Genomic DNA, 56546 nt, shown 5'->3' on the forward strand with positions numbered 1-56546 from the left:
AAGGGCCACGGGAGGGCCGTAGGACTGTTCGCGCTGTTCGCACTGCTTGCAGCGCGCCCATCCGATCCACCCCCCGAGCGGATGCCCGCCCGGGCAGGTGGTCCGCCACTCCTCCCCCGACGGGACGGAGAACCGATAGGCGGCCTTCGGCAGAAACGCACCCGCCGCCGCGCCCCACAGCGCGGCGGCGATCACGAGAAAGGTGGTCATCCCACGGCCGCGACGCCGTTGCGCCACGTAGGCAGGAGCTCGTCGAGCAGTGCCTCGGTGCGCGGCGGCAGGCCACGGGCCCCGCTGCGGGTGATGAGGTCGGCGGCGAGGGCCTGGAGCCGGTCGGTGTCACCGGTGGCGTGGGTGGCGCGGAGCAGTTCGTGCCAGAGGCGCTCGTCGCCGGGCGCGGAGTTGAGGGCGGCGCCGAGCGCCTCGATGGCCTTCTCCGCGCGGTCCTTGACCAGGTGGAACTCGGACAGCGCGAGGCCGATGTCCGCGACGAGGAGCGGAAGTTGGGCGTCGATGATCTCGTGGGTGAGCCAGCGGTAGCGCCCCTCGGGCCGGTCGGCGAGGAGCGGGCCGCGGACGAGGACGAGCGCGTCGGTGAGCAGCCGGCCGCGCACGACACGACTGTCGACGCCGCGGCCCTGCGTGGCCTCGTGGTAGAGGGAGCGCAGGACGTCGAGGTCGGAGACGACGGTCTTGGCGAGCGTGAGCCGCCCGGTGCTGTCGGTCTTGAGGCGCGGCGAGCCGTCGGGGTCGGTGCCGAGCCAGGCCCGGAGCCGGTCGAGGAGGGCTTCTCGTACGTCGTCCGTGACGCCGCGCGGCCAGAGCGCGGAGGACAGCACGCGCGGGTGGACGCCCTCGCGGTGCAGGAGCAGCAGGGCGAGCGCCTCGTGGAGCAGGGCGCTGCGGTCGCCGTCGGGGGTGTCGAGGCCGATGATCTCGTACGGTCCGACGAGCCGCGCGTACACCGCGGGCCGTCCCTGCTCGCTGACGTCGACGAGGAACGGGGGTGCGGTGGCCGGCCCCTGCGGTTCGCGCTCCGGGTCGGACTCGACGAAGAGTTCGACGACCGCGCGCTGGAGGGGGACGGGCAGGAGCTGGGCGTCGAGTTCGAGGCCGAGCAGCGGGGCGAGCAGCTTGCCCTCGCCGGTGATCTCCATCTCCCAGGCGGCGCCGGGCAGATCGCCGCTCTCGGTGCCGACGAGGTAGCCGATGCCGAGCCGGCCGGCGTCCGCGGCGAGTTCGGCGAGCTTCATCGCGTCGTCGGCGGAGGGCTCGGCGGCGAGGAGGACGAGGTGCGGGGCCCAACGGGTGTGCTGGGCGGGGCCGGTGCGCCCGGTGAGGACCGAGTCGTGCCCGGCGGCCCCCAGCGCGCCGCGCCGCTGCCGGGTCTCGGCCTCCATGGTCTCGACGAGGTCGGCGATCCCTTCGAGGTGCCGCAGCCGGTTGGGCGCGAGGGGCGTGAGGTCCTCGCCGAAGCCGACGAGGGTGATGGTCATGCGGTCCGACCAGCCGTTGGTGGCCAGTTCGGCGGCGACGGAGGCGAAGACGGCGGCACGGTCGGCCTCGCTTCCGCTCAGCGACACGATGCCGGGCACCGACTCCAGGTTGAGCAGCAGCCGGGAGTCGTCCAGGGTGCCGAGGCTGACGAGGCCGGGGTAGGGGGCGGCGGCGTCGACGTCCTCGTACCGCTCGGCGTCGGTGCGCGCGAGCATCCAGAACGTCTGGTCCTGGCCGAGCTGCCAGGGAGCCGGCGGGTTTCCGGACGGCTGGGCGAGCTGGAGGTGAAGGTCACCGTTGCCGCTGAGCCAGGTCGCGTAGACGGTGGGCAGGGGGCGCGACTCGGCGGCGAGGGAGGCGGCGAGCCCGCGCAGGGAGCGGTCCAGCAGTCGTACGCCTTCGGGGTCGGCGCCCACGAGCAGGGCGTCCTGCGCGTCGGCGGCGTCCCCGGTCGGCGTGGGCGGCTCCATGCCGCGCCGCCCGCCGACGGCACCGAAGGCCGACTGCCACAGGGCCTGCCGGCGGCGACGCCCGAGGGCGCCGAGGAGTCCGGCGGCGAGGAGGGGGGCGCCGACGAGCGCCTGCGGGAGACCGAAGGCGTCGGAGGCGGCGTTCGTGGATGTGGCGTGCTGCTGGTGCTGCTCCTGGTGGCCGGTCTGCCGGTCGGTCTGCTGGTCGGGGGCGGGGCGCTGCTCCGGGAGGGAGGCGTGGCCGGTGCCACCGCCTTGCTGTGCGCCGCCGCCCTGCTGGGCTCCGCCGCCCTGGGCGTGGTCGCCGCTCTGGCCGTAGTCGTGGATCTGCTGCTGGGCGGCGGAGCCTCCGGACGCCTCGGGCATCTCGACGAGGTCCCCGCCCCGGGCGTCGCCCGGCATCTCCATGATCCAGCCGGGCCGGATGAGGCTGGCCTCGGACAGCTTGGAACCGTCCGGCTGCACCCGGTCCTTGTTGAGATCGAAGATCTCCTTGTACCGGCGCCCGTCACCGAGGTGCCGTTCGGCGATCTCCCAGAGGGAATCGTGATGACGGCCCTCGGGCGGCTGGATCCGGTAGTACTTCGTGTCGTCGGCCTTGGACGCGCTGCCCCCGGCATCGGCGTGCGCGGCGGCGCCGGCGGCCTGCTCGGCGAGGGCCGCGGCAGTGCTCGCGGCCTGCTCCTGCTGCTGGGCGAAGAGGCCGCCGCCGGGGGTCTGCTGTGCGGCGGCGACCGTGCCCCGCTGGTTCCCCTCCATGTCGTGCCCGAGCTGGGACAGCCCCGGGGTGAGGCTGGCGGCGGTGGCGCCGACGAGCAGGAGGGCGGCGACGAGCTGCCGGGCGAGGAGCTGGCTGGGGCCGGAGCCGGGAACGCGGCCGGGGACGCCGATGCCGGAGACGGCGGCCTTTATCTCGACGAGCACACAGGCGGTGAACTGGGCCCACGCGAGCCACACGATGACCGTGAGGATGTTCAGGAAGGTGCCGGTGGTGATGGGCTTCTGGAGCCACTCGAGCTCAGGCACCCCGTGGGGCAACGGCCACCCGACGGACACGGCCAAGGCGCCCGGCACTCCCACGACCAGCACCAGCAGCGCGACGAACGCGAAGAACGCCTTGACGAAGTCCCCGAACGAACGCCGCCGGATCCGCACGGGCTGCGGAGTCCGGTTCCTCGGGGTACTCGGGCTGCCCGTCGAGCTTCCCGTCGAGCTTGACGAGCTGGAAGTGCGGCGTCGCGGCATGGCGGGTGTCCTGGGTGGTGTGTGAAGGGAGTGGGTGTGGGTGTGCTGAGGGGTGTACTGAGCCTACAGAGATCTTATGTACGGCGTCGAAGGTCGGGCAGGGCCCTGTGGACAACCTCTCGGATCACTTCCTCACGACCTGCCGGACATGCCCGAGTTGGCGCCTCTTTGACCTTCAACCTGTGCCGCCGTTCGCAATCGCCACGCCACACCCTCACGCTCTCTGCACAATGCTCCGCAGGCAGTTAAAGGCCCCTCACCCACCCCTGATAGCTTCGTTCCCCGTTGCACACGCCGACCTCCGGGGGAGATCCATCGTGGCCCGCCGCGCCCTGCCCGTCACCGCCGCCGCGTTCGCCATGACGGCGACCCTTCTGCTCACCGCGTGCGGTGGGGGTGACGGGGGGTCTCCGGATGACATCAAGGGGGCGGGCACGGCGTCGGGGAGTCCGTCGGCTTCCGCCTCCGCGTCGGCATCGCCCGTTGCCGACAGACCGGATGTGAGCCTTCCCGCGGACCTGGACCTGGTCTTCGACTTCGAGAAGCCGTCGGACGCGGACAACGCGGCCGCACTCGCCGACGCGGAGAACTACGTCCGCGCGCTGAACCACGGCGTCACGCGGCAGGACCCCTCCGACCCCGCCTATCAGTACTACTCCGCCGGGGACGCGGCCCGGTACGCGAACACGCAGATCAAGGAGTACGTGAAGGGCGGCTGGACGCTCACCGGCAAGGACCGTTACTACCGGGCGGAGACCAGCGCGGCCGGCGACTCGAAGTCGGTGAAGCTCGTGCGCGTCTCCTTCTGCGAGGACGCCTCGAAGGTCTACGGCAAGGAAGTGAAGAGCGGGAAGGTCCTCCACACCGAGGAAAGCCCGGACGATTTCCTCAAGTTCAACCTCGTCATGGCGTCCGCGAAGGGCTCGCCGGTGTGGCGTGCCCAGCAGATCACCGTCAAGGAGAAGGCGACGGAATGCCAGGAGTGATCTCCCCCCGGCGCGCGACGTGGGTTCTGGCCCTCACCGCGGGAGCCCTCGTCTGGACCGCGGGCACCGCGTACGCGGGCAAGCCCGTGCCCGGCGGCCACAACACCACGGAGGGCGGCGCCGACGGGAAGACCCTGCTGGCCTCGGCCGGCCAGTCCCGGATCAAGGTCACCCAGGTCAGTGGTCCCACCGGCGGCAAGCGCGGTGCCGTCTCGTCCCTGGACGTCAACTGGAAGCCGCCGGCCTGCTGGTACGAGCCGGTCTTCACCCCCGCGGCACTGAAGGACTTCTCGGAGACCAACGGGGTCGGGGACGTCGGCATCCACGAGTACTGGGCCGGCAAGGGACTCTGGACGGACCACTACCGGGACGACAAACCCACGACCAACGTCTTCGAGAACGGTGCGAGCGTCGAGGGCTACAAGAACTACAACCTCGGCCAGGACGGCTACTTCTGGCGCAGCGTCGCACCGGACATCTCCGACCCGGACTCCTGGGACTGCACCCGCATCATGTTCTGGCAGTCGGCGGGCGAGATTCCGAAGATCGCCCACGCGCCCACCCCGAAGACGCTCGCCGAGTACGCCTACAACAAGGTCGAGGTCCCGGACACCGAGATCGAGCTGAAGCCCACCACCAAGTCCACGGTGAACCTGCCCACTTGGGTCTGGCTGGACAAAGCCACCTTCCAGGACGTCAAGGTCCGCGCCGAGCTCCCGAACACGGGGCTGTGGGCGGAGACCACGGCCAAGCCCGTCGCCCTCCACCTCGATCCGGGCACGGCGGACGCGCAGACCTACCCCGCCTCCGGGGACTGCGAGATCAACGCCGACGGCAGCATCGGCACACCGTACGAGAAGGGCGCCGACGGGACCCCGCCCTGCGGCATCCGCTACCTCAAGGCCACGGACGGCACGCCCTACCGCCTGTCCGCCTCGGTGACCTGGCAGATCACCTGGCAGGGCGCGAACGGCACCGGCGGCGACCTGCCCGACGGGACCTTCGAGACGACGCAGGACATGAACGTCCAGGAGATCCAGTCGATCAACCGCTGACGTGCCGTCCCTTCGGGACCGTTCCACACAGTCGACACGTTTGTTCGTAGGGCAACGTCACGCACTGGCACCAGGGAAGATACCGGTTCAATGCCATTCGTCGGGGTTGAGTGCCGCCCCCACGAATCCGTCTCCCGTGGTGACTGTCAGGTCCGGCTGGCTCACCAGGCGGGCGATCTTCTCCGCATCAAATTCGCGGAACTCGAGAACGAAATGTTCGGCGATGGCGGGTCGGTCCAAGGGGAATCCATCCAGGTCGACCGCTGAGTTCGCGCGGTCGGCTCCTTGGCAGAGGACCGATACGAACAGTGGGAAGTGTTCCACCTCCAGCAGCCGGTCCGCCTCATCGATGACGGCGGCGATCCCTACTCCGCCGGTCACCGCGCCGCACAGGTCGTCCAGGCAGTCCACCATCGCGTCCCAGTTCCAGCCGAAGTAACCGTGAAACTGCAACACTTCGGCGAAGGCGGCATAGATCCCGCGCTCAGTCACCAGATCGCGGGAGTCGAAGCGATGGACATGCCCGCCCTTCGCCTCCAAACGTGCCAGCTGCCGACGGACCTCGGCATCGCCCTGGGGAACGAAGACAACCCAGGGTTCTGAAGTCCCTGTGATATCGAAATCGGTCATTTCTGAATCACCCTGTGAATTCACCAACGTAGTAGAAAGTTCCATAGTGGTCTGGCGTGTAATACGCGGGACCGGGACCGTCCTTTGGCGTCAGCAGGCGTTCAGTGCCTCTGATTTCCTTGCCACAGCCGGGCGCGCTGCAGTGCGGGAGGTCGACCTTGGCGTTGACGTCCCATTCCTTGTACTTGCCCCCGGGCAGTTGAGACTTGTTGTTACCCCAGTTCGCGTTGCCATGGTAACCGTCGACCTTCCCGATGCCTCCGGGGCGGGCGTTGACCTTGTTCAGCATGTCCGTGGCGCTCTGAGGGGCAGGACCGGGGAGAAGGCCGGGGCCGTCGGGACTGCCGGTGTCGCCGCCATGCTGATGACACAAGGGCGCGAGACCCATCGGGTCCGACCATGTGTGGGGGTTGTGGACATACGTGACGGGGTTCGGCGCCGGGAGCAGGCCGAGGGGGTCGGGGCTGGTGTAGCGGGCCGTCTCGGGATCGTAGTGACGGTGATGGTTGTAGTGGAGGCCGGTCTCCGGATCGTGGTACTGGCCGGGGAATCGCAGCGGCGTGTACGCGCTCGCACCCCTGTTCCAGGCAGTGTTCCCCCACAGGGTGGACCGTGTGTGCCAGGCGATCTCGCCATCCGGGGAAACCAGTTCGGTCGGGGTGCCGACGAGGTCGGTGACGATGGCGAAGAAGCGCTCGTCGATCGTCTCCTGCGGAGCTTCCGCTGCCCAGATCCGCTCGGCCTGGCTCAGGGGAGAGAGACCGTCGTGGTCCCAGGTGAGCGTGGTGTGGCCGCCCGTGTCGCCGTGCTCGGTGGTCTGTTCGCAGAGGGTGTTGCCGTCCCATGTGAAGACGGTGCGCTCCAGGACGGTCTCCCCGTCGGCGCCGAGCCGGAGCTTCGCGGTCCGCCGTCCCAAGGGGTCGTAGGTGTAGCGCCAGCGGCTGCCGTCCGGTGTGGTGACGGCAGTGAGCCGGTCGTCTGCGTCCCACTCGTAACGCCAGACGTCGGGCTTGCGGGAGAGCCGGGTCTTGCGTCGTACGACCACACGTCCCTGGGCATCGTGCTCGTGGTGAACTCCGCCCGCTCGCGTCAGTCGCGTTCCCGAGTACTCGCGCGGTCCGGCAGCCTCGTGGCCAGGATGCTTCGCCGGCCAGTCGGCCTCGGTCTGGTTGCCCGCGGAGTCGTACGCATAGCGCTCGTTCCACCCGTCGGCGCGTACCGCTGTCACACGGCCCTGAGCGTCGAGATCGAAGCGCCGGCTGCCCGTGCGGGAATCCTGAATCGCTGTGAGGTGACCGTCGGGTCGATAGGTGTAGGAACGCTCGGCGACCCGGTGCTCTCCCGGGGCCGTGCTCACCTGCCTGACCAGGCGGTCGAGGCTGTCGTAGCCGTGGCTGAGGGTAAGTGCGTTGTCTATTCGACGGGTGATTTCCCGGTCTGCCGCGTCGTGTACGAAGTCGATGACGTGACCCGCTGCGGCCAGCCGGGCGGTGCGTCCCGCGTCGTCGTACTCCCAGGTGCTGCGGGCGCCCGAAGGGGTGGTGCGCAGTGTCCGGTTGCCGGCGGCGTCGTAGGCGAAGCTCATGGTCCGGCCGTCGACGACCTCCTTAACACGACGGCCGAGCGCGTCGAGTTCCACCCGAAGGCTGCTGTCGGGACCGGCGGCCTCGGTCAGCGATCCGTTCGCCGTGTAGGCGTAGACGGTGGTCGTGCCATCGGCGTCCTTCGCGGTGATCCGCCCCAGCGCGTCCCGCTGGTAACGGATGCTCTGGCCAAGGGCATTGGTCCGGGCGACCAGGCGGCCCGCGGCGTCGTAGGCGTAGCGGGTGGTGCGCCCGTCGAAGTCGGATTCTGTCAGGAGTTGCCCAGCCGCGTCATAGCTGTAGTTCCAGGTCAGACCCTGCGGGTTGGTCACCGAGGTGAGGCGGAGTTCCGCGTCGTGGGTGAATGTGTGCAGCTCACCTCCTGGGCCGGTGCGGGTACTGAGCCGGTCGAAGTGGGTGTACTCGAAGGTGGTCGCATGGCCGACGGCGTCCACATGACGGACGCAGTTGCCCTCGCCGTCGTACTCCCACGTCTCGCACGACCCATCGGGTTGGACACGCCTGGTGGGCAGGCCCTCGACGGTCCGTTCGAAGCAGGTCTCGTTGCCGAGCGCGTCAGTCACGGCGATGGCCAGGCCGAAGGCGCTGTACCTGTAGCTCGTGGTGTTGCCGAGGCCATCCGTAACCGTGAGCGGGAGGCCAGCGGCGTTGTTCGTATAGGTGGAGGCACGGCCAGATGCGTCCCGGGCCTCGATGAGGCTGCCGTCCGCTCCGCGAATGAAGTGGGAGGTCGCACCGACAGGGTCCGTGATGGCGGTGACGTTTCCATGTTCGTCGTTGGTGTACTGCCAGTGAGCGCCGTCCGGCAGCGTGACAGCCGTGAGGAGATGCCGGTCGTCGTAGACCGCACGCACGACCGATCCGTCGGGCCGAACGACCTCGACCGGCTGCCCCGCGTCGTTATTCACGAAGCCCGTGCGGTGACCGAGTTGATCCGATGTCGCGATGACGTGCTGACGAGCGTCGTAGGTGGTGGTGACTGTGCCGCCCAGCGCGTCGATCTCGGCGACAACCAGGCAACGATCGTCGACAACGAAGCGGGAGACGGCACCGTCGGCGGTGGTGAGGGTGGTGACACGGCAGTCGGGCCAGGATGGATCGGTCCCGTCGTAGGCGAGGGTGATCGCGATGTGCCCAGCCTCGCCGCCCTCGGCGAGGCAGCGGTCCTGGTCGTCGTATGCGTAGAGGTAGCGCCTGTTGTTCGTGTCCTCCCACGAGATGATGCGCAGTCGCTCGTCGTAGGCGAACTGGAGGGGCAGACCTGAGGAGTTGGTGACCGAGGTGAGGTTGCCGTCGGTGTAGCCATAGCGCTTGACCACGACGTCCGAGCCGTCCTCGGCCGCTCCGGCCAGGCTCAGGGACGTGACACGGCCGTCGTCGGTGGTGATCTTGAGGTGATAGCCGCCGGAGTGGCGGATCGCGACTGGCGTGCCGTTCTCGTCGTAGTCGAAGGTGATCGTGTGCTGGTTGCGGTCGCTGATGCGTGCCAATAGGGCGCTGCCGTCGGCGGTGGGGCGGGAGAAGTGATGTGCGTGGCCGGTGAGCGGGCTGTCGACGCGGTATCCGCCGTTGTCCAGTCGGGTCAAGGGCCGGCAAGGGCCGGTCTCGGGCAGGACCGACACGTGCGAGTTCGAGGGGTGGGGGTAGGTGAGGAGCAGACCGTCCTCGGTGACGAGGACGATGCCGGCGTCATCAACTTCGAGGCGCTGGTCGATGGTGGAGGCCCACGTGGGGCCGAACCACCATCCGCAGCGGTAGTCGGAGGCGACCCGGCGGGTGAACGCCAGGGGCAGCAGGCCAGGCAGATCCACGTCGGTCTGCGGCAGGTACATTGCGCCCGAGGCCATGTCGACCGGGTCACTGCCCTTGGACTTCACAAGGTTCTTGGCTCGGTCGTACGCGCCTTTGGCCCCGTCGGTGACCATGGTCCGGGCGTTCTTCCCCAGGCCGCGCACCGCCAGCCCCATGCCTTTGAGGCCGCCCTTGAGCCCCTTCATCGCGGCCATGCCGCCCTTGAGGCCCTTGGCAAGGCCGCCGAGCGTGGTCAGGCCCTTCATGCCGGGTATGCAGTCCAGCGCGGCCAGGCCCACATCCCATAGGGACGCCTGGCCTTTCGAGTATTTGTAGAGCGTGTCCGCGAGCACGACGAGCGCGGCGATGAGGACGATCGCGCCGAGGATCGGACCGCCGATGATCATCGCGACGATACCGACGACCGCGACGACGACTTTGCAGACGGTGACGATGTTGTCCCAGTTGTCGGTGAACCAATCCCCGACCTCTTCCCACCAGGACCGGTTCTGGATACCGGCGTCGGAGGCCTCATCGATCTTCGTCTTGGCCTCGCGGGCGGCGTCCTCACGCATCTTGCGGGCGTCGGCGGCCATCTTCTTCGCCGCGTCCAGGGCATCCTGTGCACTGTCGACGTCCGACTGGGCGCTGGTCTGCGCGGACTTGGCGTGCTGGGCGTCCCGGGTGGCGGCCCTGACCTTGGACTCGTCGGGCTTGTCCGCGTCGGACTTGCTGCCGGTGGGATCGTCCTTGTACTTGTCGGCTTCCTTGCTCGCCCGGGTCACCCACGAATCGGCTGAAGCAAGGCGTGAGTTGGCCGAGGACAGATTCGCCTGCGCCTCACGCGCCTTGGCGAGAGCCTTGTCGGCGAGAGCCTGGGCACGCTCCAGCTTGGGCCAGAAGTCCGCGAGCGCGTCCCCGCACTTGGCGTAGGACTTCTCCAGCTTCTTCAGGTTCTTCGGGACCCCGCCGAACTCGTCCTTGAAGACTTCCGCCGACTTGCCGGCCCACTGCAGCAGGGTGTCCTCGTCCGACATGCCCTTGACGAGGCGGAGCGCGTCGGAGACGTCGTCGGCGAAGTCATGCAGCGTCCTGGCCAGACTCCGGACCCGGTCCGGATCCCCCGGCGTCGGATCCTTGTCCAGGTCGAGGACATGCCAATCCGCCGGTCGATGCCCCGCCATAGTGCGACCCCCGTCACCTGCGCATCACGAACAACAGCTATGTGCACACGCGAACTTACAGGGCACTCCCGTTCGACGTGAAGCTCAGCCGGACCGAGAGCCTCGCACGGCCCGCCACGCCTCGCCGACCGCCTCCACCGGGCGCAGCCACCAACGCAGCAACGTCTCCCGCACCGTCACGTACACCCACCGTCGCTTCAACCACGGCGGCAGGTCCCGGAAGGGCACGAACGACAGCGTGTCGTCGATCGCGTGATCGGCGGCTCCGCCGATGCCCTCCGCGCGGAGGGCGGCGTACAGCTCCGGAGTCAGTCGGCCGTCGAGCCGGGCCAGGTGGGCGGTCGCCGTGAAGGGGAAGTCCCGCCCCGGGCCGGGCAGCAGCTCCAGTGCCCGGATGATCCGCGGTGACACCACCTCCGGCGGGCAGTTGAGGGCGAGGCCGATCACCGCCGCGCCGAGGTACCGGTCGGCACGATCGAGCGCGGCGTCCACCTCGGCGGGGTCGTCCATGCCGAGCAGGCCCTTGCCGGTCTCCCAGTTCCAGTCGGGTGTTATCGCAACCACCACTTGTCGGAGTTGTTCGGCAACTTCACACCTCTTCGGGACGGGTGGAGAGAAAGGCTTCCAATTCACGCTTCACGTAGCGTGAAAGGTCGGTCAGCCCGGTTACGGTATCCCGCAACTCACGTGCCGAAGCCGGGATATCCACCCACGCTTCCGGCCTTCTGGTGACGACCGCATAGAGCAGATCCTCGTCGTACCAACCGCCGGCCGCCTGACGGGGGGCGGTGTCCCGGAGGAACTCCACAGCCAGTGGAAGCAGCCAGGGCAGGCCAATGTCCTGGCCGATCAAGCGAGCAAGCTCATGCGGTTCGAGCAGGCCGACCGGACGGCGGCGCAGCTCATGAATGTTCATGACCATGGCGGTCGTGTCCGGGGGCGGGTCCGGCCAGCTATGCCCGTCGAGCTGTTCCAGGGAGCGGCTGCGGTCGATCGTCTGAGGCACGAGCGGGATCTTTTCATGCACTTGCTCACTGCCCCACTCACCAGTGATGGTCATGGTCCGACGGTCACGCACGCCTTCATCCTGGCCGCAGCCTGCGCAAGCTACCGGGTCGCTCGGGGTCGGCACCCAGCAGTGCAGCCGCCTTCTGCACGGCGGATACGACGAGACGGGTGCCCGGCTCAGCCCCAGGGGCTGGTGGGCGCCGCGATGGTGCGGGCGGGCACAAAGTCCGTCAGCGACTCTGCCCGCCGCGGCGCCCAGGTCCAGCACCGCCCACAGCGGGCCGAACACGTCGTACGCCAACCCCTTCTCGGGAACCCGCGCCACCGCCGCTGTCAGCCGCTGAACCGGAACGTCGACGTGATCGCGTCGAAGATGTCGAAGAAGGAGTCAGCCAGGTCCAGCACCTGGCTGCTCCCCGCCACCAGCGCGACCTTGCCCTCCTGCCCCGGCACGGGAATGTACGTCTGCATCAGTACGGCCCGGATGGTCCGGTTGAGCGCGTCGTCGGGTACGACGATGTCCTCGACGCCGTACGTCCGTGCCGCCGGCCCGACCCCCGGGATGTCGACGGTCGTCACCTTCCGCCAGGAGTCGCCCTCCTTCTTGGCTTCCTTGACGCCAAGCTGGCCGGCGATGACGGAGGGGTCGTTCGACAGGGGCTCGCCCCGCTCGTTGCGACCGCCCACCATCGACACCGTCACCGAGCCCGTGATCGGTGTTTCGCCGCCGAAGCTCTCCGCCATGCAGCCGCAGTACAGCGCGCCGGACTTCCACGCGTCCGCCGCGGCCTTGCGGAGGAAGTCCATGTAGGTGTCGCGGTACTGGGCGAGCTCCGGGTGCTGCTGGACGCGTTCGTTCACCATGCGGCGGATCGAGTCGTCCCGGGACTCCGGTCGTACGTCGAACTCCCACCACGACTCGGGGACCTTGATACGGAAACCCCCGCGCTCGACCGTGAGCGCCTCCATGTAGCGGGCCATGTTGCCGACCGACCTTCCCCGTTTGCTCGTTCGCTGACGCCGGAATCTTTCCGTTGTACCGTGCACGTCAGACTACGAGATCGGGGGAGTCCGGAATGGGCCAGGGCGGCAAGAGCGACCTCTCCATCCCGCTGAGCCAGCTGGAGGACTACGGCCGCCAGCTGCGGTCGATCAAGACCCGGCTCAACCACACCAAGAAGCTTTTCGAGCAGTACAGGGACGACATCGGCGACGGCAGCGTCAACGACTCCCTCGACGACTTCGAGTCCAACTGGGAGGACGGCCGCGAGGACATCACGCAGCAGCTCGACGCGCTCGCGAAGATGTCGGACGCCGTTGTCCGCGAGTTCAAGAAGCTCGACGACGAGCTCGCGAAGCAGGCCGACGAGGGGATGAAGACCGAGGAGAAGGACTCCAAGAGCAGCTAGGACCGTCACGGCCTGACAATCCGCAGGGCGGAGTCAGGCCGTGGGCGGCTAGCCGCCCGGCGTGGGGTCCGCACAGTCGTCCCCGGGGGCTACGGGGGCGGGACCCGGGTCGGTCGTAGTGGGCGGGTCTGCGGGGCTGGGAGCGGTCGGCGCCGGGTCCTCGGTCGGCGGGGTGGCCGGGCTCGGGTCCTGGACGGGCGGTGCGACCGGCGTTGGGTCCTCGACTGGCGGGGCGACCGGCGTGGGGTCTGGGTCGGCCGGTGCGGGGCGCGGGTCGGCCGGTGTCGGGCTCGGGTCCTCAACGGGCTGAGGATCCACCGGAGTCGAGGGGCCCGGGTCCGGCGTGGGGTCGGGTGTCGGTGCGCTCGGGGTCCCGGGTTCGGGGGTGCCCTCGACGGGAGGCGTCGGTGCCTCGGGGGAGTCGTGGCCGGGCTCCTCGGCGGGCGGGGCCGGTGGGGTGGGGGGCTGCTCGGTGGGCGGTATGGGTGTCTTCGGCGGGTCCTCGGCGGGAGGTTCCGGTGTCTTCGGAGGGTCCGCGACGGGGGGCTCCGGTGTCTTCGGAGGTTCCTCGACGGGAGGTTCCGGTGCCTTGGGGGAGTCATCGACAGGCGGTGCCGGGGCCTCCGGGTCCTCGCCCGCCCCTCCGGTCGTCGGCGGTGCCGGATCCGTGTCCCCCGGCGTCGCGTCCCCAGGCTCCTCCGGCGGCGCGGTCCGGGTGGGCGACGGTGTGGCGGCCACCGGCCCCTCCTCCGCCTCCGTCACACCGGTTGCGCCCCCGCTCGCGCCCTCGACCCGAACCCGCACACTGGGCTGAACGTCGGCCGCCCCCTCTGCCTTACCGCCGCCCTCCACCCCGTCACCTGTCGCCGGCGCCTCCGCCACCGGAACCTCGGCCACCGGCCCCTCGGCAACCGGCTGCCGCTGAGCCGGAATCGAACCGAACTCGACGGGCCCGAGGGCGAGGAACACCGCGGCAGCCCCCACCACCACGGCCCCCGCGGCGGCAGCGGCCTTGGACACCCCGACCGAGCCGTGCCGCACTCCGTCCAGCAGCCCGCCACCGGACCCGCCGAAGGCGGTCGCCGTACCCGCGAACCCCAGCAGGAACTTGCCGGTCCCGCCCACCGCGAACACCAGCAGCGCGGGCCCGACCAGGGCCGGCAGCCGGTTGTTGGCGCTCATCAGCGCCGCCAGCCGCGCCCGGCAGTCGTCGCACGCGTCCACATGCCCGAGCAGCCGCTCGGACTGCCGGGCGGTGGCTGAACCCCGTACATAGGCGGGCATTCGAGCCCAGTGCACCTGGCACGCGGGGTCGTCGGGCGCACCGGTCTGCGTCCGCAGAAACGCCAGCCGCATCCCTTCCCGTGCCCGGTGCAGCAGTACGGCGGTGGCGCCCTCCTTGGTCCCGAGCTGCGGCCCGATCGCCGCGAGCGGCTGCCCCTCCGCCTCGGCCAACCACAGTGCCTTGACCCACCGTTCGGGCAACTGCCCCAGCACCCGCACCACCATGTCGACGGAGGACACGTGCTCGGCCGGATCGTCCCCGTGCCGCCCGGCCTCGGCCTGCTCGCCGGCCTGCGGATCCAGCGGGGTCTCCCGTACGGCACTCCCCGCGGCGCTCGCCAAGTGCCGCAGGGTCGTCATCAGATACGCCGGCACGTTGTCGATCCTGTGCCCCGCGGCCAGCCGCCGCCACACCCGGAAGTGCGCCTCGGCGACGAGGTCTTCGGCGGTGTGGGCGTTCCGGGTGAGCGAGCGGGCATACGCGACGAGACGCGGCTGCTGCTCCTCGTAGATCCGGGCGTAGTCGGCGGTGGAAACGGCGGTGGAAACGTCGGACATGGCGAAACGCTCCAGGGGCCTGCTCTGAGCGGGGAAGGATTTGCAAGGCTAGATGGCAAAACATTCAAACAAAGTTTCAGCCATCACAGAAAGTGACGCACGTCACTCCCGTAACGACGTAATCAGAGACCCCTCCAGTCGCTCGTACACACGTATCGGCCCAACCAGCCCCACATCGGAGCCCGTCCATGTACTTCGCCCTGGAACAGCCCACCGGCGCGCGTCTGCTCACCGAGGACGACGAGGAGCTGGCGGTCCCCGTGACCCTCCGTTACGCCTCGGACGACCCCCTGGCCGTCCACTTCGTCTTCCCGCCCTGGATCTCCCTCGACGGCGAGGAGGTCACCTGGACCTTCGCCCGCGGCCTGTTGGAAGAGGGCCTCGGCTGCCCGGCCGGAGTCGGCAACGTCCACGTCCGCCCGTGCGGCCCGTCCCGCACCGCCATCGAGTTCCGGTCCCTGGAGGGCGTCGCGCTGGTCGTCTTCGAGACGCCGGCGCTGCATCGGTTCCTGCTCCGCTCGTACGCCGTGATGGAACCGGGCGGCGAGCCCCTGGAACCGGCCCTTGACCGTGGGTTGGCGTCTTTGCTGGGCGGGGTGTGAGCTAGGTTCACGGGATGGTCGACTGGAAGACCGGCGAGGGGGTGTCGGGCATCGCCGACCCCGCCGAGGTGGACGCCGCGTTCGAGCGCGGTGAGTGGCCGCTCGGTACGGCCGTGATCGCGCTGGCCTTCAACTGCTCGCTGGAGGAGGCGTCGCCGCGGATCGTCAGGGCGACGCGGTTGCCCGACCGCGATCAGCGGTGGTTCGCGTTCACGGCGGTGGCTGTGGCGGCGCGGCTCAACGGGGCGCTGACGCCGGAGCTGTACGCCGTGCTGCGGGCCGCGGGTCTGCAAGGGACCGCCGAGGACGCCATCAGGGACACGCTGACGTTCGTGCCGTACCGGGATCTGCCGCCGTGGCTCAAACGGATGCGGGTACGGCTGCGAGTACAGGACAAGTTGGAGGCGTGGTGGCTGAGCGCCACTTACGCGACCGAGGGCTTGTGGCAGGCCGTAGGCGGACGTCGATCCGGTAAGTAGCTCTTCATGTGATCGGCGAGAAGCGAACGGGCTCCTTGCGGAAGCGTCGAGGGGGCGCCGCCGACGTATTCGAGGAGACGTTTCGAAGGGTGGGAGTCCACGAACTCCTGCTCGACGTCTTCCAGCTCACTCGCAGGCGCGTAACGATCGGCCACCCCGAGTGCCGCCAGGACTTCCGGAAGCCTGTACCCACATCACTTCCGAGATCCACGGGAAGTCGATATGGAATGACCGCAGCCGGAGATCGAAGCGAGGGTCGGCAGGTCGTCCTTCCTCAAGCGGAACCAGGGACCCGTTCGCTTCACGACCATCCACCGATCGGAGACGCCGCTTTGGAGGATGACGTACTCGGGTCCGGAGAAGATCTGGGCGTGTCCGGCGTGATCACGAGCCTGTCGGTTGGCGAGGCGGGTCGACGGCGTCAGCCGACCTCGTTCTCCGCCACCGCCTGCCCATGGACGACCACGTCGCCGCTGTAGAACATGCCGACGAACACCGGCGAGTACGTCAACTGCACCTCGACCTGGACCTGGTCGACGTCCGCCGCCACGCAGTGGGTGGCGGCGATGTCCGCGCCGGACATGTCCATCTCGCGGGCGAAGGCCTTGACGCGGGCGTCGCAGTTCTCGTAGTTGATCGGTGCTTCGCCGCCCTCGTTCTCGTAGAGGGCGTCGGTGTCGATGTCCTGGGCGGCGTAGCGGGCCGCCTGTTCGGCGATGTCCGCCGCGCGCTCCCGTTTGGAGATGGAGAGGCCGCCGTCGATCACGAAGGCGGAGAGGGAGATGAAGACGAGGGCGAAGATGATGACCGCGCCGGCGCCTGAGCCGCGGTCGTCGAGGTGGGCGCGGCGGGAGTCCAGCCATGTGCGGACAGCGGCAGGAACGCTCAAGTTCCTCATCCCGCCTTCCTCTTGAACGGGTCGAGCGGGGCCGTGAAGGAACCCGACATCGTGGTCTTGATGTCCAGGCCGACGATGGCCAGACCCTTCACCCGGCAGCTGACCTCGACCGTGAAGAGCTCGGCGTCCTCGAAGCCGGCGCTGGTCTTGTCCACCGTCACCGGGCCGACGCAGACGTCCGTCAGGTCGGCCTCGGCCGCCTTCCGCGCCTCCGCCATGGCGTTGCCGACGTCCCACTGGAGGGAGCCGGCACGGGCCGCGTCGCGGGCGGCGCCGTCGATGGCGCCGCGCCCCTCCACCATCTGCCCGAAAGCGACCAGGACGAGGATGAAGAGGATCATCACCGGGGCCAGGATCACGACCTCGATGGCGGACAGGCCCCGGTCGTCGGCCAGGCGGCGCTTGAGAGAGGACATCTAGTTGCCGTCCTCCGTCACGAACCGCTCCACCGGACCGACCGACTGTGCGTGCACGGTGAGATCCAGGCCGGGGAAGACCGACGGGACCCGTGCCGTGATCTCCACACCCACCGTGTTCTGCTCCGGCTGCACCATCTCCACGTCCGGTGACAGCACCAGGCTCGGGCCCAGTTGGCTGATGTAGTCGTCCACCACGTCCCGCGCCTTGCCCCGCCACGCACCCGGCTCGTCGTGCGCCGTGGCACGCGCCTTGCGGGCACCGGCCTGAGCGGCCGCCTGAGCCACGTGGTCGGCGAAGAAGTACAGCGCGAACTGCACGGTGGCGAAGATCATGAAGAACAGGACGGGGGTGAGCAGCACGAACTCGATCGCGGTCATGCCGGAGTCGCCGCGTGACGCGGCTTCCCGCCGACGGCGTACCCATGCCCGCATGCGCTGCACCAGACCCCCGTACCTTCTTCGATTCCGCTGCTTCAGCAGGTGCCGCTCTGGTTGGCGCCGTTGATGCAGTTCTCGACCTTCTCGGCGCCGCCTTCCAGGGCCCGGTTGATGATCGCGGCGACCACGCCGACGATCGCCACGACGACCGCGGAGATGATGACCCACTCGACGGCGGAGGCACCGCGGTCGAGTTCGCCGGAGCGGGCACGCTGCACGCGGCCCTGGAGGAAGGTGACGAGGAAGTCCACCGCCGGGATCCCCGTGCTGAAGTTCCGCTCGTTCATGGTCAGTTGTCCTTTCAGAGGCTTTCGAGGGTTGAGGCGGCGTCAGACTTGGAAGACCCGCATGGCGGCCGGGTAGATCAGGAACACCAGGAAGCCGGCGCACAGCAGCAGCTGGGCGACGAGCATCGACTGTGACTTCTCGCCCGCGCTGCCCTCGATCTCGGCCATCTCGCGGTGTCGCATGGTCTCGGCGCGGGAGGCGAGCGACTCACGGACCTTCGCGCCGTCGTCCGCGACCAGGGCGAGGGAGGCCGAGAGGTCCTTCAGCTCCTCCACGCCCAGTTCCTCACCGAGCTGGCCCAGCGCCTGCCACTGGCTGGTGCCGGTGATACGGGCGTCGGCGAGGGCGTTGCGGATGCGCTGGGTGGCCCAGCCGTCCGACACCTCGGCCGCCGCCATCAGCGCCTCCGGCAGACCGCGGCCGCCGGCGAGGCTCATCGACACCAGGTCCAGATAGGCGCCGATCACGCGCCGCAGGTCGCGCCGCTTGTCGGCGGCGTCCCGGCGCACCTCGAGGTCGGGGAGGAAGAAGAAGACGGCCGCGAACAGCAGCGCCAGCCAGACCGGGATGATCGGGCTGTCGGCGATGGCCAGCGTCCACACGATCGCGAACATGAGCGGGCCGAAGAACAGCCCCGCCGTGGCCAGCAGCACCTTCGTCGCCAGGAACTTCTCCCAGCTGCGGTCCAGGACCGCGAGGTCCGCCCGCAGCGAGCGCTGCTCCCAGCCCTGCTGGAGATAGAACTCGGCGACGCGCTGGCCGACTTCGGCCCGCACCGAGCCGAGACGGCCCGAATCGGAGGCGCCGCGCGCGGACTCGTACGCCGTGCCCCGGGCCCGCATCGCGTCGATCCGCGCGACCTGCGAGACCGCGCTGCGCTTCGACGGCATGAGGGCGCGGACCAGGACGTAGATGCCGAGGCCGATGACCGCGCCGACGACGACCGGCATGGTGACGTCACTCATCGGCGTACCCCCTCTTCCTGCGACGGCTGGACCGGCTGCTGCGCGGACGGCGTGCGCGGGCGGACGAACTGGACCGAAGCGTCGTCCTTGACCAGGAAGCGTTCGGGCGTCTCGATCGTCGACAGCTTGCGCAGCCACCAGAAGCCGAGGGCGAACAGCCCGCAGACGATGGCGAGGACGACCTGGCCGATCGCGGTGCCGTACGGCTCCACGAACTCCCGGTTGAACACGGACAGTCCGAGGACGAAGGCGACCGACACCGCGACGACGATCTGCACCGAGCGCCGGGTGGAGGCCCGTTGGGCCATCACGCGGTTGCGCATGTCGACCTCTTCGCGCGCCGACTTGGCGAGCGCGCCGAGCACCTGGCGCAGACCGGGGCCGCGGAGGCGGGCGTTGAGGATGAGGGCCGCGACGATGATGTCGGCGGAGGCGTCGTCGATCTCGTCGGCGAGGTGCTGGAGCGCGTCGGGCAGCGGCGTGCGGGCACGCAGTCGGTCGACGAGCGCGTCCAGGTGCGGGCGCAGCACGGGCGCCGAGGCGCGTGCGGACGCCGGGATGGCCTGCTCCAGGCCGACCGCGCCGGCGATGGTGTCGCGCAGCGACTCCGTCCAGCCGGCCAGCGCCTCCACGCGTTTCATCGCGGCGCGCTCCTCGCCGGCACCGCCGAACAGGCGGTCCCAGAAGAAGACGAGCACACCGGCCGCGATACCGGCCACCGCCCACTGGGTGAGCAGCAGGACGACGATGCCGACGATGGCGGCGAGCGAGCCGCGCTGCCCGGCGAACCGGATCAGCTCGCTCGCCCGCTCGGCGGCCTTCTGCTTCTCGTGGTCCGGCTTGGCCGGAAGCCCTCGTACGGCGATGGCGAACAGCGCGATGCCACCGCCGACGGCGACACCGGACGCGATCGAGAACAGGACCTCGGTGGAGAACAGCCCGCCCATGGAACCGAGCGAGTCGAGTGCGGCAAGAGTCTGCGTCCGGGCCGTCATGGCCTGAGCCGCCATGGTCTGAGTCGTCATGGTCACCCCCACGCTCCGGTGGGCCGGTAGCCCTGTGCGATCAGGTCTTCCACGCACGCGATGGGCGCGTGCGGCACGACCCGGCCGTCGTGCGCCTCGGCGAACACCTCGCTGGACAGCACCCGGCCGTCCACGCCGTTGACCTCGCGGATGGAGGTGACCGAGCGCTGGAGGCGGCCGCCCGACTGGAAGTTGTTGCGCCGCTGGATGAAGACGACGAAGTTCACGGCGCCCGCGATCAGCATCTGGCTGGCCTCGATGGGCAGCCGCTCGGAGGCCTGCAACGCGTACGTGGAAATACGGTTGAAGACCTCGCTGGAGCTGTTGGCGTGGATCGTGGACAGCGAGCCGTCGTTGCCCTGCGACATCGCGTTGAGCATGGTCACGATCTCGTCGCCGAGGACCTCACCGACGATGACGCGGGAGGGGTTCATACGCAGGGAACGGCGGACGAGTTCCGCCATCGAGATCATGCCCTGGCCCTCGGAGTTGGGCAGGCGTTCCTCGAAGGCGACGACGTTGGGGTGGAGGTCGGCGAAGGTGTCGAGCCCGAGCTCCAGGGCGCGTTCGACGGTGATCAGTCGTTCGTGCGGCGGGATCTCGTTGGCGAGGGCCCTCAGCAGGGTGGTCTTTCCGGCGTTGGTCGCGCCCGCGATCATGATGTTCTTGCGGGCCCGCACCGCGCAGGCGAGGAAGTGCGCGACCTCCGGGCTCAGCGTGCCGTTGCCGACGAGGTCGGAGATGAAGACCTTGCCCATACGGGCGCGACGGATGGAGAGCGCCGGGCGCCGGGTGACGTCCATGACGGCCGACAGACGCGAACCGTCCGGGAGCCGCAGGTCGAGCTGGGGGTTGGCGGAGTCGAAGGGGCGGGACGACAGACCCGAGTACGCGCCGAGCACCTGGATGAGCTCGATGAGTTCCTCGTCGGACTCGGCGACGGGGTCGCCGGTGACCTCACGGCCGTCGGAGTAGCCGACGAAGACCTGGTCGTAGCCGTTGATGTCGATGTTCTCGACGTCCGGGTTGTCGAGGAGCGGCTGGAGCCGTCCGACGCCGAAGAGCGCGGCGTGCACCGCGGCGGCGTACTGCTCCTCGGTCTCCGCGTCGAGAGGGGTGCGCCCGGCGTTGATCTCGGTGCGGGCGTGGTCCTCCAGGATCTGGGCTATGACCGCACGGGCGTAGTGCCGCTCGTCCTCGGGGGACATCGGGGTGACGCCGGACACCTGGTCCTGGCGCCGCTGCTCCGAGATCCGGTCGCCGGCCTCCTGACGGAACCGCTTGACCAGTTGATGGTCGACAGCGGTCATCGGCCGGCTCCGGCATGGCCGTTCATCTCGCCGTGCATCTGACCGTGCTGGGCCTGCGTGGGTACGGTCCAGGCGGCGCCGTACTGCTGGTAGAGGTCCGCGGTGACCTTGCGGGCCGAGCGGATGAGCAGCGACTTGTCGAGCCGCCCGCGCTTACGGCCGGCCAACTGGTCGGCGCCGGTGGGGTCGTCGGCGATGGTGCCGACGACGCGGGCGCCGGTCTGGGCGTGCACGAGCATGTCGTTGACCTGGCCCGCGATCTTCGCCGCGCTGTTGGTGTCGGCGATCAGCACGACCCCGATCATCGGCGTGCCCAGGCTCGCGGCACCGCGCGCGCCGCCGTGCAGCTTGTTGCCGAGGGCGGCGGCACGGTCGCGCACGCGGGCGATGGCCTCCGGCTCGGTACGGCTGATCAGCAGTACGAGGGCGGCGTGCGGGAACAGGTCCGCCGCGGGGGTCTCCCCGGCGATCCGGCCGCAGTCGGCGATGACGTCGGCGGCGGCGTGCGGGGACTCGGCGAGCGAGGCGAAGGAGTGCCCGAGGGTCGGCCACAGTCCGGCGAGACCGGCGGCCTGCTCGGCGTTCCCGAGTCCGACGAGCACTTCGAGCCCGCCGCTCAACGGCTGTACGTGGTCCCAGAGTTGGTCGGGGACGAGTCCGCGGCGGGCGGTGGCGGCGATGGACAGCATGCCGGTGTTCGGGTTGAGCGGCCCGCCGTGCGCGGCGGCACTGCGGTAGACGAGGTCGCCGCCCGCCGGGTCGGTCTCGGCGAGCAGCACCCGCCGCGGCCAGACCGCCGCGAGGGCGACGGCCGCGGTGGTGACGCCGGGGGAGCCCTTGTCGGCGGCGAGAGCGATGAGCGCCATGGGTCGGGAGCCGCCTTCTAGTTGCTGCTGGGGACGAGGACGAGGACGACTTCGTTGTTGGCGGCGGCCTGGGCGAGGGCACCGGCGTCGTCGTTGTCGACGGCCAGGGTGTACGACGAGTTCGTACTGCCGACGAGTTCGTCACCGCTCGCGGCCGGAACGGTGCTCACCACGGCGTTGTCGACGATCAGCGAGTTGCCGCCGGTCGCGGACGCGGAGCTGTTGCCGCCGGAGCCGGATCCGCCCTCGGTGACGCGGTAGGCGGCGACGGTGTCCCCGACCTTGATGTCAGCCGGGAACTGGCCTGCCTTGAGGGAGACGCCGACGAGGGTCTTGCCCTGGGTGGCGCCGACCTTGTCACCGAACATCTCCCCGACGGCGACGGCGCCCGCCGGGATGGTGCTGACGGCCTTCAGCTTCTTCAGGTCATCCAGCAGTGACCACTTGACGTAGTGGATGCTGCTGTCCTCGGCGACCATGACGGAGGTCACGTTGCTGTCGGTGACCGATCCGCCCGCCGGGATCTCCTTCGTCACCTTGACCACCTCGATCCGGTCACCGGCCTGGAGCACGAGCATCGTCGCCCCCAGCGCACCGACCAGGATCAGCAGCACCGCCAGCGCCGCCAGCGCCGGTTTGCGCTCGCGAGGCGGCGTGGGAAGCCGGTCGCCGACCGACGGCTGAGCAGGAGCGGCGGAACGACCCTGACCCGCCCCCGTACGCTCTTGGATCTTCACGCAACCGCTCCCCGTACACCCAAGAAAATTGTCTGCCAAATTCTCTGCAAATTAGGACACTTCACCCGCCGCTGCTCGATCTGCGCGGATAGCGATCGCTGGGGTGAGTGTCAAGCCATGGCACCGTATCAGCCGCACATAAGCCCCTCAAGGCGCGTTCGGAGTCACGCTTCTCACCCTGCTCCTCGTTATTCATCTGCAACTTCGGGCGCGCGTTGCCCAGTTGTGCGGGAGCCGGAGAAGGGCCGCGAGCTGTGCGGGAGTGAATCGATTACAGCCACCTCATCCCGCACGCGCGGAGGTTTTCGTCACGGTCCGCCCATGAGGCCTGCACGATTCGCTCACGAGGCCGGAAAACCGGCGTGCCATGATCTTTGCTCGATTCACGGACACGGGGCGGGATGACGGCGATGGCGAGCATGGAAGCGGTCCTTCTTCCGATCGGAGGGGCGGCGCTGGCGTCGGACCCCCGGGTGGCGGAGGCGGTGCGCGCGATCGGGGCGCGGACCGGCGTGGACTACACGGACGACCGGCAGGTGACGGCGTTGCTCGCGGAGCGGCGCCGGGCGGCGACGGCGGCACAGCACAGGCCGTTGGCGTGGGCGGGCGGTATCGCCCTGCTGGCGTGCGTGGTGTGGCCGTTCGTGGCGGTGTCGGCGCCCTCGCTCGGTCCGAAGGCCGCACTGGCGGCGGGCCCCCTCCTGATCCTGGCCGTGGCCGCGCTCACCCGCGTCCGCGCGAACTGGAAGCGTGAACTGCTGCACCCCGCCCTCGCCGGTTACCGCGAGGTCCTGGGCGTGGCCCGGGCCCACGGGATGCCGCCGGCGCATGTGCCGGCGTGGCTGGAGGGCAAGGCGGAGGGCGGGAGCGGGAAGGGGGCGACGCCGATTCCGTCGTACCCGGACGCCGGTGCCCCTTCCCCGCAGGGTGCCAGCGGAGGCGCGGTGCCTCCGAAACCGGCCGCGGTCACCGAGTACGAACGCCTCGCGTCCTCCGGTGGCTGGCACGACGAGACGGGCTGGCTGCTGCTCTTCGCGGGCGCGGGTGGTGCGGCCTGGGCCTGGTCACAGACCGAGCCGATCGGTTACGCCGCCCTCGTGCTGATCCCCGTGGCGATCGGCATCTGGCTCGCGGGCAGCCACCACGGCAGCGAGGAGACACGGCTGCGCGCGGAGGCGGTGCAGTACGTCCGGTCGGTCATCGCGGCGCAGGCGGCCGGGGCGCGGGTGCCCGAACTGTCACCGGCCCTCCGGAAGTTGCTGAACGACTAGCACGACAGCGCGCCTTCCCCCACCCCCACCGAAGACCAAGCACCCCCCACCAAGGAGCCCCCACCATGAAGCGAGCCGCACTCGCCCTGCCCCTGCTGACCGTCCTGTCCCTCACCACGCTGACGGCGTGCGGCGACGGTGAAGGCGACGGGGGCTCGGACGCGAAGACCACCGCCGGGCCGAAGACGACGGCCTCGCAGGCGAAGCCCGCGGTGGACCCGGTGAAGGAGCTGACGAAGCTGTTCGTCACGAAGGCGGAGGCCCCCGACTACACCGTCGACGAACCCGCCAAGGGCGACGCCATGGCCGAGACCCAGGAGGACATGAGCGTCGACAAGGCGTCCTGCGCGCCGCTGGCGTACGCGACCAACTACCTTCCCCTCGGCGACCCCGAGGCCTCGGTCGTCCACGTCGCCAACGACGGAACCTTCGCGTACAACTACATCACCCTCGCCACCTACACCGAGGGCAAGGCCGAAGCCGCGATGAAGGGCCTGGCCGAGGCGGTCTCCTCGTGCACAGCGGGCTACACCGCCAAGTCCGACAAGGCGAGCACCCCCTACACCTCGGTGAAGAAGGAGACGCCGTTCCCGGACGCAGCCGCCGACGAGTCGATCGCCACCGCGTCCACCGTCAGCTACAAGGGCACACAGACCATGCGCACCCAGACCTTCCGCTTCGGCGACACGATCGTCAACTACTTCTCGATCGACACCAGCGGCTTCATGCAGGGCCGGTCCGGCTCCGCCAAGGTCCCCACCGACCTGGTCAAGGCCCAGAACAAGAAGCTGAGCTGATCACACTTCACCCCACCGGGTGATCCAACGCCCTACGCGGGATCACGGTGGCCGCGTCCCCCTACCGTCCACCACATGGTCAGCTCATCCCACGAGGCGATGCACCGCATCTTCCAGGAGGACCCGGGCGTCTTCGCCCGGACCTTCCGGCGTCTCGATCTCCCCTTCCCCGACCCCGTCGCCGTGTCCCTGATGCCCACGGACCTCACCGAGATCCAGCCCACGGAACGGCGCGTGGACACCCTCCTGAGGATCGACACCGCGTCTGGCGAGAGTCATCTCCTGATCGTCGAGGCGCAGGGGAAGAAGGATCCCCGAAAGCCCGGCAGCTGGGCCTATTACGTCGCGCACCTGCGCGAGAAGTACGGCATTCCGCCCGTCCTCCTCGTGACGTGCCAGGACAGGAGCATGGCCGAGTGGGCCGCGAAACCCTACGCCATCGGCCCGTCGTACTGGCCCACACTCACCCTCCGCCCTCTGGTTCTGGGCCCGCACAACGTCCCCGCCATCACGGACCCCTCAGCCGCCGCCCGGGACATCCCGCTCGCGACACTCAGCGCCATCACGCACGCCAAGGACCCGAACGTCCCTGCCATACTGAAAGCCCTGGCTGTCGCCCTGAAGACCATCGACGAGGAGACCGCGAGGATCTTCGCCGAGCTCACCGAACTCGGCCTCGGCAAAGCCCTGGCCGCCGAGACCTGGAGGCATCTGATGGCAGTCGACCTCTCCTTCTTCCGCTCCGAGACCTCCCAGCGTCTGCGCGCAGAGAGCCGCGCCGAGGACATCCTCCTGATCCTCACCGAACGCGGCCTCGACATCCCTGACACCGCGCGCGAGCGGATCACGACCTGCACGGATCTGGACACCCTCCGCACCTGGCTCACCCGCGCGGTGACGGCCGACGCCGCCGAGGACCTGTTCGCGGATGCCGGGGACTGATACCGGCCTGGTCCCTCGAATCGAGCCGTACGACGCGTTGTGGTGGCAGGCTGTCTCTCCGACTTCCTCTGGGTCCTGGCGAACGGCACAGGCCCCATGGAGGCCGTCGAGTACGACGAGCACCCCTCCCGCCCGAACGCGCTGCTGACCGCGCTCGCCGAGGCCCACGCCACCACCCCCCGCCGCCCCGCGCGCACGATCATCGCCGAGGCCAGGGCGGAGTTCCCGACGTTCAGCGAGGACATCGAGGAGCTGCGCCGCTGAGGCACTCCGTGCGCGTCCCGGAATCACAGGGACGCCACGGCATCACCACGCTCCGGCAAACACCCGTCCATGCCCGGCCCAAGTCCCGCCCGCCCCTCCCCCACCCCGCTCATCAGCGCGATTCCCCTGCTTAGGATCACGGTCACGAACCCGAGCACACCCGCCCAACCCGAGCCCTGCACCGCACCGCACCGCGCCGCACCGGGGTCATGCGAGGAGTCCCGATGGCAGCCCCCTCCCGCGCCGCGCACCGCTGGCAGCCGGCCCCCGGCGAGCACGAACTCGCCCGCGCCCCCGTCTCCTTCGCCACCGGCGCCGCCGACCGGGTGGCAGGGCGACGTTGGTTCCGCGACGCCGAGCGCCGGGACATCCAGACGGAGTTGCCCGGCTGGCCGGCAGGGCCCGCGTACCGGCTCCGTTCAAGGGTGATCATCGCGCTGGGCGCGACCGCACAGGTCGTCTTCGCGCTCGCGCTCATCGCCCTCGCCGCGGTGCTCGGCGGCACCGGAGTCGGCCCCAGCGCCTCCGAGTCCCTCGGCGAACCGGACGAGCCCGAGAACGAGACCCAGGACTTCCCCGTCCTGTGGGCCGCCCCCGGCACCCTCGCCCGCACCCTCCCCTGGCAGCTCGACCCCGCCCGCCGCCCGGACACGGACGTCACCCACGCCGTACTGACCGACCGCCGCCTCCTCGTCCTGGGCGCCCTCGACGATCCGACGGACCCTTGGGAAGAGGTGCTGTGGGAAACCGAGTTGAGCGGCATCGCCACCGTGGACCGTAGAAGGTTCAGCACCGCGCGACGCGACTTCCGGATCGTGTTCACGGACGGCTCCTGGTGCCGGCTCACCTCCCCAGACGGAGAACGGCTGCTCACTCACCTCTCGCCGCCGCAGGACGTCGTTTCGCACTAGCGAAGTCCCCCAGTAGAGTGCCGCGCGTGGCAGCAGGCGGGGAACGGGGGCGCACGGCAATGAGGGCGGCTGCGAAGACGAACGGCACGATCAGAGCCCGGCTTCTCACCCTCCTCACTCTCCTCGCCTTGCTCATCACGGCATTCGGCACCGCCGCCCAGGCCGCCCCGTCCGTCACCTCCACGGACACCCAGGCCGCCTATCTCGCCGCCCAGCTCCGCACCGACCCGGTCTACGTCACCGACCAACTCCCCCGCGAGATACCGCAGTCCACCGCCCCTGACTTCGCGAAAGTCGCCCAGCGCACCGGCGTACCGACCTACGTCCTCGTTCTCCCGGCCCAGGCCACCACCGGCGTGGGACTGCTCGACGCGGTGCACGACCGCCTCGGCAAGGACGGCCTGTACGTACTGATCGACGAGTCGACGGTTACGGAGGCCAAGGCGTACGGGGTGAAGGCCCCGGCGGCGGACGCGGCGACCGTCGCCTTCTACGAACTCCCCTACGACGCGGGCCCGTTGCGCAGCTTCGAACGCTTCACCGACGCCATCGCGCAGGGCGCCGAGAAGGCCGCGGCCCGCGCCGAGTCGGCACGTGAGAAGTACAACGCGGGCGACGAACCGGCCGACCTGTACATCGGCCCGTCCGACCGCGAGAACCAGTCGACCCTCACGGGGATGGCGATCACGGGCGTACCCCTGCTGATGCTCCTGCTGGTTCCTTATGTACGGCGATGGTGGCGCCGCCGCCCCGGAGCGGCCCCCCGCAAGCAGGACAAGCAGGCGAAGGGGAAGTCGAAGTCCTCCGGACGCTGGATCCTCGCCGTACTCGCCCTGGCCACCGCCCTAGCGATCACCCTCACCGCCCCCCTCGTCTTCGACCAGACCAGGTCCAGCGCCTCACCCCCGCCCCGGGCGATCGACCTCAACGCCCGCCTCGACCGGGTCGCGAAGGGCCTGGCCGAGGACCCGGTGTACGCGGACCCGGAGAGCCCCCGGGTACTGGACACGGCACAGCTGGCCCAACTTCACGGCCGCATCGAGAAGTTCAGCTCCTCCAAGGGCGGCGGCCCGGTCTTCGTCGTGCTGGTCCCGCAGATCTACGAGGACGAGTCCCAGGGCGACGAGGAGGCGTTCACGGCGGCGGTCCGCGACAAGCTCGGCGGCAAGGACGGTGTCTTCATCGTCGCCGGCCCGTTGGACGGCTACATCAACGTCTTCAACTACGGTCTGGCACTGGACACTTACAGCGCCTTCTTCGACCTCCCGGAGTCCATCTCGTACGGGGACTCGAAGGCGGACGAGGCCGACGACCACCTCCTGGGCGAACGTCTCGACGACCTGATGGTCATCCTCGACAAGACCGCCCGCACCGACGAGCCGACCACCCCCGGCGACCCGTACCCGGCCACCGACCCGATCGCCGAGGACGAGCTGCGCCCGCTCTACTACGGCGAGTTCTGGTCGGGCCTGTTCCTGGGCGTCCTCGCCGCGCTCCTGTTCTTCGGCCTCGCGGCGGCCGTCCTGGGCATCGTCCGCGTGCTGCTGCGGCGCCGCAATCCGGAGCCGCTCCCGACCGCGATGCTGCCCCAGGTCTCCCCGGCGGCGCCGTCGTTGTCGTATCTGCGCGAGACGGCGACGACCGAGATCCGCGCCATGACCACCGCCTTCGGTACCGGCGAGACCGCGGACGCCCGGTCCCTCGACCGCTACGAGGCGACGATGGTGCTGGTCGATGAAGCCTCCGCAGCGGGCGGCTCGGGCGAGGACCTCGACGTCCTTCGGCCCGCCGCCCTCGTCGTGATCATCGTCCTCGCCCGGGCCACCCGCGCCGCCCTCGCGGACGAAGACACCACCCGCTGCTGCGGCGTGAACCCCCTGCACGGCCCGGCGAAGTCCAGCCGCCACGTACGGGTGTCGACGGAGGGCAACCGTCGCAGGATGCTCCCGCTCTGCGACCGTTGCCTCAACGACACGGCCCCGAACGACTATCCCGCCCTGCTCCTGACCCTGCCGGCCCCGGACGACGACTCGCAACGCACCCCGTACTACGAGGACGACCTGCTGTCCGCAGCCCCCGAGGGCTACACCAAGCTCGGCCGCAAGGTGCGGGAGTCGGCACTCGCCCACTGACACGAGACGTGCCGCTCTCCCGGCGTGCTGCCAGACGTACCGCGCTGCCGGCGGCAAGGCTGACGAGGGGGCACTTCACTCGCACCAGCGGCTGTCCTCCCGATCCGCGGTGATCTCGACCTGGAGGGTCCCCTCGTCCGGCCCCCAGACCGTCAGATACCCGGTCGTATCGCCGACCGATTTCGCGAAGCAGTCCCCGGCCACGGCCCGCCAGCCCTGCGCGGACGCCCCCGGAGGCTCGGCGAGGATCTCGCCGTCGGGGCCGGCCAGCAGGGGGAACCTGACCCCTGAAGGCAAAGGCCGGCGCAGCCGCCTTTGCCTTCAGGGGCGCGGGGAACTGCGCGACAAGCCACGACGAACCCGCACCCGCCGCACAACGGCCCCCACCACCCCCTGGGCGCCCGGCACCAACACCAGCCGTACCCCACTGTGCATACGCATGGCGGGGGACGTTAGCGCACGCCGGACGCCCGCGCGGCATCCACCCACGGCCCGCTACCGCTACCGCGCCGCCCGACTCTCCCCCTTGCCCTTCTTGCGCAGCGCGCGCCGCCGCCCCCGCCGCTCCGCCTCCCCGGCCTCGACCAGGGCCCGACGCCGGCGGTCACAGAGCAGACCGAGGAGCCCCGCGGTGACGGCGTAGGCGAGGAAGGCGGTGCCGGTCCCCGGGAGGTATTCGCACGTGTACGAGCGGCAGTTCCTGCTGGGCAGCCCGCTGAACAGCAACAGGGCCGGCCCGAGCGCCGCGGCCCAGCAGACGGCACTCCCGAAGGCCCGGGCGAGCCGCAACGGCTGCCCTTCGCCCGCCTTCTTCGCGGCCCCGGCCCCGAAGACCAGGGCCCCTCCGATCCAGCCGAGCACGCTCACGATCCCCAACGCACCCCCGGCCACCCACGCCCCGCCGGGTACGTCCACCAGCACCGGGACCGCCTCCCGTGCGAGCCCCCGCCCGACTCCGAGAACAAGCAGGAGTACGGCCAGGAGGGCAACCAGAAAGAGGACACCCCCGGCGATCCCGAACCCGTCCCGCACCCGAAACCGACTGCCTGCCATCTCAGCCCCGTACTCCCGATCCCGCCGGCTGCGCCGCACCCACCTGTTCCCAGGATTTAACCTCCGCCCTCTTGGCGCCCCCACTTCTACGCGCGTAACTTGAGCCGACTCCCCACGGTCCCCCCACGCCCCCCCGCCACAAGTACCGCCGACCGAAGGCGCGTTGTCGCACCCGCCGTCCGACGCCCGATCCGAGGAGACCGCCAGCGTGTCCAGCCCCGAAGGAAGACCCCACGAGGAAAGCAGCTCTCGCGGGGGAAGCAGCCCGCACGCGGAACGAGGCCCCCGCGCCCGCCGCGCCGCCTACCCGCTGATAGCCGTGGGGGCGGTGGGCGCGCTCGCCCTGACCGCCCTCCCCGCCTGGACCGCCGTCGCCGCCCCGTCGGCCACCGCGGTGATCTCGGAGGTGTACGGCGGCGGAGGCAACTCGGGAGCCACCCTGACCCGGGACTTCGTCGAGCTCGCCAACGCGGGCTCCGAGGTCTTCGACCTGTCGGCCTACAGCGTGCAGTACCTGCCGGGCGCCGCCTCCGCGAGCTCGCAGTGGCAGGTCACCGCCCTCAGCGGTTCGCTCGCCGCCGGTGGCCACTACCTGGTCGGCGAAGGCACCGGCAGCGGCGGTACGACGGCCCTGCCCACCCCCGATGCCACCGGCTCCGTCGCGATGAGCGCCACCACCGGCACCATCGCCCTCGTCTCCGGCACCACCGCGCTGACCTGCAAGACCGCCGCGGACTGCACGGCCGACAGCCGGGTCCTCGACGTCGTGGGCTACGGCACCGCGGTCGTCCGCGAGGGCGGCGGCCCCGCGACCGGCGCCTCCAACACCGCCTCGGTCGCCCGCGCCGACTCCCTGGCCGACACGGACGACAACGCCACGGATCTCACCGCCGGGACGCCGACTCCGGTCAACTCGGCGGGTCAGAGCCCGGATTCGGGCGGCGGCGAAGGCGGTGGCGGTGGCGGTACGACGGACCCGGGCACCGTCCGCGTCCACGACATCCAGGGCACCACGCGCCTCTCGCCGTACGCCGGCAAGGCGGTCACCCGTGTCCCCGGCATCGTGACCGGCGTCCGCACGAGCGGATCGAAGGGCTACTGGATCCAGGACCCGCAGGCGGACACCGACGCCCGTACCAGCGAGGGCGTCTTCGTCTACACGGGCTCGACCACCCCGACGGTCGCGGTCGGCGACTCGGTGCTGGTCACCGGCCGGGTCACCGAGTACCACCCGAGCAGCACCAGCCAGTCGGTCACGGAGATCACCGGCCCGACGGCGACGGTCGTCTCGTCCGGCAACGCCCTCCCGGAGCCGGTGAAGCTGGACGGGACGACGGTCCCGGACGCGTACACGCCCGACGCGGACGGAGGCAGCATCGAAGCGCCGGCTCTCGAACCGGGCGCGTACGCCCTGGACTTCTACGAGTCCCTGGAGGGCATGCGTACGACGTTCACGGACGCGCGCGTGGTCGGCGCGACGGACGCGTACGACGAACTGTGGGTGACGGTCAAGCCCGACGAGCACCCGACGAAGCGCGGCGGCACCCTCTACACCGCCTACGACGAACCCAACTCGGGCCGGGTGAAGGTGGCGTCGCTGGACACGACGGGCCCGGTGGCGAACGTCGGCGACGAGCTGTCCGGCACGACGACCGGCCCGCTCGACTACTCGACGTACGGCGGCTACATCCTCCAGGCCACGCAGCTCGGAACGCTGGTCTCCGAGGGGCTGAAGCAGGAGGTGACCCGCCGCCAGAAGGGCGACGAACTGGCGGTGGCGACGTACAACGTGGAGAACCTGGACGCGTTGGACCCCCAGGAGAAGTTCGACCGCCTGGCGGCAGGCGTCGCGGTGAACCTCAACTCCCCCGACATCGTGGCCCTGGAGGAGATCCAGGACGACAACGGCGCGACGAACGACGGCACGTTGACGTCCGAGGCGACGCTGACGACGTTCACCACCGCGATCCGCGCGGCCGGCGGCCCCCGATACTCCTGGCGTTACATCGCCCCCGAGAACAACCAGGACGGCGGCGAGCCCGGCGGCAACATCCGCCAGGTGTTCCTCTTCAACCCCAAGCGGGTCTCCTTCACGGACCGCGCGGGCGGCGACGCGACGACGGCGACGAGCGTGGTGAAGACGAGAAAGGGCGCTCACCTGACGTACTCCCCGGGCCGTATCAACCCGACGAGCGACGCCTGGGACAGCAGCCGCAAGCCTCTGGTGGGCGAGTTCGTCTTCCACGGCGAACCGGTCTTCGTCATCGCCAACCACTTCACCTCCAAGGGCGGCGACCAGCCCCTCCACGGCCGCTACCAGCAGCCCGCCCGCAGCTCGGAAACCCAGCGCGCGGCACAGGCGGCGGAGGTGAACACCTTCGTCAAGTCCCTGCTGGCGGCCGACAAGGACGCCAAGGCGGTGGTCCTGGGCGACCTGAACGACTTCGAGTTCTCCCGGACGGTGACGACGCTGACGTCCGGGGGCGTCCTCCGTCCCCTGATCACAACCCTCCCGCCCGCGGAGCGCTACACCTACGTCTACGACGGCAACTCCCAGACCCTGGACCACACACTGACGACCCCCGCGGTCACCCACTTCGACTACGACGTGGTCCACATCAACGCGGAGTTCGCGGACCAGGCGAGCGATCACGACCCGCAGATCGTGCGGATCGATGTGAGCCGGTGCCGGGGGCATTGACGGGCTGAGGTGACCGGCTGAGGTGACCTACCGAGGTGACCGGCTGAGGGTTCGGGCCGCCGCCCCGTGCCTGGATGGGCTGATGTCCGTTCGGGGGCGGGGCGGTTGGCGTGGACCGCCGCCCGCCGCCTTCAGCTGCTCGGCCGCATCTTTTGGGATTCCAGGTACCGAACGTGAAAACATATGGCGGCATCAGTGACGCTTCGTAGCGGAGGCTTACAGGCATGGATGATCGCAACCCAGGGAAGCTGCAGATCTACGCAGTGGAAGAGGCGGACTCCATGTCGGCCACCTGCATTGTCCGCTGCATAGGTGGAGTAGTGCGACCCGGTCAACTATTTGATGCCGATTCTCTTTCTGATAATCCAGACGAGCGCTCCCATATTACGCTTGATTGGATTGACCAATACAGACGCAGGGTGGACTTCATCGACCCGCCCCATAGCGCAAAGGTCCACTTCTCTGGAGGCGGGGTGTCTCTTCTGGAGAAAGGCGTGATGATCGTTTCTGTTTAACATTCTGGGGTGCGAGTCGGCAATGGGCGAAAAGTCGTGAGAAACAACATCAGAATGTCCGGGCTCCTCGGGGCGGTAAAGCCCCACGCCCGCGAGGAGGACGTGCCGCACCAGTTTCGCGCCGTCGCCCATGCGGGCTGGACCGTGGACGACGGCGCACAACTTCTGACTGCCTTGAAGTCCGGCTACTCCGGGGCCGGTCGCACGGAGTTCGAGGATGTCGTCCACTACGAGGCGACGGTGAACGGCCGCGGCATGATGGACTACGACCTCCCGGACTCCGGCTCCGAGCGGCTCGGAACACTGCTGCGTCGTTCCCTCGGCTATGCCTGCACCGCCCTGCTGGCCGTGCCGCCGAGCAGTCAGTGGCCGGTACTCGCCTACATCTCCCTGTCCGAGGGAGGCTCGAACGACGACCTCCTCACCGCACATGTCACCTTCTGCTCCCGCCGCCCCGATGTGCCGCCCTACGTGGATGACGTGGAGTCGTACGTGCACGAGGCGCTGATGGAGATCTCCCAGGAGGATGCGGCGGCCCTGCTCAGGAAGTGACACCACCTTGACCCGCACCACCTCGCCCAGGCCGATCGACGTCGAAGCCCAGTTCCCCGAGTTGTCCGGTCACCGCAGCACGTGCACTCGGCTGCACCCGCGCCCCGGAACGCCGGGACCGTTCGAGAGCTCGGTCGGGGGGCCGTTCCTGTGGCCGACGGACGAGCCTTGGCCGATGTGCCGAACAGCACACAAGCGAGACTCGGGTCGACGCGTAGCCGACATCCATCGCTGGCGCCGAATTCTCGACGAAGCATGGAGCGGCGCTCCCGACGTCGGCCCCTCGGCCGAGGAGCGGGAGCTACTGGCGTCTCTCGAGACCGAGTACACGGTGCCCGGCCTCGGAGGGACCGACCCCGTTCCCCTTCTGGCTGTAGCCCAACTCTTCGCCAAAGACATTCCCGACCTCATCGTTCCCGATGGGCGGGACCTTCTTCAGGTCTTGTGGTGCCCGTTCAGCGCCCATGGCCAACAAGCCACTCCCGGCCTCACCCTTTTGTGGCGCACGGCATCCGGGTGCACTCCTCTGCTGCACCCGCCGCTCCCACAAGTGGTTGGCGATGCCGCTTATGTGCCCGAACCGTGCACCCTTGACCCGGAGCAGGTGTTGGAGCACGCATTCAGCGAGCTTCTGCCCGAAGACCTGCGGGTGCGTATCGAGGAATGGGAAGAGGAAGCCGAGGAACAGACCGACGAAGAGTCCGCGGACAAGGGGCACTTCCTCACCTACGACGGAGACCATTCCATCGCGCCGGGCTGGAAAGTGGGAGGCTACGCAACCTGGGGTGTGACCGGCCCACATCCGACGATCTGCTCGTGCGGGACACCCATGGCACTTCTACTGACCATCGGCTCCACCGAGTGGAGTGGTACGAACAGTTGGGTCCCGCTGGAGGATCGGAAACTCATCGGCGCGCATGGAGCGAACACCCCCACACAAGTGACGGTGGGCAGGGGCGGATCACTGAACATCTTCAGCTGCCCTGCGAATCCCATGCATGAGCACAAGGTCAGCCTCCAGTAACACTGACGCGCCGTGGCGTGCCCCGCCCCCGAGGGGGCCGCGCCGAGTCAGTTCCGCGCCGGCAACACACCGGCCGGGATTTCCGCGTCCTTCGCCTTGTCCCCCACCACGAGTTGGTCGGCGTAACCGGCCTCGGTCCACACCAGCTTCTTGAACTGCTCCGGGGTGAGCAGCCCCTGCCACGGGGTGCCGCCCGGGCAGAACACGGAGGTGCAGCCGTAGCAGTAGTGAGCGGGCCGCCACAGCCGCTCCGCGCGCGGAATCCCGGCCTCGGCAGCGGCCTTCTCCCGCCGGTCGTCGCGAACGACCACGAAGGTCCCGAGGAAACAGACGAGAGCGAGCAGCGCACCGCCGCCCATGTACAGGGGCTTGTCCTGCTGAACGCCCGTGTACGCGAGGGCGATACCGATCCCGGTCAGCACCATGCCCTCCAGAAAGTGCAGCCATCCGTCACCGGTCTTGTCCGGCCCTGGCGCCAGCCGACCGAACAGATCGTCGCGCATCGCGCCCTTACCGCTGCGGGCCTGCGAAACCGTCGCCACCTCGGTGCTGCCGCACCCCGGGCACATGACCATCACTGACCACCTTCGTTGTCTGCGGAGCTGTCCGGCTCGGCGGGGTACGCGACGAACGTGCCCTTGGCGGGGAGGGTGACTACGAGGCCGCGTTCGCGGAGTTCACGGATGGCGCGGCGGGCGGTCAGGTAGGCGACGCCGTACTCGGAGCCGAGATCCCGCTCGCCGGGCAGCCGCGCCCCCGGCCGCAGCTCTCCGGACGCGATGCGGGCAGCGATGTGGTCAGCCACCTGCATATAGACGTACGCGATCTTGTTGGGGTCGATCGGTGAATCGCCTCTGTCTGCTGCCATAACCACCACCGTAAAACAGCCCTGAGCTGCAGTGATGGACGCATTGCTGCGCACTGCTATGCACTGACATGCGCAGCAATGTAGGCTGATCGACGGAAAATGAAGACCCCGGCGACGGGTGGAGCCGTCCCGGGGCATGGCCCACGCTGAAGAAGGAGCGTCGACATGCTGGACCTTACCGTCCGGGCCCTCGCCTGGATCCTGACCCTGTTCACCCCAGACCCCCGGGGCCGCCACCGCCTCGGCGCCCTACCACCCCTCCGCTACATCCCCACCCCACCAGCCCCCCGCCTCCAACGCGCACGCCGCCGCGCCGCCTACCTGGCCACCCTCGGCATCGACGTAGGCCCGACCCATATCCACGGCGTACGACTCCCGGCGGCCACCCGATGACCCGCCCGGCGCTCCGCATGTGCGCCCGCTGCGAACGCACCACGGGGGAACCGGTCCTGGTCCACGAGGTCCACGCCCCGACGGGCCCCGGCTTCAACGTCTACGCCTGCCCGGAATGCGCCGTGCACTACCCGCCCCAGACGGACGTACTCGATCTCATCGACAGCACGCGCCGCCGCTCCCGCCTCACCCTGCGCGTCTACAAACTCGACGCCGAAGGAACGGTGACCGAGGACCGGGGCAAGCTCGAGATCCTGGCCGGCGGACGGGCAGAACCACTGCCACGCACCTCGGCGTATCCCCCGTGCGCATGCCCGAGATGCAGAACCCAGCGATAGCAAAGCGAAACGCATCGCCACCCCGGCACCCTCGGACGCCCCTCCCACAACGCGTCCGAGGGCGTCGCCCGTTCGGGCAAGATCAGGACACAGGTCACATCCACAAGCGCCCCCATACGACCGGAATTGCCCCCCTTCACAGGCAAGTTCGCTGTGGCGAAACCCAGAACCCCACCGATACCGTCAGACCTCTTGCCTGAACTTATTTCTCACGGGGAGTTCACTGTGAAGCGCCGCTCTTTGCCCGTTGCTGCCGCGCTGGCGGCGACGGCGGCACTGCTGTTGACGGCCTGCGGTAGCGGGGACGACAACGCCAGCGACAACGACAAGATCGCCGGCGCCGACCAGGGATCGGAGTCACCGAAGGCCTCGGCGTCCGCCTCGGGAGCACCGGCGGAGGACAAGCCGGACGGCGTGGATGTGTCGCTGCCCAAGGACATGGATCTGACCATGGTCTTCGACTGGGACAAGCCGAAGGACAAGAACGAGGCGGAGGCGATGGAGGATGCAGCGAACTTCCTCCGCGCCATCTACCGGGGCATCGACGAACGCACAACCAAGGACGCAGCCGTCGTCACGTACTCCACAGGTGACGGGCTTCACTACGCGGAGACCCAGATCAACGCCTGGATCAAGGGCGGCTGGACGGCCACCGGCACGGAGCGCCACTACGACGTCAGCACGCGGTCCACCACGAACAGCCAGGCCGTGGAGGTGGCGTTCTGCGTGGACTCAAGCAAGTTCTACGGCAAAGAGATCAAGACGGGGAAGGTCCTGAAAACCGAGCCCAGTCTCGCGGACTTCGACTACTTCAAGATCATCATGTCCAAGGCGCCCACGGCCGACAGTTTGTGGCGAGCATCGAAGGTGTACGTCCAGACCAAGGCGGCGAAGTGCCAGTGAGCGGATCGCGACCCACGCGGCTCGGTACCGCGGCCCTGTTCCTGGCTCTCGGCATCCTCGTCCTCACGGAACCTGCCTACGCGGCAGGGCCGACAGGCAAGGACGAGGGCGCGTCCACAGAGCAGTCGGGCGGCGGCGACGGCAAAACCATCTACGCCGCCGCAAAGATCCAGTACTCCGGCTCCGTCGCCAAGGGCGGCGGCGCAGGCAACGTGACGTCCTCCGACGTCAACTGGACGCCCCCGCCCTGCTGGTACGCCCCCTACCTCGGCGCCAAGGACTTCAAGGCAAAGATGTCCAAGGACATCGAGAGCCAGATGAACACCCCCGGCATGGGCGGCCACGCGGGCGCGGCACTCGACGAACTGCAGCGCCACTACGAGGACGACTTCGGCTGGACCGACACCCCCGGTTACAAGGACTACAACGTCGACAAGGACGGCGAGGGGATGTTCTGGGCCGCGGTCGAGAACCCCGACGAGCCGGACATCCTCAAGCGGGGCTCGTGCAACGACATCCCGTTCTGGGTCGACAACGGCGAGGCCCCGCCGCCCCAGTACGAGGAGGCGATCACCCCGGAGATCCTCGCGGCCCTCGCGTACCAGCACATGGAGTTGCCCGACACCGAGGTCACCCTCGCACCCGAGGCCATCACCAAGGTGAACCTGCCGGCCTGGGCCTGGCTCGACAAGGCCGTCTTCGACGAGGTCCAGGCCACGGCGGCCCTCAACGTCCCCGGCTTCAACATCCAGGCCACGACCACCGCGAAGCCGGTGTCCCTGAAGCTGAAGCCGGGCACCAAGGACGCCCAGACCTACCCGGCCTCCGGTGAGTGCACCATCAACGCCGACGGTTCCATCGGCGAGCCCTACGCCAAGGGCAAGGCCGACGAGACCCCGCCCTGCGGCCTCAAGTACCTCCGCTCCTCCGGCGACGGCACCTACAAGCTCCGCGCGACCATCACCTGGGAAATAGCCTGGACCGGCACGGGCGGCGCCGGCGGCGACCTCCCCAACGGCACGTTCGGCAACGAACAGGCCGTCACCGTCCAGGAGATCCAGGCCGTCAACCGCTGATCACGGAACCGCCACACGCCGGGGAGGGGCCTGAGTGTCCGACTCAGACCTTACGGTCGACTACGAATTTCTCGCCGAGTCCGAGAAAAAGCTCAGTCAACTCAAGAAGACGTTCGAGGACATCGAGAACCGTCGCGACGATATGCGCGAGCATTGGGGTTCCGGAAAAATTCCTCGGCTTCGCGGCGATCATCGCCCTGTTGGCCGTCCTTGACCGGCTCTGGGGCGACGGCACATGGCAGTGGGCGGCCAAGTCCTGGCCTGGCGGCGCGTACGGCTTCGCGGCCTGCGTCGGCGTGGCCGGGCCGTGCGTACTCGGCCTGTCGCTGTTCTGTCTGGGCCGGATGCGGTGGAGGTCCTGGCGGGAGCATCCGGGGAGCACTGTGCTCAGCACCGGGGCGGCAATCGTCTGCCTGGCTGCGCTCGTGCCCTACGTGGCCCTCGTCTTCAACGCCCAGGACACCGGGAAGTGGGGCAAGGGGCGTGACACACCGCCCAGTTGGGTGTTCCGGAACTTTCCCTGGCTCTGGTCCGTCGGTCTGCTCGGCACCGTCGCCGCGCTGGCAGCAATCGCCTGCGCCCTGGTCATGTACAACCGCCGACAGCGAACGCCGTAGGTCGTCTCCTCGCGCGGCCCCGCTATCCCCGCCGCGCCGCCCGGCTCTTCCCCTTCCCCTTCTTACGCAGCTTCCGCAGCCGCTCCCGCTCACGAGCCTGGCGCCGCTCGGCGCGCACGCTGCCGACCCGATACACCGCGTAGCCCACAAGCGCCGCAGTGCCCAGGCAGGTGACGAGCGCGCTGCCCGTCCCCGGGATGTACTCGCAACCGTCACGGTACGAAGGACAGTTCCTGCCGGGCAGGGAAGCGATGATGTACAGCACCGGGCCGAATGCCGCGCCGACGCACACCATGAGGCCGGCCATGCGTCCCGCACGCGCCGGCAGCGACTCACCTCGGGGTCGCTCCAAGAACCGCCGCCAGGCACCGAGTGAGCCGAAGACCACGAGCAGGCCGCAAGCCACGCCGAATCCCCATGCTCCGCCGGGCCAGTTGAGCACTGTCGGAGCCGAGGTCCGTACGAACCACTTCCAAGCGCCCATGGTCACGGCGAACACGAATCCGAGGGCGACCAGGGTCAGCGCCACTCCGGCGAACATGAACCCGTCCCGGACACGGAACTCCGCCTCCGGCTCACTCATCCCCGGTCACTTCCAGTGCAGTGTCCCCGCGACCGTGTCGAACAGTTCCACCATCTGGTCGGCGAGCTGATCGATGGGCGTGGAGAAGTTCAGCAGCAGCCAGCGTGTGGTGGTCGGGATCGGCACGTAGTACGTGAGGGTGGTGGTCGGCAGGGTGTTGCCCAACTGGCGTGCGGGGTCGGCTATTTCGCGGCGGCGTTGGCGTACCGCCTTGCCGGCGACGGCCAGGTCCACCACGCCGATCTCGCCGTTGTTCCCGCGGCTCCGGTCGGCCAGGTGCTCGGCCAGTGCCTCGGCGTCCGAGGTCTCGGGCCACTCGTCGGGGCCCGGGACGCTGATGAGCAGCGAGGACGCGAGGGGGACGGGGCCGACGGCCATGGTGGAGAGGTAGAGCTCCGTGCCGCCGACCTGGTAGGCGTCCTTCGCCTTGCGCTGAAGGTCCTGCATGAACTGCTTCTTCAGCAGCGGGGCGTTGTCCTGGCCGCGGAACGTCAGCTCGGCGAGGGCGATGATGCTCCGGTCGCGCTCCTCCGGGTCGAGGGAGAGCTGGAACCAGCCGTCCGGGACGACGACGTTGTAGTCCGTGGGTGCCGAGGAGAACTGGTCGGCCGTTCTCATGCCGTACTCCCCTCGGTGGGGCTCGTCGGCAGCGGGGTGATCCGCATCGTGCGGACCGCCTCGTCGGCCAGCTCGGCGATCTGCTCGGTGACGGCGATCTTCTCCCAGGTCACCGTGACGACGATGAGGCTCTGCATGTCGGGCGGGAAGACGGCGTACTTGATGAATTCGGTCAGCTTCCGGCCGAAGCCGAGCATGCGCTTGGCCTGGAGCACGGCCTGGATGCGTACGGCGGGTCCGGCGGCCAGTTCGAGATGGGTGATCTCGGGGGTGCCCGTGACCTGTGCGTTTCCCCACTCCAGAAGCAGCGGGATGACCTCGTCCGCGCCGGGACGCGGCACGCCCTCGTCGCCGTAGGAGTCGACCATGAGGTTGGCCAGGGCCTCGCCCGCCTCGGAGTAGTACGCCGCCGCGAGGGTGGGCACGTCGTCGTTGAGGTCGACGGCACGCTCGACCATGTCGTCGAAGACCGCGCTCTTCTCGATCTCCAGACCGAGCGGGTTGAGCCGGTTCACGACCTCCGTGGCCAGCGCCTTGGCCTCGGCCTTGGTGCCTTCGCGCAGCGTCAGGTCGATCCAGCCCGGCTGGAACTCAAAGGTGCATTCGAAAGTCTCGTCCAGCGGGGCCGGATCGTCCGGTGCGGTCATGCTCGGTCCTTTCGTGCGGGTATGGACGCTCCATCGAGCACGGGATCAGCCACCGATACCGACCATCTTCTGGAGGTTTCCGTCCAGGCTCAGCCCGCCCAGGGTAATACCGGCCCCGACGACGGACAGACGGCTGGCCGACTTGGAGATCTGGTTGATGGCGTTGGCATCGAATTGGCTACCCAGGGCCGCGGTTCCCATTTTGATCGATTTCAGGTCGGACGCGACACCGGGATCGGCCATGGAGAATGACTTGGGGAGTCCCTTGAGCGCGCTTCCCCCACCACGCAGACCCAATTCATTCTTGGCCGCGGCCCAGTTTCCACCGCCGGGCTTCAGCGTCTTCAGGTTCTTCGCCCACGCGGCCTTCGAGAAAGGCTCCGTGAAGGGCTCCTTGAGCGACTTCAGGATGTCGCCCTTTCCGAGCTTCAAGTCCTTTCCGGCGGCCCGCCGCAGATTCTTGTTGGCCCGGCTGACCTGACGTGCGGTGCGCGCGACTCCGGCCTTGCCGAGCCTTCCCAGGGTCCCCTTCGCGAACTTGCCCGCGATCTTGGAGAAGCCCTTTCCGACACCCATCATCAGGAATCCGAGGGCCGCCATTCCGACATCCATCCAGTCGGCGTTGCCCTGGGCGACCTGGACGAGCGTGGCGATGAAGTTGATGAGGGTCGCGATCATGGCGATGGCGCCCAGCACACCGGCCAGGGCCTGCCCGATCACCGGGATCCAGCCGACGATCAGCGAGAGGATTCCACATACCGTGGCGACCCACGAGGTGATCTCCGCGATGCTGTCGGTCAGGGTCTCCCAGAACCCGTCCTTCAGGGAGTCGTGGTTGATGACCGCGTCCAGGGACTCACGTGCGCGCTTGGCGGCGGCGTCACGGATCCTCTTGGCCTCGTTGATCTTCTCCCGTGCGGCCTCGATCTCGTCACCGGCCGCTTTGCGCTTCGCCTCCAGGTCCTTGCGGTCCTTGTCGACGTCCTCTTTCTTGCGGTCCTTGCCGGACAGACCGTCGATGCTCTTCTGCGACGCGCTCTTGCGTTCGTCGGCTTCCTTCGCGTCCTTGAGGGCGGCGTCGGCGATCTCCTGGGCGCGGTTGAGGTCGGAGGCGTAGTTCTTCGGGCTGGCGGTCACCTTGTCCTGGTATCCACCGCCCACTTCGTCGACCCGGCTGCCGATCGCCGTGGCGGCGGTGTCGTACCTCTTGAAAACCGCCTCGAGCTTCTTGACGTTCCCCGAGGCCTTTTCGCGGAATTCCTTGCCGGCTTTGCTGTCCCAGGCGTCGACCTCGGCGACGGCCTTCAGATTGCGGATCTGCCGTTCGACCTCGTCGGCCGTCTTGCGCAGGGTCTTGCCCAGGGAGGCCATGCGGTCGGCGTCTCCGGGTATGGGGTCACTGTCCGCGACCGGGTGCCAGTCGCGTGGGCGTCCAGCCATCGGTCAGTTCCCCTTCTTCGGATCCTGGGCATCACGAAGTGCCTGGGCCAACTGATGGTCGATGTCCTCGTACGCCTGCCCCGCGGCCTTGGCTATCTGGGCCAGCACGTCGATCTCCTCCGTCAGCCTCTTGCGGCTGAGCTTCCAGTTGTCGGCGAAGTCCCCGAACTTGTCGGCGAGATCGCCGTTCCCGAAGTCGTCCTCGTACTTGCCGCCCAGATCCTCCAGGCCGTCGAACGCCTTCTTGATGTTGCCGAGCCCTTTGCCCATTTCCTTGATCACTTCAAGGTCGAGCCGCTGATCGCTCTCGCCCGCCACGGCGCCCCCATCATGTCGATCCGCCGGCCCGAGCCGGCACCCCGTTGAAAACTGCCCGGCGACAGACAGCCCGGTGCGACAGGACGTTCATGTCCCGTCGCACCGGGGTGTGCCGCCTGTGGCGGGTTCAGCCCTTGGCGCTCTTCGCCAGCTGGTCGTCCAGGTCCTCGTACGCCTTCTTCGCGTTGGTGAGGAACTTGGACAGACCCTCCAGACCCTTGACGGTCTTCGCCGCGCCCTTGGTGAAGTCCTTGATGGACTCGTCGTAGGCGCCGGAGGCCTTCGTGGTGGTGAAGCCGTTGGCGACGAGCTCCTCGACACCCTTTTCGATGGACTTCAACATGTCTTCCATGTCGCCCATCGCCTTGATGAGGTCGTTGGCCTTCTTCTCCATCTCGGAATAAGTAAGGTCTGTGTCCTTGGCCATGACGGCTCTCCCTCCCGTTGCGGTCGCCGCAGGGCCATCCCCGTGGCTTGACTGATGCGATCGGGCCGGACATCACCGGCCGTCCGCATGAGCAAAGATCTTACGGGTGGGGCTGTTGGGATGACAGGGACGTCCGGCAACAGAAGCGTGAACCACTGCACATCCCGGGAGCGTCCCAGTCCTTTGAGTCCTCCCCCTCGGTGAACGAGGGGGATTCCTGGCTCAGGCTGCCTGGCGGGACAGCGTCCCGTCAGGTCTTGCGCCCTCAGCACCAGCCGGGTTGAGACCAGCCCGGGCCAGCATCACGCGGGCGGAGTTCTTGTCTCTGGGCGAGACGGTTCCGCACGCGGCGCAGGCGTAGGTTCGTTCGGACAGCGGTAGTGCGTGCTTGGTTCTCGCTCCGCACTGCGCGCAGTCCATCGTGGTGTGCGCGGGATGGACCAGGTGCACGATCCTGCCGTGCTTGCGGGCCATCTCCAACAGGGCCTTCTTGGTGGCCCCGATGGCGGCATCGGCGGCCTTCCTCGCCATGGTCGACTTCGCGAGGAACTTCGGGCGGAAGTCCTCCACGGCGATGGCGTCATGGTCGCGTACGACCTTCTTGGCCCACTTGCGGCCGGTGTCCTGCCGCTGCCGGGCGATCTTCTGGTACGTCTTCGCCCGCAGGTTCTTCGCCTCGCGGTAGCCCTCGGAGGCCGCCTGTCCCTTGGCGGGTTTACGGCGGGCCATCATGCGGTCGTACCGCGACAGCTTCGCCTGGGCCTTCGTCCCGTGCCGGGCATGCGGGAGGTCGTGGGCGTCGGATGTCGTGGTCGCGGTCTCCCTGACGCCCCAGTCCACGCCGAGCGCACGGCCGGTTGCGGGCAGCGGCTGGACTTCGGCGGGCACGACGAACGAGGCGTACCAGTGCCCGAGGCTGTCGCGGTACACGCGCACCGAGGACGGTTCGACGGGAAGACCCCGCGACCACACGACCGTCAGGGCGATGTTCCCGGCAAGGTGCAGACGGCCGTCCTTCAGCCGGAAGCCGCGCTTGGTGTAGTTCAGGCTCGGTTCGGCCTCACGCTTCTTCTTGTACTTCGGCATCCCGGCCCGGCGCTGCTGCGGCAGACGTTCGCGGATGTCCTTCTGCGCCTTCGCGCGGGACGTGCCGAAGTCGCGGATGATCTGCTGCTGGGGAACCGATGAGCCCTCACGCAGCCACAGCGTCTTCGCGCGGGCTTCGGTCAGCATCGTGTCGAGCCGGGCCGGACCGCACGTCGCCTTGTCCGTGTCTTCGGGGCGGTTCTTGTTCCACAGGTGGGTCTGCTTGGACTTGGCGACGGACTCGTTCCAGATCCACCGGCACCGGTCCCACTCCGCCAGCAGCGCACGCTCGGCGGTCGACGACACGCGTAGCCGGAACGTCCACCGGGCATACCCGGCGTCCCCGCCCTCCTTCACCACCAACACGACATCCCCCTCCCACGCCCCGCCCGATCGCCCCAGCTTCCACGAAGAGACCGTACGTGCGACATGCGCACACCCGTACCCCCCACTACGGCGAAGCCACCCCCACCAGCGAACACGGGTACACCCGTTCGCTTTCCGTCTCCGTCAGCGGCTTTGCGGGCGCTCCGCGCCCCACGAGACCGGACACGGCGACGCTCCGCGTCGCCTGTCACCGGATGCGATTCCGCCCCGACGTGAACGCGGGGCATCCTCGCAAGAATGAGGTGAAGCCCGTGTGCAGCCCGTTGCGCAGGGGAAAGGAGCGCCGGTTAAGGTCACTCCCACTGTGTTCACTCACCTTGTGTTCAGCGTTGCGGGGGCGGCCTCAGCCCAGCGAGGAGGACGAACGTGCGCCTGAGTCTGACCGTCGTCGACCCGATCGGCGGGGCCAGCGCCGACGTGGTGCTCGACGCCGATCCGGAGTCGTCGGTCGGCGACATCACCCGGGAGCTGGCGCGGCACGTCGGTCTCGACGGCGGCGCGCAGATCATCCCCATCGGAGGACACGTCGGCGGGCAGGCGAACCCCGGGGGCGCACCGCAGGCCTACGTCGACGGCTACCCCCTCGACCCCGCCGCGAACATCGTCGGTTCGGCGCTGCGCGAGGGTGCCGTCGTCAGCCTGCACGACCCGGCCGGCTGTCTGCTCGGTGAGCCGACGGGGATCGTCGAGTTCCGGGTGGCCGGCGGCCCCGCCGCGGGCGCCGTGCACCGGCTCGGCGTGGGGCGGTACGACATCGGCAGCGGTCCGGCCGCGCCCCTGCGGATCGAGGATCCCGAACTCGCCGCGCGCGCGGCCACCTTGTCCATCGCCATCGACGGCACGTGCGATGTCACCCTGCACGGCGTCGACAAGAAGGACACGTCCAAGAAGAAGGACGAAGACGACGGCGACCGTCCCCGTCTGGACGGTGAGGACTTCGACGGCGGCTCCTGGCCGCTGGGGTCCCAACTCGCCCTCGGCAACACCCTGTTGGAGATCGACGGCTACAGCCCGCCGAACGCGGCCCTGAAGTGGTCGGAGGACGGCGCCGGGCTCGACTACAACCGGCCTCCGCGGCTGCGCCCGGCGGAGCGCAAGACACAGTTCCGGCTGCCCTCTCCCCCCAGGGAGTACGAGGCACGGCCGCTGCCCTGGCTGATGGCGCTGTTCCCGCTGGTCGGTGCCGTGGTCTCGGTCATGATCTTCGGCCGCTGGTACTACATGATCATGGCGCTGATGAGCCCCCTGATGCTCTTCGGCAACTACTTCATGGACAAGAAGCACGGGCGCAAGTCCCATGCGAAGCAGGTCAAGGAGTACAAGGAGACCAAGGAGCGGATCGAGAAGGACGCCGAGGACGCGCTGCGTCTGGAGCGGCTCGACCGGCGCAGGGCCATCCCCGACCCGGCCGCCGTCCTCGCCTTCGGCACCGGGCCCCGTACCCGGCTGTGGGAGCGGCGGCGTACCGACGCCGACCACCTGCTCCTGCGCGTGGGCACCGGCCGGGTCCGCTCCGAGGTCGTCCTCGACGACCCCGAGCAGGACGAGCACAAGCGTCAGGTCACCTGGAAGATCCAGGACTCTCCCGTCGCCCTTCCGCTGCGGGACCTCGGGGTCGTCGGTATCGCCGGTCCCGGTGACTCCGCCCAGGCGCTCGGGCGGTGGGCCGTCGCCCAGACCGCCGTGCTGCACAGCCCGATGGACGTGCAGTTCTATGTGCTCACCGAGAACGAGGCGCACCCGCGCTGGGACTGGGTGCGCTGGCTGCCGCACGCCCGCCCGGCGAGCGGCCAGGACGTCAACGTCCTGATCGGGACGGACGCCGAGACCGTCGGCGCGCGCGTCGGCGAGCTGACCCAGCTGCTCGACGCCCGGCAGAAGGCCCTCAAGGAGAACAACAACAGCGGCGGCGGTCCCGCGTTCTCCGACCCCGACATCGTCGTCGTATGGGACGGGTCGCGGCGGCTGCGGTCGATGCCGGGTGTCGTACGGCTGCTGCGGGAGGGCCCGGCCGTGGCCATCTACGCGATCTGTCTGGACGAGGAGGAGCGGTTCCTGCCCGGCGAGTGCCAGGCGTACGTCGTCGCCGAACCGCGGCGCCTCGAGGAGACCGCCGCCGCGTCGGCGATGGGCGTGCCGCAGACCGCGGCCGGCGGCTTCCCCTCCTTCCAGGCCTGGCACCAGGGCGCCCGGCAGGACCGGCAGGACACCGAGCAGGCCCTCGAACTGCGGCTGCGGGTCGAGCAGACCGGCTCCCGCCGCAGGACCGACGTCCGGCCCGACTTCGTCTCCGCCGCCTGGTGCGCACGGCTGTCCCGGTCGCTGTCGCCGCTGCGGGACATCAGCGGCGAGACCGAGGACTCCGCGCTCCCGTCCTCCAGCCGGCTCCTCGACGTGCTCCAGCTGGAACCGCCGACGCGCGACGACATCGCCGCGCGCTGGCGCATGGGCGGGCAGTCCACCATGGCGGTCATCGGCGAGTCCTACGACGGTCCCTTCGGCATCGACCTGCGGCGCGACGGCCCGCATGGACTCATCGCCGGTACGACCGGTTCGGGTAAGTCGGAGCTGTTGCAGACCATCGTGGCCGCGCTCGCCGTCGCCAACACCCCCGAGAACATGACGTTCGTCCTCGTCGACTACAAGGGCGGATCCGCGTTCAAGGACTGCGTCAAGCTCCCGCACACCGTCGGCATGGTCACCGACCTCGACGCCCACCTCGTCGAGCGCGCCCTGGAGTCGCTGGGCGCGGAGCTGAAGCGACGCGAGCACATCCTCGCCGCCGCCGACGCCAAGGACATCGAGGACTACCAGGACCTGGTGCGCCGGGACCCGTCCCACGCGCATGTGCCCCGCCTGCTCATCGTCATCGACGAGTTCGCGTCCATGGTCCGTGACCTGCCCGACTTCGTCACCGGCCTGGTCAACATCGCCCAGCGAGGCCGTTCCCTCGGCATCCACCTCCTGCTGGCCACCCAGCGGCCCAGCGGTGTCGTGTCGCCCGAGATCCGCGCCAACACCAACCTGCGGATCGCGCTGCGCGTGACCGACGCCGGTGAGTCGACCGACGTCATCGACGCGCCCGACGCCGGTCACATCGCCAAGAGCACCCCCGGTCGCGCGTACGTCCGGCTCGGTCACGCCTCCCTCGTCCCCTTCCAGTCGGGCCGTGTCGGTGGCCGCCGACCGGGTGCCGCCGATCCCGCCGCGCTCGCGCCGTGGGCCGGTCAGCTGGCCTGGCAGGATCTGGGCCGGGCCGGGCTCAGCAAGCCCAAGTCCGAGGCCCGCGAGGACGACGAGATCACCGACCTCAAGGTGCTGGTGGACGCTGTACGGGAGGCCAATCAGGCGCTGGGCATTCCGGCCCAGCACTCCCCGTGGCTGCCCGCCCTGGACGAGACGCTGCTGCTGGACGAGATTCCCGCGGTGCAGGGCCGGGGGTCGCTGCCGGCGGCGCCGTACGGCATCGAGGACCTGCCGTCCGACCAGGCCCGCCGCCCGGTCGTCGTCGACTTCTCCACCTTCGGGCACCTGCTCGTCGCCGGCGCCCCGCGCAGCGGCCGCTCGCAGGTGCTGCGGACGATCGCCGGTTCCCTGGCCCGTACGCTGTCCAGCGCCGATGTCCATCTGTACGGCATCGACTGCGGCAACGGCGCCCTGAACGCGCTGACCAGCCTGCCGCACTGCGGTGCGGTGGTCAGCCGTAACCAGCAGGAGCGCGTCATCCGGCTCTTCAGCCGGCTGACCGGTGAACTCAACCGACGCCAGGAGCTGTTGGCGGAGAAGGGTTACGCCGACATCGGCGAGCAGCGTTCCTTCGCCGCCGAGGACGAGCGGCTGCCGCACATCGTGGTGCTGCTCGACCGCTGGGAGGGCTGGCTGCCCACCCTCGGCGAGTACAACCACGGTGACCTCACCGACCAGGTGATGGCGCTGATGCGGGAGGGCGCGAGCGTCGGCCTGCATCTGGTGATCACCGGCGACCGCCAGCTGCTGACGGGGCGGATCTCCTCGCTGACCGAGGACAAGTACGGTCTGCGTCTGGCGGACCGCGGTGACTTCTCGATGCTGGACATCAACGCCCGCAAGATCCCCGAGGAGATCCCGCCCGGCCGCGGGTACGCCAGCGAGACGGCCACGGAGACCCAGTTCGCGCTGCTGGCCGAGGACACCACCGGTCAGGGCCAGGCCGCGGCGCTCGTCGCGATCGGCGAGGCCGCGGCCGCGCGGGACGCCGAACTGCCGCGCTCGCGCCGCCCGTTCCGGGTGGACGTGCTGCCCAGCCGGATCTCCTTCGCCGACGCCTGGGCGATGCGCGACCAGGCGACGAGCGCCTCGCCGCTCTGGTCCCTGGTGGGTGTCGGCGGCGACGAGCTGACGGCCTTCGGCCCCGATCTCTCCCAGGGCGTCCCGGCGTTCGTGATCGGCGGCCCCGCGAAGTCCGGACGCAGCACGGTGCTGTTGAACATCGCGCGGTCCTATCTCGCCCAGGGTGTACGGCTGATCCTCGCCGCCCCGCGTCCGTCCCCGCTGCGTGAACTGGAGGGGCAGGAAGGTGTCCTGAAGGTCTTCACGGGCCGGGACATCGACGAGGACGAGATGGAGGAACTCATCGGCTCGGCCAGCCCCGGGCAGCCGATCGTCACCCTCGTCGACGACGCGGAGGTGCACGACGACTGCGACGCCGAGGACATCTTCAAGCGCATCGTGGAGCGCGGCGTCGAGGAGGGCCTCGCCGTCGTCATCGCCGGTGACGAGGAGGAGATCTGTGACGGCTTCTCCGGCTGGCAGGTCGACATGAAGAAGGCCCGCCGCGGCATCCTGCTGTCCCCGCAGGACAGTTCGGCGGGCGAGCTGATCGGCATCCGCACGAACCGCAGCATGGTCGGCGGCCAGATCACCCCGGGCAAGGGCATGCTGCACCTGGGCACCGGGGAGCACATGACCGTCACGACGCCGATGTAGAGGTAGCGGACCGGAAATCGGAACGCGAACAGGGCCGCGGAATGCATTCCCATCCCGCGGCCCTTTCGGTTTCTCAGACTGCCGCCAGCGCGTAGAACTCCGGCCCGTTCGACACCAGCAGCCGGTTGCCGGCGAGGGCGACCTGCCACGGCTCGCCCCAGTTGTCGCTGTCGGTGTAGGTCCAGCGGAGCTTGCCGGTCCTGGCCTGGAGGGCGACGAGCCCGCCGTCCAGGGAACCGGCGGCCCCGTACAGGGAGTTGCCGGTCTTCGCGAACATCTCCGGGCCCGAGATCTCCAGTTCGTCGCAGAGCCAGATCCGCTTGCGCGTCCTGACGTCGACCGCCCAGACGCCACCGTCGTAGTCGCTGACGTAGAGCACCCCGTCGATGACGGTCGGGTTCTTGAAACCGCGGCGGCCGTTGGGCGACAGCGTCCAGCTCACCTCGCCGGTGTCCGCGTCGACGGCCCTCAGCGTCGCGCCCGGCAGGAAGACCAGACCGTTCGCGATGGTGGGCCGCCGGCTCCAGTCGTCGCCGATCTTCTTGGTCCACAGCTGAGCTCCCGTGGCGGTGGACCGCACGGTGAGGTTGTGGTTGGAGTCGGCGTAGACCAGGTACTTGCCCAGGACGGAGCCCTGGACGTCGTAGTCCTTGGTGCCCCAGTCCCGTTTCTGCAGCCACACCTTCGTACCGGTGGTGTGGTTGATGGCTGCGATGGCGGTGCGGTACTTGGTGGCGCTCCGGGAGTCGCTGTAGTCGGTGGCCGTGACGTAGACGTTCTTGTCGTCGATGGCGATGGTGTCCTCGACGGTGATCTTCTTGCCGAGCCGGCTGCGCCAGGCCTCGTCGCCGGTCTTCACGTCGTAGGCGACGAGTACGCCGTCGTAGTCGCCGTCGGCCAGGAACACCTTGCCGCCGTGGAAGAGGAGCGGGGCGCCCGGGCGGCAGATGCCGGGCTTGGTCCAACGGGCCTTGCCGGTCTTCACGTCGTACGCCACGAGCGGATCACCGCTGACCAGCAGCAGCCCGTCATGGGTGAGCAGCGGTACGGCCGAGGACGTGCTGTCCTCGGCGACCTTCTTGCGCCACAGCGGCTGCGGTGCCACTCCGGCCGGCGGAGTCGTGAAGCTCTCCTCGACGGGCTGCGCGGACCCGCCCCCGCCCGCCGCGTCCGTCCCGGTGCCGGAGGTCTCCCCGGCCGAGCCCAGCCACCACGCGGCACCGCCACCGACCGCGACGACGGCTGCCGCCCCGCCGAGCGCGAGGGTGAGGGCGCGGCGGCGGGACGGAGAAGAGGAGGCGGAGGGGGCGGCCGGGGCGGCGCCCAGCGGTACCGTGCCCGGCTGCGGGCCGGGCGGATATCCGTAGCCCGGCGCGGGTGTGCCGCCGGGAGGAGTCCCGTAGCCGGGCGCGGGTGTGCCGCCGGCAGGAGTGCCGTAGCCGGGCGCGGCCGGGTATCCGTAGCCCGGCGTGGGCGAACCCGCCGTCGCCGGCGCCGGGCCGAACCCGGCCGCGGCCGGCGCCTCGAGGTCCAGGATCCCCGCCGCGTGCGTGGCGATCGTCGAGGCCACCGAGGACGGGAGCCAGTCGCTGAGTACGCCCTCGACGCCCTGCGGAGCGAGCGCCGCCACGATCTCGGCGGGGGCCGGCCGCTGCGCCGGATCCTTCTGCAGACAGGCGCGGATCAGGCCGAGCAGGGACGGCGGTACGTCCCTGAGGTCCGGCTCGCCATGGACGACCTGGTAGAGCAGTGCCGCGTGCGAGACGGCACCGTCGCCGAAAGCCCCGCGGCCGGTCGCCGCGAAGGCCAGTACCGCGCCCAGCGAGAAGATGTCGCCCGCGGGCCCCACGTCCTTGCCGAGCGCCTGCTCCGGCGGCATGTATCCGGGAGAGCCGACCACGACTCCCGTCTGCGTCATACGGCTTCCGTCCACCGCACGCGCGATGCCGAAGTCGATGACGCGCGGGCCGTCGGCCGCGAGCAGGACGTTCGAGGGCTTGAGGTCGCGGTGGATCAGACCCGCCGCGTGGATCTCCTGAAGGGCCGCGGCGAGCCCCGCGGCCAGCGCGCGCACGGTCCGCGCGGGCAGCGCTCCGTGCGCGGCGACCACGTCCGTGAGGTCCGGGCCGAGCACGTACGACGTCGCCAGCCACGGCAGTGGCGCCTCGGGGTCGGCGTCCACGACGGGAGCGGTGTAGCGGCCGGAGACGGCCTTCGCTATCTCGACCTCATGGCGGAACCGGCTCCGGAAGTCGGCGTCCGCCGCCAGATCCGGGCGGACGACCTTCACGGCGACGGTACGGCCACCGGGCGAACGGGCGAGGTAGACCCGCCCCATGCCACCGGCCCCGAGCCGCCGCAGCATGCGGTAACTCCCCAGCTCCCGCGGGTCGTCCGGCTGCAGTGTCTCCATGGTGGGCCTTCCCCGTCGTACCGCGTGCGAGTGGGCGATGGTGTTCGCTATCGCAGACACAGTAGTAATGGCCGGTACGGGTGAGGGTGACGGGGCGGGGGTGGGGAACGCCCGAGGGCAGTGGAAAACGGACGGGCCCCGGCATCACGCCGGGGCCCGTCCTCACGCAACCCGCGCCCTAGTAGTACGAGTTGTACGCCTTACCGCTGTAACACGTCGACTGCGGGCTCGTCCCATGCACGTCCTCCACCTGGACACGCGCACTGACGATGCCGTCGTCGTGCGTGGCGGTGGTCGTCCAGGTCTTGTTGGAGCCGTTGCCGTCGTGTAGTTCGCGCCACTTGTAGGTGTAGCGGTTGCCCTCGCCGGTGGTGATGTCGAGCCGGATGCGGACCCAGTTGCTGTCCGCCTCGGTGTCGGCCAGGATCAGCGCGACATCCATGCTCTTCTTGCTGTTCCAGTCCCACTGCATGCCACCGCTGGCTCCGCCGTCCGATGTGGAGCAGCTCTTCACCAGTGCGGCGGCCGAAGCCGAGGGCGCCCCCGCGACGCCGAGTGCGGCGGCGGTGGCTGTGGCGGCCAGGAGCGCGACGATGTGACGGCGCACGTGTTCCTCCCCGTGGTAGATCGGTCAGCGGGGACTGTATCCCAACTGACGTTCGACATACGGTTTTTGGCCACCATCGGCGATCTACGGCTGAAGCAGTTCCACCTTCACGTCCCCGGCGAAACCCGTCGTCGGCCCCACCCGCCGCGCGAACTCCGCGACCGCCTCCAGCTGCGGTCCCCCGAAGCGGAAGTCGAGGGTGGTGAAGTACCGCTCCAGGACCTGCTCGTCGAACTCCTCCCAGCGTGCCGCCTGTTCGGCGACCTTGCCGACCTCGTCGAGCGACAGGTTCCGGGAGGCGAGGAAGGCCTCGTGGACCTTGCGGGTGATCACCGGTTCGCGTTCCAGGTAGTCCTTGCGGGCCGCCCAGACCGCGAAGACGAACGGCAGGCCGGTCCACTCCTTCCAGAGCGCGCCGAGGTCATGCACCTCGAGGCCGTACTTCGGGCCGTCGAGCAGGTTCGCCCGCAGTGCCGCGTCGCCGATCAGGACCGCAGCCTCGGCCTCCTGCATCATCAGGCTGAGGTCGGGCGGGCAGGTGTAGTAGTCGGGGCGTACGCCGTAGCGGTCGGCCAGGAGGAGCTGGGCGAGGCGGACCGACGTACGGGAGGTCGACCCGAGGGCCACCCTCGCGCCGTCCAGCTCGTCCAGCGGGACCTTCGAGACGATCACACAGGACATCACCGGGCCGTCGCAGCCGACGGCGATGTCGGGGAACGCGACCAGGTCGTCGGCGTTGCGCAGGAACTCGACCAGGGTGATGGGACCGATGTCGAGATCTCCCCGCACCAGCTTCTCGCTGAGCTTCTCCGGGGTGTCCTTCGTCAGCTCGAAATCGAGGAGTGTGCCCGTTCTCGCGAGCCCCCAGTACAGGGGCAGGCAGTTCAGGAACTGGATGTGGCCGACGCGCGGCCGGGTGCGTGAATTGTCCACATCGTGAGGCTAGACCCTGTTGGCTGCCGTACGATGGGCACCCCCACCGTCAACCCGACACGAGCGAGATCAAACGTCCGGGTGACGTGATCTTGGCCTCTGTTGCTTTCGGCTGCCCACATGCTAGGCTCGCCGCAAGTTGCAGTTTGGTTTCCCTTGCAGTACAGAGCCTGCGGAGCATGTGACCGCGGGCTCTAGTCGTATTCAGAAGTATGCAGTTGTGCGGCACTGTTTCACACTTGCAGGTTCTGGAGCAGGGCAACCCTTTGGGCCCAAGGAGGGCTTATGGCTACCGGAACCGTGAAGTGGTTCAACGCCGAAAAGGGCTTTGGCTTTATCGCCCAGGAGGGCGGCGGCCCGGACGTCTTCGTCCACTACTCCGCCATCAACGCGAGCGGTTTCCGTTCGCTGGAGGAGAACCAGCAGGTCTCCTTCGACGTGACCCAGGGCCCGAAGGGCCCGCAGGCGGAGAACGTCTCCCCCGTCTGAGACTCCTGAGTCTCTGATCCGGACCTGAGTGCAGTACCCAAGGAGCCCCGTGCCGCAAGGCAGCGGGGCTCCTGCCTTTTCCCGTACAGCGCCTGTGCGGCACCCGTGGTGGCCCTACATGTGCTGCATGACCAGCACGAACGTCGTCCCGGGCAGCAGCGCCTCGTAGGAGTGCGCCACATCCCCGCGGTACGCCATGTAGTCCCCGGGCTCCAGCTCGACCTCCTCGCCCTTCGGCCCCGCCTTGACCCGCCCGGTGCTCACGATCAGGTGTTCGACCGAGCCGGGGATGTGCGGCTCCGAGTCACGGGCCGCGCCGGGCTCCGCGGTGATCCGGTAGATGTCCCGCCGCGCCCCGGGCGGACTGGAGGACAGCAGCGCGCCGACGTAGTTCGCCTGCTCGGACGCCACCGACGGTCCCTGACCCGCCCGGATGACCTGCACCGACGGCGCCGGTGGCTCCACCAGGGCGCTGAACGGGACCCCCAGCGCCACCGCCAGCGCCCACAGCGTCTCCACGCTCGGGTTCCCGCCGCCCCCCTCCAGCTGCGACAAGGTCGACTTCGCGATCCCGGCCCGCTTGGCGAGCTCGGAGAGCGAGAGCCCGACGCGGGCGCGTTCCCGCCGCAGCGAGGCGGCGATCCACTCCAGGGGCAGTCGGGCGGGCGGCTGGCTGTCGGACATGCTGTTCGCTCCATCGGTACGAACGTTCGCCTTGACGAACGCGGCCTCTTCTGTCCACTGTAGAGAACATGCGTACGGCAGAGCGAACACCACGCTTCCCCTTCGCCCCGGATCTGATCCGGGACGCCTCCCTCGTCTGGCTCGCCAGCGGTGTCGTCGGCGTCTCCTTCGGCGCGATCGCCGTCGCCGGCGGGCTGCCGGTGTGGGTGCCGGTGGTGATGTCCCTCGTCGTCTACGCGGGCTCCGCCCAGTTCAGCGCGGTCGGCGTGCTGCTCGCCGGTGGCGGTCCGCTCGCCGCGGCGGCCACCGGCCTGCTCCTGAACACCCGCACGGCGGCCTTCAGCCTCGCCGTGGCCGACACCCTCGGCAAGGGCCGGCTGGCACGGCTCGTCGGGGCGCACCTCGTCACCGACGAGACGGTCGCCTTCGCCCTCGCCCAGAGCGATCCGGTACGACGCCGTACGGCGTTCTGGGTCTCGGGGCTCGGCCTGTTCGCCGTGTGGAACATCGGTGTCCTGGCCGGAGCCCTCGCCGGCGACGCCCTCGGCGACACGGCCCGCTACGGCCTGGACGCGGCCTTCCCCGCCGTCCTCGTCGCCCTGGTGCTGCCCGCGCTGCGGGGGGACGCGGCCGTACGACGATCCGCGGTGCTCGGTGCCTGCGTGGCGCTGGCCCTGGCTCCCGTCGCCCCGGCGGGCGTCCCCGTGCTGCTGGCCCTGGCGGGGCTCCTGGCCTTCGGCCGGAGGCGGTCGACATGAGCGCGACGGTCGCGATGATCCTGGCGCTGGCGGTCGGGACGTACGCCTTCCGGCTGGTCGGCCCCGCCCTGCACGGACGCGTCGAGCTGCCCGCACGCGTGCAGGAGCTGCTCTCCGCCGGTGCCATCGTGCTGCTGACCGCCCTGCTCGCGACGGGGGCGCTGACCGAGGGCGGCGGCTTCGCCGGGTGGGCGCGGCCGATCGGCGTGCTGGTCGGGGGTGTGCTGGCTTGGCGGCGGGCGACGTTCGTGGTGGTGGTGCTGGGGGCGGCGGGAACCGCGGCGGTGTTGCGGGCGTTCGGAATGGCGTAACGGATCTTCAGGGGGACGATCAGTGCGGAAGCATGAACACGAAGAGGGCGGCGGATCCACGGCCGACAGCCGCTGGGCGCTCTGTATATCCGTCGGGCTGTCGCTCGGCACGGCTCTCGGCCTGCTGCTGGGGATGGATGTCTTCGACGACCTCGGGCTCGGGCTGGCCCTGGGGATCGGGCTGGGTACGGCCGTGGGTACGGGTGTCGGTGTGGGGCTGACGCGACGGCAGGGCGAGTAGGCGTCCGCCGGGCAACAGGCCTCTGCCGGGACGCCGTTGTCAGTGGGGATGGTTAGGGTCCCGGAGCATGACCGACTCCGATTTCCTGACCAGTACCCGGGCGTTCTACGACACCATCGCCGAGGACTACGCCGAGCGGTTCCGTGACGAGTTGACGGTGACACCGATCGAGCGGGGGCTGATCGACGCCTTCGCCGAACTCGTGGGGAAGGGCGCCGAGGTGGCCGACCTCGGGTGCGGGCCGGGGCGGGTGACCGCGTATCTGGACTCCCTCGGGCTGTCGGTCCACGGGCTCGACCTGTCGGCGTCGATGGTGGCGATCGCCCGGCGGGAGAACCCGGGGCTGCGGTTCGAGCAGGGGTCGGTGCTGGAGCTGGACGCGGCCGACGGGTCGCTCGCGGGGGTCGTGTCCTGGTACTCGTCCATCCACACCCCTGTGGACAGACTCCCCGCCCTCTTCGCCGAGTTCTGGCGGGTCCTGGCCCCCGGCGGCCATCTGCTCCTCGCCTTCCAGGTCGGCGACGAACCGAAGCG

Annotated in this window: 58 protein-coding genes and 1 pseudogene (2 of these 59 only partly in view); 27 read left to right on the top strand and 32 right to left on the bottom strand. The window is 69.4% G+C overall.

The features are described 5' to 3' along the window. On the bottom strand, positions 1–210 hold the beginning of the coding sequence (locus QF037_RS20440) for a prepilin peptidase (RefSeq protein WP_307027272.1). It extends 522 nt beyond the left edge of the window; only the first 210 of its 732 coding nucleotides appear in the window; its start codon is at positions 208–210; its stop codon lies beyond the left edge, outside the window. Continuing rightward, positions 207–3212, bottom strand: coding sequence for a BTAD domain-containing putative transcriptional regulator (locus QF037_RS20445; RefSeq protein WP_307027274.1), 3006 nt, complete (start codon positions 3210–3212; stop codon positions 207–209). Before QF037_RS20445 ends, QF037_RS20440 begins: the two co-directional genes overlap by 4 nt. Positions 3213–3529: 317 nt before the next feature. On the opposite strand from QF037_RS20445, the gene QF037_RS20450 reads away from it, so the two are divergent. Then, positions 3530–4198 carry a hypothetical protein gene (locus QF037_RS20450; RefSeq protein WP_307027277.1) on the top strand — a complete coding sequence of 223 codons (669 nt, stop codon included), beginning with the start codon at positions 3530–3532 and terminating at the stop codon, positions 4196–4198. Next, positions 4186–5253 (top strand): hypothetical protein, encoded by a 1068-nt coding sequence (locus QF037_RS20455; protein WP_307027279.1) that lies wholly within the window; start codon positions 4186–4188, stop codon positions 5251–5253. Before QF037_RS20450 ends, QF037_RS20455 begins: the two co-directional genes overlap by 13 nt. A gap of 87 nt (positions 5254–5340) precedes the next feature. Here the strand turns inward: QF037_RS20455 and QF037_RS20460 are convergent, their stop codons facing one another. The 5 genes from QF037_RS20460 to QF037_RS20480 form a co-directional block, all read right to left on the bottom strand. Then, a complete protein-coding gene (locus QF037_RS20460) occupies positions 5341–5883 on the bottom strand; it encodes a barstar family protein (protein ID WP_307027281.1) in 543 nt (180 codons plus the stop codon). A 7-nt stretch (positions 5884–5890) separates the two neighbouring features. Next, positions 5891–10462, bottom strand: a complete 4572-nt coding sequence (locus QF037_RS20465) for an RHS repeat-associated core domain-containing protein (RefSeq protein WP_307027283.1) — start codon at positions 10460–10462, stop codon at positions 5891–5893. A gap of 84 nt (positions 10463–10546) precedes the next feature. Further along, complete coding sequence (locus tag QF037_RS20470; protein WP_307027285.1) at positions 10547–11029, bottom strand: hypothetical protein; 483 nt, start codon at positions 11027–11029, stop codon at positions 10547–10549. Between the two features lie 22 nt (positions 11030–11051). After that, positions 11052–11522, bottom strand: a complete 471-nt coding sequence (locus QF037_RS20475; protein ID WP_307027287.1) for a contact-dependent growth inhibition system immunity protein — start codon at positions 11520–11522, stop codon at positions 11052–11054. Between the two features lie 281 nt (positions 11523–11803). Continuing rightward, entirely contained in the window at positions 11804–12451 is a 648-nt protein-coding gene (locus QF037_RS20480; protein WP_307027289.1) for a hypothetical protein, read from the bottom strand. 95 nt (positions 12452–12546) lie between these two features. On the opposite strand from QF037_RS20480, the gene QF037_RS20485 reads away from it, so the two are divergent. Then, positions 12547–12879: a hypothetical protein gene (locus tag QF037_RS20485; protein ID WP_307027291.1), complete on the top strand. Its 333-nt coding sequence runs from the start codon at positions 12547–12549 to the stop codon at positions 12877–12879. Positions 12880–12927: 48 nt separating this feature from the next. On the opposite strand, the gene QF037_RS20490 is transcribed toward QF037_RS20485, so the two are convergent. Next, complete coding sequence (locus tag QF037_RS20490) at positions 12928–14721, bottom strand: sigma factor (RefSeq protein ID WP_307027293.1); 1794 nt, start codon at positions 14719–14721, stop codon at positions 12928–12930. Between the two features lie 188 nt (positions 14722–14909). On the opposite strand from QF037_RS20490, the gene QF037_RS20495 reads away from it, so the two are divergent. Both QF037_RS20495 and QF037_RS20500 read left to right on the top strand, forming a co-directional pair. Beyond that, positions 14910–15323 (top strand): SsgA family sporulation/cell division regulator, encoded by a 414-nt coding sequence (locus QF037_RS20495; protein ID WP_307027295.1) that lies wholly within the window; start codon positions 14910–14912, stop codon positions 15321–15323. Positions 15324–15337: 14 nt separating this feature from the next. Next, complete coding sequence (locus tag QF037_RS20500; RefSeq protein ID WP_307027297.1) at positions 15338–15802, top strand: hypothetical protein; 465 nt, start codon at positions 15338–15340, stop codon at positions 15800–15802. Between the two features lie 421 nt (positions 15803–16223). Here the strand turns inward: QF037_RS20500 and QF037_RS20505 are convergent, their stop codons facing one another. From QF037_RS20505 to QF037_RS20545, 9 genes are all read right to left on the bottom strand, one after another. Then, positions 16224–16700 carry a TadE/TadG family type IV pilus assembly protein gene (locus QF037_RS20505; protein ID WP_307027299.1) on the bottom strand — a complete coding sequence of 159 codons (477 nt, stop codon included), beginning with the start codon at positions 16698–16700 and terminating at the stop codon, positions 16224–16226. Further along, positions 16697–17116 carry a TadE/TadG family type IV pilus assembly protein gene (locus QF037_RS20510; protein ID WP_307027301.1) on the bottom strand — a complete coding sequence of 140 codons (420 nt, stop codon included), beginning with the start codon at positions 17114–17116 and terminating at the stop codon, positions 16697–16699. The genes QF037_RS20505 and QF037_RS20510 overlap by 4 nt, the downstream gene beginning before the upstream one ends. Then, a complete protein-coding gene (locus QF037_RS20515; RefSeq protein ID WP_307027303.1) occupies positions 17117–17551 on the bottom strand; it encodes a TadE family protein in 435 nt (144 codons plus the stop codon). A gap of 41 nt (positions 17552–17592) precedes the next feature. Beyond that, positions 17593–17844, bottom strand: a complete 252-nt coding sequence (locus QF037_RS20520) for a hypothetical protein (protein WP_046263660.1) — start codon at positions 17842–17844, stop codon at positions 17593–17595. Positions 17845–17886: 42 nt separating this feature from the next. After that, positions 17887–18810: a type II secretion system F family protein gene (locus QF037_RS20525; RefSeq protein ID WP_307027305.1), complete on the bottom strand. Its 924-nt coding sequence runs from the start codon at positions 18808–18810 to the stop codon at positions 17887–17889. Further along, positions 18807–19757 carry a type II secretion system F family protein gene (locus QF037_RS20530; protein WP_307037273.1) on the bottom strand — a complete coding sequence of 317 codons (951 nt, stop codon included), beginning with the start codon at positions 19755–19757 and terminating at the stop codon, positions 18807–18809. Before QF037_RS20530 ends, QF037_RS20525 begins: the two co-directional genes overlap by 4 nt. Before the next feature lie 80 nt (positions 19758–19837). Further along, positions 19838–21145, bottom strand: coding sequence for a CpaF family protein (locus QF037_RS20535; protein ID WP_307027307.1), 1308 nt, complete (start codon positions 21143–21145; stop codon positions 19838–19840). After that, positions 21142–22011, bottom strand: a complete 870-nt coding sequence (locus QF037_RS20540) for a hypothetical protein (RefSeq protein WP_307027309.1) — start codon at positions 22009–22011, stop codon at positions 21142–21144. Before QF037_RS20540 ends, QF037_RS20535 begins: the two co-directional genes overlap by 4 nt. A gap of 17 nt (positions 22012–22028) precedes the next feature. Then, entirely contained in the window at positions 22029–22748 is a 720-nt protein-coding gene (locus QF037_RS20545; protein WP_307027311.1) for a hypothetical protein, read from the bottom strand. A gap of 410 nt (positions 22749–23158) precedes the next feature. Between QF037_RS20545 and QF037_RS20550 the strand changes: the two genes are divergently transcribed. The 6 genes and pseudogenes from QF037_RS20550 (at position 23159) to QF037_RS20575 (ending at position 29065) form a co-directional block, all read left to right on the top strand. Continuing rightward, entirely contained in the window at positions 23159–24019 is an 861-nt protein-coding gene (locus QF037_RS20550) for a hypothetical protein (protein WP_307027313.1), read from the top strand. A gap of 65 nt (positions 24020–24084) precedes the next feature. Next, complete coding sequence (locus QF037_RS20555; RefSeq protein ID WP_307027315.1) at positions 24085–24816, top strand: hypothetical protein; 732 nt, start codon at positions 24085–24087, stop codon at positions 24814–24816. A 75-nt stretch (positions 24817–24891) separates the two neighbouring features. Beyond that, positions 24892–25758 carry a hypothetical protein gene (locus QF037_RS20560; protein ID WP_307027317.1) on the top strand — a complete coding sequence of 289 codons (867 nt, stop codon included), beginning with the start codon at positions 24892–24894 and terminating at the stop codon, positions 25756–25758. Between the two features lie 33 nt (positions 25759–25791). Beyond that, positions 25792–26022, top strand: a pseudogene (locus QF037_RS20565) (SMI1/KNR4 family protein); the annotation flags it as partial. Between the two features lie 224 nt (positions 26023–26246). Continuing rightward, complete coding sequence (locus QF037_RS20570; RefSeq protein WP_307027319.1) at positions 26247–26933, top strand: hypothetical protein; 687 nt, start codon at positions 26247–26249, stop codon at positions 26931–26933. Positions 26934–26959: 26 nt separating this feature from the next. After that, a complete protein-coding gene (locus QF037_RS20575) occupies positions 26960–29065 on the top strand; it encodes a hypothetical protein (RefSeq protein ID WP_307027320.1) in 2106 nt (701 codons plus the stop codon). Between the two features lie 75 nt (positions 29066–29140). Here the strand turns inward: QF037_RS20575 and QF037_RS20580 are convergent, their stop codons facing one another. Together QF037_RS20580 and QF037_RS20585 are read right to left on the bottom strand one after the other, a co-directional pair. Then, a complete protein-coding gene (locus QF037_RS20580) occupies positions 29141–29362 on the bottom strand; it encodes a hypothetical protein (RefSeq protein ID WP_307027322.1) in 222 nt (73 codons plus the stop codon). Between the two features lie 204 nt (positions 29363–29566). Further along, positions 29567–30118 carry a hypothetical protein gene (locus QF037_RS20585; protein WP_307027325.1) on the bottom strand — a complete coding sequence of 184 codons (552 nt, stop codon included), beginning with the start codon at positions 30116–30118 and terminating at the stop codon, positions 29567–29569. A 310-nt stretch (positions 30119–30428) separates the two neighbouring features. On the opposite strand from QF037_RS20585, the gene QF037_RS20590 reads away from it, so the two are divergent. The 4 genes from QF037_RS20590 (at position 30429) to QF037_RS20605 (ending at position 34910) form a co-directional block, all read left to right on the top strand. Continuing rightward, the gene (locus QF037_RS20590) at positions 30429–32819 is read left to right on the top strand and encodes a lamin tail domain-containing protein (protein WP_373463965.1); all 2391 of its coding nucleotides are present in this window, start codon (positions 30429–30431) and stop codon (positions 32817–32819) included. Positions 32820–33043: 224 nt separating this feature from the next. Next, the gene (locus QF037_RS20595; protein ID WP_307027327.1) at positions 33044–33334 is read left to right on the top strand and encodes a hypothetical protein; all 291 of its coding nucleotides are present in this window, start codon (positions 33044–33046) and stop codon (positions 33332–33334) included. Between the two features lie 102 nt (positions 33335–33436). Next, positions 33437–33886 (top strand): hypothetical protein, encoded by a 450-nt coding sequence (locus tag QF037_RS20600; protein WP_307027329.1) that lies wholly within the window; start codon positions 33437–33439, stop codon positions 33884–33886. Between the two features lie 7 nt (positions 33887–33893). Further along, on the top strand, positions 33894–34910 hold the full coding sequence (locus tag QF037_RS20605) for a hypothetical protein (protein ID WP_307027330.1): 1017 nt from the start codon (positions 33894–33896) through the stop codon (positions 34908–34910). A 47-nt stretch (positions 34911–34957) separates the two neighbouring features. On the opposite strand, the gene QF037_RS20610 is transcribed toward QF037_RS20605, so the two are convergent. Next, on the bottom strand, positions 34958–35485 hold the full coding sequence (locus QF037_RS20610; RefSeq protein WP_307027332.1) for a hypothetical protein: 528 nt from the start codon (positions 35483–35485) through the stop codon (positions 34958–34960). After that, a complete protein-coding gene (locus QF037_RS20615) occupies positions 35485–35778 on the bottom strand; it encodes a winged helix-turn-helix domain-containing protein (RefSeq protein ID WP_307027334.1) in 294 nt (97 codons plus the stop codon). The genes QF037_RS20610 and QF037_RS20615 overlap by 1 nt, the downstream gene beginning before the upstream one ends. Positions 35779–35943: 165 nt before the next feature. Here QF037_RS20615 and QF037_RS20620 point away from each other — a divergent pair, with 165 nt between their 5' ends. The 6 genes from QF037_RS20620 to QF037_RS20645 all read left to right on the top strand — a co-directional run bounded on the left by QF037_RS20620 (position 35944) and on the right by QF037_RS20645 (position 39105). Next, positions 35944–36171 carry a hypothetical protein gene (locus tag QF037_RS20620; RefSeq protein WP_307027335.1) on the top strand — a complete coding sequence of 76 codons (228 nt, stop codon included), beginning with the start codon at positions 35944–35946 and terminating at the stop codon, positions 36169–36171. Beyond that, entirely contained in the window at positions 36168–36509 is a 342-nt protein-coding gene (locus tag QF037_RS20625) for a hypothetical protein (protein WP_307027337.1), read from the top strand. The genes QF037_RS20620 and QF037_RS20625 overlap by 4 nt, the downstream gene beginning before the upstream one ends. A gap of 225 nt (positions 36510–36734) precedes the next feature. Beyond that, positions 36735–37412, top strand: coding sequence for a hypothetical protein (locus tag QF037_RS20630; RefSeq protein WP_307027340.1), 678 nt, complete (start codon positions 36735–36737; stop codon positions 37410–37412). Beyond that, positions 37403–38488 (top strand): hypothetical protein, encoded by a 1086-nt coding sequence (locus QF037_RS20635; RefSeq protein ID WP_307027342.1) that lies wholly within the window; start codon positions 37403–37405, stop codon positions 38486–38488. The genes QF037_RS20630 and QF037_RS20635 overlap by 10 nt, the downstream gene beginning before the upstream one ends. Before the next feature lie 34 nt (positions 38489–38522). Continuing rightward, complete coding sequence (locus QF037_RS20640) at positions 38523–38702, top strand: hypothetical protein (RefSeq protein WP_307027344.1); 180 nt, start codon at positions 38523–38525, stop codon at positions 38700–38702. Beyond that, entirely contained in the window at positions 38689–39105 is a 417-nt protein-coding gene (locus tag QF037_RS20645; RefSeq protein ID WP_307027346.1) for a hypothetical protein, read from the top strand. The genes QF037_RS20640 and QF037_RS20645 overlap by 14 nt, the downstream gene beginning before the upstream one ends. A gap of 22 nt (positions 39106–39127) precedes the next feature. Here the strand turns inward: QF037_RS20645 and QF037_RS20650 are convergent, their stop codons facing one another. The 7 genes from QF037_RS20650 to QF037_RS20680 form a co-directional block, all read right to left on the bottom strand. Beyond that, the gene (locus QF037_RS20650; protein WP_307027348.1) at positions 39128–39688 is read right to left on the bottom strand and encodes a hypothetical protein; all 561 of its coding nucleotides are present in this window, start codon (positions 39686–39688) and stop codon (positions 39128–39130) included. Positions 39689–39694: 6 nt separating this feature from the next. Further along, positions 39695–40306 (bottom strand): hypothetical protein, encoded by a 612-nt coding sequence (locus tag QF037_RS20655; protein ID WP_307027350.1) that lies wholly within the window; start codon positions 40304–40306, stop codon positions 39695–39697. Beyond that, complete coding sequence (locus QF037_RS20660) at positions 40303–40953, bottom strand: hypothetical protein (protein WP_307027352.1); 651 nt, start codon at positions 40951–40953, stop codon at positions 40303–40305. Before QF037_RS20660 ends, QF037_RS20655 begins: the two co-directional genes overlap by 4 nt. A gap of 45 nt (positions 40954–40998) precedes the next feature. Continuing rightward, positions 40999–42393 (bottom strand): hypothetical protein, encoded by a 1395-nt coding sequence (locus QF037_RS20665; RefSeq protein WP_307027353.1) that lies wholly within the window; start codon positions 42391–42393, stop codon positions 40999–41001. A 3-nt stretch (positions 42394–42396) separates the two neighbouring features. Further along, entirely contained in the window at positions 42397–42711 is a 315-nt protein-coding gene (locus QF037_RS20670; protein ID WP_046261397.1) for a hypothetical protein, read from the bottom strand. 127 nt (positions 42712–42838) lie between these two features. Further along, complete coding sequence (locus QF037_RS20675; RefSeq protein ID WP_095046767.1) at positions 42839–43138, bottom strand: WXG100 family type VII secretion target; 300 nt, start codon at positions 43136–43138, stop codon at positions 42839–42841. Between the two features lie 222 nt (positions 43139–43360). Then, a complete protein-coding gene (locus QF037_RS20680) occupies positions 43361–44590 on the bottom strand; it encodes an RNA-guided endonuclease InsQ/TnpB family protein (protein WP_307027356.1) in 1230 nt (409 codons plus the stop codon). 387 nt (positions 44591–44977) lie between these two features. On the opposite strand from QF037_RS20680, the gene QF037_RS20685 reads away from it, so the two are divergent. Beyond that, the gene (locus tag QF037_RS20685; protein ID WP_307027358.1) at positions 44978–49576 is read left to right on the top strand and encodes an FtsK/SpoIIIE domain-containing protein; all 4599 of its coding nucleotides are present in this window, start codon (positions 44978–44980) and stop codon (positions 49574–49576) included. A 73-nt stretch (positions 49577–49649) separates the two neighbouring features. Here the strand turns inward: QF037_RS20685 and QF037_RS20690 are convergent, their stop codons facing one another. From QF037_RS20690 to QF037_RS20700, 3 genes are all read right to left on the bottom strand, one after another. Continuing rightward, positions 49650–51989, bottom strand: coding sequence for a serine/threonine-protein kinase (locus QF037_RS20690; RefSeq protein ID WP_307027361.1), 2340 nt, complete (start codon positions 51987–51989; stop codon positions 49650–49652). Between the two features lie 178 nt (positions 51990–52167). Then, the gene (locus tag QF037_RS20695) at positions 52168–52596 is read right to left on the bottom strand and encodes a hypothetical protein (protein ID WP_307027363.1); all 429 of its coding nucleotides are present in this window, start codon (positions 52594–52596) and stop codon (positions 52168–52170) included. An 84-nt stretch (positions 52597–52680) separates the two neighbouring features. Further along, the gene (locus QF037_RS20700; RefSeq protein WP_307027365.1) at positions 52681–53529 is read right to left on the bottom strand and encodes a menaquinone biosynthetic enzyme MqnA/MqnD family protein; all 849 of its coding nucleotides are present in this window, start codon (positions 53527–53529) and stop codon (positions 52681–52683) included. Positions 53530–53814: 285 nt separating this feature from the next. Between QF037_RS20700 and QF037_RS20705 the strand changes: the two genes are divergently transcribed. After that, positions 53815–54018, top strand: a complete 204-nt coding sequence (locus QF037_RS20705; RefSeq protein WP_307027367.1) for a cold-shock protein — start codon at positions 53815–53817, stop codon at positions 54016–54018. 114 nt (positions 54019–54132) lie between these two features. On the opposite strand, the gene QF037_RS20710 is transcribed toward QF037_RS20705, so the two are convergent. Further along, the gene (locus QF037_RS20710) at positions 54133–54702 is read right to left on the bottom strand and encodes a helix-turn-helix domain-containing protein (protein ID WP_307027369.1); all 570 of its coding nucleotides are present in this window, start codon (positions 54700–54702) and stop codon (positions 54133–54135) included. Between the two features lie 68 nt (positions 54703–54770). On the opposite strand from QF037_RS20710, the gene QF037_RS20715 reads away from it, so the two are divergent. From QF037_RS20715 to QF037_RS20730, 4 genes are all read left to right on the top strand, one after another. Further along, positions 54771–55460, top strand: a complete 690-nt coding sequence (locus tag QF037_RS20715) for an AzlC family ABC transporter permease (RefSeq protein WP_307027371.1) — start codon at positions 54771–54773, stop codon at positions 55458–55460. Next, entirely contained in the window at positions 55457–55771 is a 315-nt protein-coding gene (locus QF037_RS20720) for an AzlD domain-containing protein (protein WP_307027373.1), read from the top strand. Before QF037_RS20715 ends, QF037_RS20720 begins: the two co-directional genes overlap by 4 nt. A gap of 22 nt (positions 55772–55793) precedes the next feature. Next, positions 55794–56012: a hypothetical protein gene (locus tag QF037_RS20725; protein ID WP_307027375.1), complete on the top strand. Its 219-nt coding sequence runs from the start codon at positions 55794–55796 to the stop codon at positions 56010–56012. A 67-nt stretch (positions 56013–56079) separates the two neighbouring features. Beyond that, a protein-coding gene (locus QF037_RS20730; protein WP_307027377.1) for a class I SAM-dependent methyltransferase crosses the window boundary here: on the top strand, positions 56080–56546 show its 5' portion. 178 nt of this gene lie beyond the right edge of the window; 467 of the gene's 645 nt are visible here — the first part of the coding sequence; it begins with the start codon at positions 56080–56082; its stop codon lies beyond the right edge, outside the window.

The sequence above is a fragment of the Streptomyces canus genome, from assembly GCF_030815415.1.
Taxonomy (GTDB): Bacteria; Actinomycetota; Actinomycetes; order Streptomycetales; family Streptomycetaceae; genus Streptomyces; species Streptomyces canus_F.

What these genes read in the sequence shown, in the direction of transcription:
- QF037_RS20445 (WP_307027274.1), bottom strand. Translation starts at nt 3,212, where the DNA reads ATGCCGCGACGCCGCACTTCCAGCTCGTCAAGCTCGACGGGAAGCTCG.
- QF037_RS20455 (WP_307027279.1), top strand. Translation starts at nt 4,186, where the DNA reads ATGCCAGGAGTGATCTCCCCCCGGCGCGCGACGTGGGTTCTGGCCCTC.
- QF037_RS20460 (WP_307027281.1), bottom strand. Translation starts at nt 5,883, where the DNA reads ATGACCGATTTCGATATCACAGGGACTTCAGAACCCTGGGTTGTCTTC.
- QF037_RS20465 (WP_307027283.1), bottom strand. Translation starts at nt 10,462, where the DNA reads ATGGCGGGGCATCGACCGGCGGATTGGCATGTCCTCGACCTGGACAAG.
- QF037_RS20475 (WP_307027287.1), bottom strand. Translation starts at nt 11,522, where the DNA reads ATGACCATCACTGGTGAGTGGGGCAGTGAGCAAGTGCATGAAAAGATC.
- QF037_RS20480 (WP_307027289.1), bottom strand. Translation starts at nt 12,451, where the DNA reads ATGGCCCGCTACATGGAGGCGCTCACGGTCGAGCGCGGGGGTTTCCGT.
- QF037_RS20485 (WP_307027291.1), top strand. Translation starts at nt 12,547, where the DNA reads ATGGGCCAGGGCGGCAAGAGCGACCTCTCCATCCCGCTGAGCCAGCTG.
- QF037_RS20490 (WP_307027293.1), bottom strand. Translation starts at nt 14,721, where the DNA reads ATGTCCGACGTTTCCACCGCCGTTTCCACCGCCGACTACGCCCGGATC.
- QF037_RS20495 (WP_307027295.1), top strand. Translation starts at nt 14,910, where the DNA reads ATGTACTTCGCCCTGGAACAGCCCACCGGCGCGCGTCTGCTCACCGAG.
- QF037_RS20500 (WP_307027297.1), top strand. Translation starts at nt 15,338, where the DNA reads ATGGTCGACTGGAAGACCGGCGAGGGGGTGTCGGGCATCGCCGACCCC.
- QF037_RS20505 (WP_307027299.1), bottom strand. Translation starts at nt 16,700, where the DNA reads ATGAGGAACTTGAGCGTTCCTGCCGCTGTCCGCACATGGCTGGACTCC.
- QF037_RS20510 (WP_307027301.1), bottom strand. Translation starts at nt 17,116, where the DNA reads ATGTCCTCTCTCAAGCGCCGCCTGGCCGACGACCGGGGCCTGTCCGCC.
- QF037_RS20515 (WP_307027303.1), bottom strand. Translation starts at nt 17,551, where the DNA reads ATGCGGGCATGGGTACGCCGTCGGCGGGAAGCCGCGTCACGCGGCGAC.
- QF037_RS20520 (WP_046263660.1), bottom strand. Translation starts at nt 17,844, where the DNA reads ATGAACGAGCGGAACTTCAGCACGGGGATCCCGGCGGTGGACTTCCTC.
- QF037_RS20525 (WP_307027305.1), bottom strand. Translation starts at nt 18,810, where the DNA reads ATGAGTGACGTCACCATGCCGGTCGTCGTCGGCGCGGTCATCGGCCTC.
- QF037_RS20530 (WP_307037273.1), bottom strand. Translation starts at nt 19,757, where the DNA reads ATGGGCGGGCTGTTCTCCACCGAGGTCCTGTTCTCGATCGCGTCCGGT.
- QF037_RS20535 (WP_307027307.1), bottom strand. Translation starts at nt 21,145, where the DNA reads ATGACCGCTGTCGACCATCAACTGGTCAAGCGGTTCCGTCAGGAGGCC.
- QF037_RS20540 (WP_307027309.1), bottom strand. Translation starts at nt 22,011, where the DNA reads ATGGCGCTCATCGCTCTCGCCGCCGACAAGGGCTCCCCCGGCGTCACC.
- QF037_RS20550 (WP_307027313.1), top strand. Translation starts at nt 23,159, where the DNA reads ATGGCGAGCATGGAAGCGGTCCTTCTTCCGATCGGAGGGGCGGCGCTG.
- QF037_RS20555 (WP_307027315.1), top strand. Translation starts at nt 24,085, where the DNA reads ATGAAGCGAGCCGCACTCGCCCTGCCCCTGCTGACCGTCCTGTCCCTC.
- QF037_RS20560 (WP_307027317.1), top strand. Translation starts at nt 24,892, where the DNA reads ATGGTCAGCTCATCCCACGAGGCGATGCACCGCATCTTCCAGGAGGAC.
- QF037_RS20570 (WP_307027319.1), top strand. Translation starts at nt 26,247, where the DNA reads ATGGCAGCCCCCTCCCGCGCCGCGCACCGCTGGCAGCCGGCCCCCGGC.
- QF037_RS20585 (WP_307027325.1), bottom strand. Translation starts at nt 30,118, where the DNA reads ATGGCAGGCAGTCGGTTTCGGGTGCGGGACGGGTTCGGGATCGCCGGG.
- QF037_RS20595 (WP_307027327.1), top strand. Translation starts at nt 33,044, where the DNA reads ATGGATGATCGCAACCCAGGGAAGCTGCAGATCTACGCAGTGGAAGAG.
- QF037_RS20610 (WP_307027332.1), bottom strand. Translation starts at nt 35,485, where the DNA reads ATGGTCATGTGCCCGGGGTGCGGCAGCACCGAGGTGGCGACGGTTTCG.
- QF037_RS20615 (WP_307027334.1), bottom strand. Translation starts at nt 35,778, where the DNA reads ATGGCAGCAGACAGAGGCGATTCACCGATCGACCCCAACAAGATCGCG.
- QF037_RS20620 (WP_307027335.1), top strand. Translation starts at nt 35,944, where the DNA reads ATGCTGGACCTTACCGTCCGGGCCCTCGCCTGGATCCTGACCCTGTTC.
- QF037_RS20625 (WP_307027337.1), top strand. Translation starts at nt 36,168, where the DNA reads ATGACCCGCCCGGCGCTCCGCATGTGCGCCCGCTGCGAACGCACCACG.
- QF037_RS20650 (WP_307027348.1), bottom strand. Translation starts at nt 39,688, where the DNA reads ATGAGTGAGCCGGAGGCGGAGTTCCGTGTCCGGGACGGGTTCATGTTC.
- QF037_RS20655 (WP_307027350.1), bottom strand. Translation starts at nt 40,306, where the DNA reads ATGAGAACGGCCGACCAGTTCTCCTCGGCACCCACGGACTACAACGTC.
- QF037_RS20660 (WP_307027352.1), bottom strand. Translation starts at nt 40,953, where the DNA reads ATGACCGCACCGGACGATCCGGCCCCGCTGGACGAGACTTTCGAATGC.
- QF037_RS20665 (WP_307027353.1), bottom strand. Translation starts at nt 42,393, where the DNA reads ATGGCTGGACGCCCACGCGACTGGCACCCGGTCGCGGACAGTGACCCC.
- QF037_RS20675 (WP_095046767.1), bottom strand. Translation starts at nt 43,138, where the DNA reads ATGGCCAAGGACACAGACCTTACTTATTCCGAGATGGAGAAGAAGGCC.
- QF037_RS20690 (WP_307027361.1), bottom strand. Translation starts at nt 51,989, where the DNA reads ATGGAGACACTGCAGCCGGACGACCCGCGGGAGCTGGGGAGTTACCGC.
- QF037_RS20705 (WP_307027367.1), top strand. Translation starts at nt 53,815, where the DNA reads ATGGCTACCGGAACCGTGAAGTGGTTCAACGCCGAAAAGGGCTTTGGC.
- QF037_RS20710 (WP_307027369.1), bottom strand. Translation starts at nt 54,702, where the DNA reads ATGTCCGACAGCCAGCCGCCCGCCCGACTGCCCCTGGAGTGGATCGCC.
- QF037_RS20715 (WP_307027371.1), top strand. Translation starts at nt 54,771, where the DNA reads ATGCGTACGGCAGAGCGAACACCACGCTTCCCCTTCGCCCCGGATCTG.
- QF037_RS20720 (WP_307027373.1), top strand. Translation starts at nt 55,457, where the DNA reads ATGAGCGCGACGGTCGCGATGATCCTGGCGCTGGCGGTCGGGACGTAC.